This is a genomic window from Paraburkholderia madseniana, from assembly GCF_009690905.1.
GTDB lineage: Bacteria > Pseudomonadota > Gammaproteobacteria > Burkholderiales > Burkholderiaceae > Paraburkholderia > Paraburkholderia madseniana.
In genome coordinates, this window is record NZ_VOSW01000050.1 from 1 (window position 1) to 55,366 (window position 55,366).

Annotated in this window: 57 protein-coding genes (1 of these 57 cut by a window edge); 29 read left to right on the plus strand and 28 right to left on the minus strand. The window is 59.2% G+C overall.

Annotated elements, in window-relative coordinates; all coding sequences use genetic code 11:
• Positions 1-13: 13 nt before the first annotated feature.
• Entirely contained in the window at positions 14-520 is a 507-nt protein-coding gene (locus FSO04_RS24850) for a PRC-barrel domain-containing protein (protein WP_154563454.1), read from the minus strand.
• A gap of 253 nt (positions 521-773) precedes the next feature.
• Between FSO04_RS24850 and FSO04_RS24855 the strand changes: the two genes are divergently transcribed.
• Positions 774-1,106 carry a DUF2442 domain-containing protein gene (locus tag FSO04_RS24855; protein WP_154563456.1) on the plus strand — a complete coding sequence of 111 codons (333 nt, stop codon included), beginning with the start codon at positions 774-776 and terminating at the stop codon, positions 1,104-1,106.
• A gap of 264 nt (positions 1,107-1,370) precedes the next feature.
• On the opposite strand, the gene FSO04_RS24860 is transcribed toward FSO04_RS24855, so the two are convergent.
• Positions 1,371-2,675 (minus strand): MFS transporter, encoded by a 1,305-nt coding sequence (locus FSO04_RS24860; RefSeq protein ID WP_154563458.1) that lies wholly within the window; start codon positions 2,673-2,675, stop codon positions 1,371-1,373.
• 378 nt (positions 2,676-3,053) lie between these two features.
• A complete protein-coding gene (locus FSO04_RS24870) occupies positions 3,054-3,272 on the minus strand; it encodes a hypothetical protein (RefSeq protein ID WP_154563461.1) in 219 nt (72 codons plus the stop codon).
• A gap of 472 nt (positions 3,273-3,744) precedes the next feature.
• Between FSO04_RS24870 and FSO04_RS24875 the strand changes: the two genes are divergently transcribed.
• The 3 genes from FSO04_RS24875 to FSO04_RS46910 all read left to right on the plus strand — a co-directional run bounded on the left by FSO04_RS24875 (position 3,745) and on the right by FSO04_RS46910 (position 5,322).
• Positions 3,745-3,972, plus strand: coding sequence for a hypothetical protein (locus FSO04_RS24875; RefSeq protein ID WP_154563464.1), 228 nt, complete (start codon positions 3,745-3,747; stop codon positions 3,970-3,972).
• A gap of 504 nt (positions 3,973-4,476) precedes the next feature.
• Entirely contained in the window at positions 4,477-4,740 is a 264-nt protein-coding gene (locus FSO04_RS24880) for a DUF4148 domain-containing protein (protein ID WP_154563467.1), read from the plus strand.
• Positions 4,741-5,100: 360 nt separating this feature from the next.
• Positions 5,101-5,322 (plus strand): hypothetical protein, encoded by a 222-nt coding sequence (locus FSO04_RS46910; protein WP_174825308.1) that lies wholly within the window; start codon positions 5,101-5,103, stop codon positions 5,320-5,322.
• A gap of 26 nt (positions 5,323-5,348) precedes the next feature.
• Here FSO04_RS46910 and FSO04_RS49025 read toward each other — a convergent pair whose 3' ends face one another.
• Positions 5,349-5,582, minus strand: coding sequence for a diguanylate cyclase domain-containing protein (locus FSO04_RS49025; protein ID WP_154563470.1), 234 nt, complete (start codon positions 5,580-5,582; stop codon positions 5,349-5,351).
• On the opposite strand from FSO04_RS49025, the gene FSO04_RS24900 reads away from it, so the two are divergent.
• From FSO04_RS24900 to FSO04_RS24910, 3 genes are all read left to right on the plus strand, one after another.
• Positions 5,496-6,323 carry an ArsB/NhaD family transporter gene (locus tag FSO04_RS24900; RefSeq protein ID WP_233464974.1) on the plus strand — a complete coding sequence of 276 codons (828 nt, stop codon included), beginning with the start codon at positions 5,496-5,498 and terminating at the stop codon, positions 6,321-6,323. The genes FSO04_RS49025 and FSO04_RS24900 overlap by 87 nt on opposite strands.
• Before the next feature lie 150 nt (positions 6,324-6,473).
• Entirely contained in the window at positions 6,474-7,145 is a 672-nt protein-coding gene (locus tag FSO04_RS24905) for a DUF429 domain-containing protein (RefSeq protein WP_154563479.1), read from the plus strand.
• Between the two features lie 930 nt (positions 7,146-8,075).
• Positions 8,076-9,074 (plus strand): H-NS family nucleoid-associated regulatory protein, encoded by a 999-nt coding sequence (locus tag FSO04_RS24910; protein ID WP_154563482.1) that lies wholly within the window; start codon positions 8,076-8,078, stop codon positions 9,072-9,074.
• 70 nt (positions 9,075-9,144) lie between these two features.
• On the opposite strand, the gene FSO04_RS47675 is transcribed toward FSO04_RS24910, so the two are convergent.
• The 3 genes from FSO04_RS47675 to FSO04_RS24925 form a co-directional block, all read right to left on the minus strand.
• Positions 9,145-9,393: a hypothetical protein gene (locus FSO04_RS47675; protein WP_154563484.1), complete on the minus strand. Its 249-nt coding sequence runs from the start codon at positions 9,391-9,393 to the stop codon at positions 9,145-9,147.
• A 369-nt stretch (positions 9,394-9,762) separates the two neighbouring features.
• Positions 9,763-11,295, minus strand: a complete 1,533-nt coding sequence (locus FSO04_RS24920) for a competence protein CoiA family protein (protein ID WP_154563487.1) — start codon at positions 11,293-11,295, stop codon at positions 9,763-9,765.
• Positions 11,296-11,550: 255 nt separating this feature from the next.
• Positions 11,551-12,366: a class I SAM-dependent methyltransferase gene (locus FSO04_RS24925; RefSeq protein WP_154563490.1), complete on the minus strand. Its 816-nt coding sequence runs from the start codon at positions 12,364-12,366 to the stop codon at positions 11,551-11,553.
• A 374-nt stretch (positions 12,367-12,740) separates the two neighbouring features.
• On the opposite strand from FSO04_RS24925, the gene FSO04_RS24930 reads away from it, so the two are divergent.
• From FSO04_RS24930 to FSO04_RS24940, 3 genes are all read left to right on the plus strand, one after another.
• Positions 12,741-12,947: a hypothetical protein gene (locus FSO04_RS24930; protein ID WP_154563493.1), complete on the plus strand. Its 207-nt coding sequence runs from the start codon at positions 12,741-12,743 to the stop codon at positions 12,945-12,947.
• A 179-nt stretch (positions 12,948-13,126) separates the two neighbouring features.
• Positions 13,127-13,444 carry a DUF1488 family protein gene (locus FSO04_RS24935; protein ID WP_168435826.1) on the plus strand — a complete coding sequence of 106 codons (318 nt, stop codon included), beginning with the start codon at positions 13,127-13,129 and terminating at the stop codon, positions 13,442-13,444.
• A gap of 59 nt (positions 13,445-13,503) precedes the next feature.
• Entirely contained in the window at positions 13,504-13,731 is a 228-nt protein-coding gene (locus FSO04_RS24940) for a hypothetical protein (RefSeq protein ID WP_154563496.1), read from the plus strand.
• A gap of 88 nt (positions 13,732-13,819) precedes the next feature.
• Here the strand turns inward: FSO04_RS24940 and FSO04_RS24945 are convergent, their stop codons facing one another.
• Positions 13,820-15,154 (minus strand): tryptophan leader peptide, encoded by a 1,335-nt coding sequence (locus FSO04_RS24945; protein WP_154563499.1) that lies wholly within the window; start codon positions 15,152-15,154, stop codon positions 13,820-13,822.
• Positions 15,155-15,491: 337 nt separating this feature from the next.
• Between FSO04_RS24945 and FSO04_RS24950 the strand changes: the two genes are divergently transcribed.
• Together FSO04_RS24950 and FSO04_RS24955 are read left to right on the plus strand one after the other, a co-directional pair.
• Positions 15,492-15,869, plus strand: a complete 378-nt coding sequence (locus tag FSO04_RS24950; RefSeq protein ID WP_154563502.1) for a hypothetical protein — start codon at positions 15,492-15,494, stop codon at positions 15,867-15,869.
• A gap of 192 nt (positions 15,870-16,061) precedes the next feature.
• Entirely contained in the window at positions 16,062-16,325 is a 264-nt protein-coding gene (locus FSO04_RS24955) for a helix-turn-helix domain-containing protein (protein ID WP_154563505.1), read from the plus strand.
• 57 nt (positions 16,326-16,382) lie between these two features.
• On the opposite strand, the gene hfq is transcribed toward FSO04_RS24955, so the two are convergent.
• The 3 genes from hfq to FSO04_RS46445 all read right to left on the minus strand — a co-directional run bounded on the left by hfq (position 16,383) and on the right by FSO04_RS46445 (position 17,664).
• The gene (gene hfq, locus FSO04_RS24960; protein ID WP_233464975.1) at positions 16,383-16,631 is read right to left on the minus strand and encodes an RNA chaperone Hfq; all 249 of its coding nucleotides are present in this window, start codon (positions 16,629-16,631) and stop codon (positions 16,383-16,385) included.
• 481 nt (positions 16,632-17,112) lie between these two features.
• On the minus strand, positions 17,113-17,349 hold the full coding sequence (locus tag FSO04_RS24965; RefSeq protein ID WP_154563508.1) for a hypothetical protein: 237 nt from the start codon (positions 17,347-17,349) through the stop codon (positions 17,113-17,115).
• Positions 17,350-17,523: 174 nt separating this feature from the next.
• On the minus strand, positions 17,524-17,664 hold the full coding sequence (locus FSO04_RS46445; protein ID WP_166618241.1) for a hypothetical protein: 141 nt from the start codon (positions 17,662-17,664) through the stop codon (positions 17,524-17,526).
• 663 nt (positions 17,665-18,327) lie between these two features.
• On the opposite strand from FSO04_RS46445, the gene FSO04_RS24970 reads away from it, so the two are divergent.
• Positions 18,328-19,314, plus strand: a complete 987-nt coding sequence (locus tag FSO04_RS24970) for a CHAD domain-containing protein (protein ID WP_154563510.1) — start codon at positions 18,328-18,330, stop codon at positions 19,312-19,314.
• Positions 19,315-19,353: 39 nt separating this feature from the next.
• On the opposite strand, the gene FSO04_RS24975 is transcribed toward FSO04_RS24970, so the two are convergent.
• From FSO04_RS24975 to FSO04_RS24995, 5 genes are all read right to left on the minus strand, one after another.
• Positions 19,354-19,578, minus strand: coding sequence for a hypothetical protein (locus FSO04_RS24975; protein ID WP_154563513.1), 225 nt, complete (start codon positions 19,576-19,578; stop codon positions 19,354-19,356).
• 166 nt (positions 19,579-19,744) lie between these two features.
• Positions 19,745-19,942: a DUF3562 domain-containing protein gene (locus FSO04_RS24980; RefSeq protein WP_154563515.1), complete on the minus strand. Its 198-nt coding sequence runs from the start codon at positions 19,940-19,942 to the stop codon at positions 19,745-19,747.
• Positions 19,943-20,572: 630 nt separating this feature from the next.
• On the minus strand, positions 20,573-21,331 hold the full coding sequence (gene istB, locus FSO04_RS24985; protein ID WP_154563517.1) for an IS21-like element helper ATPase IstB: 759 nt from the start codon (positions 21,329-21,331) through the stop codon (positions 20,573-20,575).
• 12 nt (positions 21,332-21,343) lie between these two features.
• Entirely contained in the window at positions 21,344-22,885 is a 1,542-nt protein-coding gene (gene istA / locus FSO04_RS24990) for an IS21 family transposase (RefSeq protein WP_154563605.1), read from the minus strand.
• Between the two features lie 439 nt (positions 22,886-23,324).
• Positions 23,325-23,888, minus strand: a complete 564-nt coding sequence (locus tag FSO04_RS24995; protein ID WP_154563519.1) for a hypothetical protein — start codon at positions 23,886-23,888, stop codon at positions 23,325-23,327.
• Between the two features lie 219 nt (positions 23,889-24,107).
• Between FSO04_RS24995 and FSO04_RS25000 the strand changes: the two genes are divergently transcribed.
• Both FSO04_RS25000 and FSO04_RS46450 read left to right on the plus strand, forming a co-directional pair.
• Positions 24,108-24,743, plus strand: coding sequence for a hypothetical protein (locus FSO04_RS25000; RefSeq protein WP_154563522.1), 636 nt, complete (start codon positions 24,108-24,110; stop codon positions 24,741-24,743).
• Positions 24,744-25,126: 383 nt separating this feature from the next.
• On the plus strand, positions 25,127-26,497 hold the full coding sequence (locus FSO04_RS46450; protein WP_166618242.1) for a DnaJ domain-containing protein: 1,371 nt from the start codon (positions 25,127-25,129) through the stop codon (positions 26,495-26,497).
• 294 nt (positions 26,498-26,791) lie between these two features.
• Here FSO04_RS46450 and FSO04_RS25010 read toward each other — a convergent pair whose 3' ends face one another.
• A complete protein-coding gene (locus tag FSO04_RS25010) occupies positions 26,792-28,129 on the minus strand; it encodes a hypothetical protein (RefSeq protein ID WP_199203063.1) in 1,338 nt (445 codons plus the stop codon).
• 439 nt (positions 28,130-28,568) lie between these two features.
• Between FSO04_RS25010 and FSO04_RS25015 the strand changes: the two genes are divergently transcribed.
• Entirely contained in the window at positions 28,569-29,387 is an 819-nt protein-coding gene (locus FSO04_RS25015; RefSeq protein ID WP_154563528.1) for a hypothetical protein, read from the plus strand.
• Between the two features lie 73 nt (positions 29,388-29,460).
• A complete protein-coding gene (locus FSO04_RS25020; protein ID WP_154563531.1) occupies positions 29,461-29,823 on the plus strand; it encodes a hypothetical protein in 363 nt (120 codons plus the stop codon).
• Positions 29,824-30,058: 235 nt separating this feature from the next.
• Here the strand turns inward: FSO04_RS25020 and FSO04_RS25025 are convergent, their stop codons facing one another.
• From FSO04_RS25025 to FSO04_RS25040, 5 genes are all read right to left on the minus strand, one after another.
• Positions 30,059-31,336 (minus strand): hypothetical protein, encoded by a 1,278-nt coding sequence (locus tag FSO04_RS25025; RefSeq protein ID WP_166618243.1) that lies wholly within the window; start codon positions 31,334-31,336, stop codon positions 30,059-30,061.
• Positions 31,337-31,978: 642 nt separating this feature from the next.
• Positions 31,979-32,635 (minus strand): RNA-dependent RNA polymerase family protein, encoded by a 657-nt coding sequence (locus FSO04_RS25030; RefSeq protein WP_154563537.1) that lies wholly within the window; start codon positions 32,633-32,635, stop codon positions 31,979-31,981.
• 175 nt (positions 32,636-32,810) lie between these two features.
• A complete protein-coding gene (locus FSO04_RS48780; RefSeq protein WP_414693460.1) occupies positions 32,811-33,155 on the minus strand; it encodes a CFI-box-CTERM domain-containing protein in 345 nt (114 codons plus the stop codon).
• Between the two features lie 1,702 nt (positions 33,156-34,857).
• Positions 34,858-34,989 (minus strand): hypothetical protein, encoded by a 132-nt coding sequence (locus FSO04_RS48355; protein WP_267905046.1) that lies wholly within the window; start codon positions 34,987-34,989, stop codon positions 34,858-34,860.
• Between the two features lie 191 nt (positions 34,990-35,180).
• Positions 35,181-36,365, minus strand: a complete 1,185-nt coding sequence (locus FSO04_RS25040) for an acyltransferase family protein (protein ID WP_154563539.1) — start codon at positions 36,363-36,365, stop codon at positions 35,181-35,183.
• Between the two features lie 398 nt (positions 36,366-36,763).
• Here FSO04_RS25040 and FSO04_RS25045 point away from each other — a divergent pair, with 398 nt between their 5' ends.
• From FSO04_RS25045 to FSO04_RS25060, 4 genes are all read left to right on the plus strand, one after another.
• Positions 36,764-37,870, plus strand: coding sequence for an OpgC domain-containing protein (locus tag FSO04_RS25045; RefSeq protein WP_154563542.1), 1,107 nt, complete (start codon positions 36,764-36,766; stop codon positions 37,868-37,870).
• Positions 37,867-39,549, plus strand: a complete 1,683-nt coding sequence (locus FSO04_RS25050) for a tannase/feruloyl esterase family alpha/beta hydrolase (protein WP_154563544.1) — start codon at positions 37,867-37,869, stop codon at positions 39,547-39,549. The genes FSO04_RS25045 and FSO04_RS25050 overlap by 4 nt, the downstream gene beginning before the upstream one ends.
• A gap of 191 nt (positions 39,550-39,740) precedes the next feature.
• A complete protein-coding gene (locus tag FSO04_RS25055; protein WP_154563547.1) occupies positions 39,741-40,667 on the plus strand; it encodes an ABC transporter ATP-binding protein in 927 nt (308 codons plus the stop codon).
• The gene (locus FSO04_RS25060; RefSeq protein ID WP_093633049.1) at positions 40,664-41,425 is read left to right on the plus strand and encodes an ABC transporter permease; all 762 of its coding nucleotides are present in this window, start codon (positions 40,664-40,666) and stop codon (positions 41,423-41,425) included. The genes FSO04_RS25055 and FSO04_RS25060 overlap by 4 nt, the downstream gene beginning before the upstream one ends.
• A 72-nt stretch (positions 41,426-41,497) precedes the next feature.
• On the opposite strand, the gene FSO04_RS25065 is transcribed toward FSO04_RS25060, so the two are convergent.
• The gene (locus FSO04_RS25065) at positions 41,498-42,499 is read right to left on the minus strand and encodes a helix-turn-helix transcriptional regulator (RefSeq protein WP_154563549.1); all 1,002 of its coding nucleotides are present in this window, start codon (positions 42,497-42,499) and stop codon (positions 41,498-41,500) included.
• A gap of 184 nt (positions 42,500-42,683) precedes the next feature.
• Between FSO04_RS25065 and FSO04_RS25070 the strand changes: the two genes are divergently transcribed.
• Together FSO04_RS25070 and FSO04_RS25075 are read left to right on the plus strand one after the other, a co-directional pair.
• On the plus strand, positions 42,684-43,595 hold the full coding sequence (locus FSO04_RS25070) for a helix-turn-helix domain-containing protein (RefSeq protein WP_154563552.1): 912 nt from the start codon (positions 42,684-42,686) through the stop codon (positions 43,593-43,595).
• A gap of 606 nt (positions 43,596-44,201) precedes the next feature.
• Complete coding sequence (locus FSO04_RS25075) at positions 44,202-44,627, plus strand: DUF3830 family protein (RefSeq protein ID WP_154563554.1); 426 nt, start codon at positions 44,202-44,204, stop codon at positions 44,625-44,627.
• Between the two features lie 129 nt (positions 44,628-44,756).
• Here FSO04_RS25075 and FSO04_RS25080 read toward each other — a convergent pair whose 3' ends face one another.
• The 3 genes from FSO04_RS25080 to shiA form a co-directional block, all read right to left on the minus strand.
• Positions 44,757-44,885 carry an MFS transporter small subunit gene (locus FSO04_RS25080; protein WP_093633004.1) on the minus strand — a complete coding sequence of 43 codons (129 nt, stop codon included), beginning with the start codon at positions 44,883-44,885 and terminating at the stop codon, positions 44,757-44,759.
• 10 nt (positions 44,886-44,895) lie between these two features.
• Positions 44,896-46,299, minus strand: a complete 1,404-nt coding sequence (locus FSO04_RS25085) for an L-lactate MFS transporter (protein WP_154563556.1) — start codon at positions 46,297-46,299, stop codon at positions 44,896-44,898.
• Positions 46,300-46,650: 351 nt separating this feature from the next.
• Positions 46,651-47,979, minus strand: a complete 1,329-nt coding sequence (gene shiA, locus FSO04_RS25090; RefSeq protein WP_154563558.1) for a shikimate transporter — start codon at positions 47,977-47,979, stop codon at positions 46,651-46,653.
• 365 nt (positions 47,980-48,344) lie between these two features.
• On the opposite strand from shiA, the gene FSO04_RS25095 reads away from it, so the two are divergent.
• From FSO04_RS25095 to FSO04_RS25115, 5 genes are all read left to right on the plus strand, one after another.
• Positions 48,345-48,581, plus strand: a complete 237-nt coding sequence (locus FSO04_RS25095; protein WP_154563560.1) for a hypothetical protein — start codon at positions 48,345-48,347, stop codon at positions 48,579-48,581.
• Positions 48,559-49,278 (plus strand): GntR family transcriptional regulator, encoded by a 720-nt coding sequence (locus FSO04_RS25100; RefSeq protein WP_154563562.1) that lies wholly within the window; start codon positions 48,559-48,561, stop codon positions 49,276-49,278. The genes FSO04_RS25095 and FSO04_RS25100 overlap by 23 nt, the downstream gene beginning before the upstream one ends.
• Positions 49,279-49,719: 441 nt before the next feature.
• A complete protein-coding gene (frc, locus tag FSO04_RS25105) occupies positions 49,720-50,967 on the plus strand; it encodes a formyl-CoA transferase (RefSeq protein ID WP_154563565.1) in 1,248 nt (415 codons plus the stop codon).
• An 18-nt stretch (positions 50,968-50,985) separates the two neighbouring features.
• The gene (locus tag FSO04_RS25110; protein ID WP_154563567.1) at positions 50,986-51,771 is read left to right on the plus strand and encodes a fumarylacetoacetate hydrolase family protein; all 786 of its coding nucleotides are present in this window, start codon (positions 50,986-50,988) and stop codon (positions 51,769-51,771) included.
• Complete coding sequence (locus FSO04_RS25115; protein ID WP_154563569.1) at positions 51,768-52,415, plus strand: NAD(P)(+) transhydrogenase (Re/Si-specific) subunit beta; 648 nt, start codon at positions 51,768-51,770, stop codon at positions 52,413-52,415. Before FSO04_RS25110 ends, FSO04_RS25115 begins: the two co-directional genes overlap by 4 nt.
• Positions 52,416-52,474: 59 nt before the next feature.
• On the opposite strand, the gene FSO04_RS25120 is transcribed toward FSO04_RS25115, so the two are convergent.
• Both FSO04_RS25120 and FSO04_RS25125 read right to left on the minus strand, forming a co-directional pair.
• A complete protein-coding gene (locus tag FSO04_RS25120; RefSeq protein ID WP_154563571.1) occupies positions 52,475-52,780 on the minus strand; it encodes an HAD family hydrolase in 306 nt (101 codons plus the stop codon).
• A gap of 96 nt (positions 52,781-52,876) precedes the next feature.
• Positions 52,877-53,824 (minus strand): LysR family transcriptional regulator, encoded by a 948-nt coding sequence (locus FSO04_RS25125; RefSeq protein ID WP_154563573.1) that lies wholly within the window; start codon positions 53,822-53,824, stop codon positions 52,877-52,879.
• A 385-nt stretch (positions 53,825-54,209) separates the two neighbouring features.
• Between FSO04_RS25125 and oxlT the strand changes: the two genes are divergently transcribed.
• Positions 54,210-55,366, plus strand: the 5' portion of a protein-coding gene (gene oxlT / locus FSO04_RS25130; RefSeq protein ID WP_154563575.1) for an oxalate/formate MFS antiporter. The gene runs 184 nt beyond the window's last position; 1,157 of the gene's 1,341 nt are visible here — the first part of the coding sequence; the start codon lies at positions 54,210-54,212; its stop codon lies beyond the right edge, outside the window.

The window sequence follows — 55,366 nt, forward strand, 5'->3', positions numbered from 1 at the left end:
CATAGTAGTGTTTTCAGTGCTCTCTAGGCCGGACGACTGGGTCACTGTCCAGCGCTTCTAGCCGGACGGCGGGGTCGTTTTCCACCACTTCATGGGTCGCTAACCAGTACGGCTGCCGGTTATAGTAGCTGTACGTTGACTCTCCCCACTTCGCATCCGCCATCGTCGGCCAGTGGTCCTTGTCGAAACCCGGGTCGTCCTTGAGGCGCTGTGCGGCAATGTCCACGACGAAGCACTTCTCGTCCGTGTCGAGAGTTAATGCACTCCACGGGATGGCGTGCAGATTAGAACCCATTCCGAGGAAGCCTCCCTCAGAAAGCACTGCATAGGCGATGCGTCCGTTCCGGACGTCCAGCATGATGTCCGAAATCTTCCCCACGTGTTCGCCATCAGAGGACACGACCTTGTTTCCATCGAGCGTTGCTGCGGCCATGACATCCGGCCCCGGCCCCTCGCCCATACCACCGCCGACGATGCCGGCTCCGAGTTGGGTGCCACTTTGCGGGTTGATTGAGCCCATGATTTACCTCCTTCGAAAAAGGTACACCAGTGGCGCGCAAGCGGTGTTCCCGAGCCGGCGGCGGCAGAAGTGGGGCCATTGCGAGAGCTTCGAGGGGGCGGCGTTGCTATCGCCATCAATGGGTTGCCCCCAAGGTGAAGAGGACACCCCACTTCAATCCCGATGCCGGGGGGCAACTTACTTGTCGGCGTTTTTTGTTGAGCGCAACCTGTGACAGTCTGTCGTTCAGATGCTTCCCGCTCAGGAGGTGACCATGCACGGCGTCGTAGTTGACCTGCGTTTCGACAATACACATCTGTTTCTCAACCTGTCCGACGGTCAGGCCGTGCGATTCCCACTGAACTGGTTTCCTGTTCTGAAGGTGGCGACGGCAACGGAACGCGAGCATTTTGCCATTTCGCTGGACCGACAGCAGTTGTTCTGGCCGGAAATCGATGAGGACGTGAACGTTCCCGCGCTGCTTTCATACCGGCCCGAAACGGTGGCTGCCGCATCCCGGGAAACGCAGGAGCAAGCGAATGCGGCGGTTCTGATTGGAGAATCAAGAAACCGGTTCTTCAATGTTGTATTTGGGCGTCTGGATTGATACAGAACATTCGGCAACCTATGAACTCATAGCCGTGGCGACAGTTCTTATCCTTGCTCACGCGGTCGATACTCTGCATAGCAGACGAGAATTCTTCTCGGGACAATGACGTCCCTTCGCCAAAGCGCGCCATTCCCGGCAGGCTCATGGCGTCTGCTTGTCGCTTTTCGGGCCACGCTGGCGCGACGCGGAGACCGGCCGGCGATATTTCGACAGTGAACAGGAACTCGACTTTGCCGATTTGCTCATTATGAGTGTCAGTGTCTATCGAGTCTGGACTTCACGCGGCTGAAGGAACGCGAGGCACGCGCCAGCGAAGAGGGCTGCGGCGATGACGTATATGCCTGCGTTGGTGCTGTTCGTCACATCTTTCATCCAGCCGACGATGGTCGGACTGACGAAGCCGGCGAGGTTGCCCACCGAGTTAATTAGCCCGATGCCCGCAGCCGCTGCGCTTCCGCCAAGCATGGCGCTCGGCCACGCCCAGAAGACTGGCATCGTTGCGAGTACGCCCGCCGTTCCGAGCGACAGGGCAATCATCGCAAGTTCAACATTCGAACCAAAGACCGTTGCAAGCAGGAGGCCCACGCTTGCCATGAGGCCGGCGGCCGCAAAATGCCAGCGGCGCTCGCGCAGCCTGTCCGCACTTCGCGCAATCAGAAGCATGGCAACAATCGCGCATCCGTAAGGAATGGCGGTCAGCATGCCAACGTCGAGCACATCCTTCACTCCGGCAGCCTTGATGAGCGTCGGCAAATAGAAGCCCACGCCATAGAGACCCATCATGCAGCAGAAGTAGATGGCGGCCATGAACCACACGCGGCCGTTGCCGAGGACACTTCCTACTGTGGCGTGCAGCTTTCCAGCACCGTCCTGCGCAATCTTCTCCTCAAGAAGCTTCTTCTCCGGCTCCGTGAGCCACTTTGCGGCGCGAATCCCATTCGGCAGATAGATGAGCGTGATGACGCCAAGAACGATGGAGGGGATGGCTTCCAGCAGGAAGAGCCATTGCCAGTTTGCGAGGCCATGAACGCCATTGAATGCCTGCATAATCCAGCCCGACAGCGGGCCGCCGATGACCCCTGCAACGGGGATGCCCATCATGAAAAGCGCATTGACACGACTGCGGCGCTCGGCCGGATACCAGTAGGTCAGGTAGAGAACGATACCGGGGAAGAAGCCGGCTTCGGCAATGCCAAGCAAAAAGCGCAATATATAAAACGAGGTTGGCGTTGACACGTAAAGCGTGGCGGACGAAATAACCGCCCATGTAATCATGATTCGGCTTATCCACAAGCGGGCGCCGAAGCGATGCATCAACACATTGCTGGGAACCTCGAAGAAGAAGTAACCGATAAAGAAGATGCCAGCACCAAGGCCATAGACTGTGTCGCTGAACTTCAGGTCGTTGAGCATCTGCAGTTTGGCGAAGCCAACGTTGACGCGGTCCAGATACGCTGCCACGTAGCAGAGGAAGAGAAAAGGGAGAAGACGCCAGGTGACCTTGGAGTAAGCGAGGGATTCCAACTTGTCCCGGTCGATACTGGGATTCAGGATTGTAGCGTTCATTGTCTCTTAATGCTTTGGGAGTTATCTGCTCGCACCCGCAGGTCCTGCGAGGACCGCGATTGCCGGACGCGCATCGGGCAGCATACTGAAGAATTTGATTTCACGCTGTCTGTCTCGTGAAAGGTCAGTTGTCGAATCGCCGACGCAAGCGAGGAGCGAGCACATCCAGACGCGACGCTTTGCCGGGCGACACGACAGCTTGGGTGAGTGCCCGGGTGTCTTCGTCTTCTTCGATATCGTCGACGAAGGACTTGTCAATCTTTAGCGTGCTGATGGGAAACCGCTAATGTACGCAAGGTTGGAGTAACCGGTCCAGAAATCGTCTGGTGCGACCTTGATGCCCATACCTGAACCCGCCGCCAGTCCAGAGGTTGCGCGTTACAGCAACTCAACGGCTTCGAGTCGCGCTTGCGCTATCTGCGCAATCTGGCCCGGGTGTTGGCTGTGGTACGTGTCAAACAGCTGCGAGCATAGCTGGGCAAGTGAAGCAAGGTCCACTGCCTGGTCGGCGTGCTCGACTTCGCACGAGTTGAGTACATCATCGAGAACCGGAGCGAGACGGCGCAGTCGCACAAACGTGCTGGCACTTAGTTTCATACTAAATCTCCTGTGACCAGACTCTGCGGCGCACCGAGTCGACCAGCGACAAGGCGAAACTCTGCGCTCCGTCAGCCTGGCTCGTTAAAAATGTCCGTTGCATGCAACGAGTTTCATGATGTCTCTACCCGCAATGGGGGTGGCGATGCGGGACCGCCATAGGTCGGAACCCGTAGTTAATCTTGACCGTTCAATACTAACCATGCGCTGACCGGCAAATTACGATTCTGTTATCTACGCCTCCACGGTCGCTCCCGTGCGGCGCGCATCGCTTTTTCAGGATGACGTCATACGGGTCAACCGCACGACAAATAGCCGGGCGTGACCAGTTACATGCGGGCACATCCGGAAAGAAAGAGGCACGCTCAAGACATAAATCGTAAAGCCAACAAACGGTTTGCCCATCCAGGGAAAACCGTTCTCTACCGGAGCCTGTGTTGCTGGCGCGCGATGCTTACCTATGCGAGCGGTAGTGCTGGTGAAACTGATGATGGTGAGGTTGGTAATGATGCCGCACAGGGGCGTGTCTTTCGTCGCGATGCATGTCGGCGAAAGACACCGCCGGGGCAGCGAATGCGGCTACGAGCAGAACAGCAAGAGCTTTCTTGAGAACGTGTTTCATGGAAATCCAGATGGCAGTAAGGGCGTGTCGGACGAGCGATGCAATGCCACTGGCGACTGCGATGCGGGGATAGCTTAGCGCAATACTCGCTTCATAAGCGCTGCATTTCTGAAATGCAAAAGACGCAACAATCCCACGACTCAACCGGGAGCACGTTCACGAATCCGCAGTTTAGCGGTGTTCCCGCGGTATGACCGCGGCGCGAAAGGTTTCCTTCCTGGTCGACGCATTCCGGACGAATAGGAAAGCATGGACGAAAACGGACGTACAAATGCCGCACGTCAAGCGCTTGCTGCGGCTACGAGGAAGTCGCATCGCTCACCGCGTTTGTCGCCTCTCGCTCACCCTATACCGCTGATGTGCCTGACGGATTGGAAGCCGGTCGCGACGTCCCGGGAACCACGGCTGCCACTGCCACTTTCTTCGTCGGCTTTATCGTCTTTCTCCTCATCGGGGCTTCAGTCAAGACGGAATGAGTGTTCCCGTTCATGTCTCATTTGTAATCTCGCGTTCATCCGGACGCAAGAGACATCTCTCCATACTTGTCTTTCCGGCTGTTTTCGGCGAGTCAAGGAGAGCGTGATGAAGTGGCCAGCATTTGCATTCGGTGTAGTGACCCTTGCTGCAACGGGCCTGGTGGCGGCGCAAGAAACGCAGGCCAGCCAGGGCAAGACCCGGGAGCAGGTGCATGAGGAACTTGTTCAGGCCTGGCGAGATGGATTGTTGCCCTACAAGCGGTTTGAGTATCCTCCGAGCGCTGACACCATCGCAAGAAACAAAGAGCTCTACGCAATCGCGCATCCCGAAGATGCTGCAGTGAAAGAGGCTTCCAAAGAGGCCCAGTAAGTGAATTTAAGGCCCTACACCTAGCTATTCGCTTCAGGATTTAACGCTGATTGGGCGGCCGTCTGCTGGCGTATTCGAAAGAGTACGCATGCCCATCAGGCACTTCCGAACTTTGGTTGTTAGCAACGACGGCGGCCGGCCTTTTCTCACGGTTCGCCCTCAGCGTCATTCGAGAGGAAATCGTGATTAAGTTGATTGCGTTGCTCGGCGTGGCAGCGAGCTTGGTTGGTTGCGCGGTCGCACCAGGATATGGAGGCGCCCAGCCATACGATTCGGTGTATGGCTATCCCGTCTACGGCGCGGGGTACAGAACCTGCAGTAATTGGGGCGGCTGCGGAGGTTGGGGCGGATATCACTGGCATGGCGACCGTTGGCATGGTGAATGGCACGGCGGACATGGAGGCGGCGGCGAGCATGCAGGCGGAGGCGGCCATGGTGGCGGAGGGGGGCATGGTGGCGGAGGCGGCCATGGTGGCGGCCGATGACACGTTCTCCTTGTCGGACTCAATACGGTCGCTCACGTTTCGCGTTGAATTTAATCCAATGGAATTAAGGGGCGCGGGTAGCTGTCAGAGGAGATGACCCGGCGGAGGTATGTTACTGCCGGCTCATGAAACGCGATTTCGACCTGCTTTCTTTGCGGCGTATAAAGCCCGGTCTCCTGTTTCGACGAGTTCCAATGGCTTAGTGGTGTCCGTCGGCTGTTGCGCGGCGACCTCGATACTAAGAGTAACCAAACCAAATGGACTGAACGTGTGGGGCAACCGGAGATTTTCGATTTTTTCGCGAATCCGCTCGGCGAAAACTCGTCCGCCCGCAACATCCGTGTTGCGCAGAATCAAGGCGAACTCCTCTCAACCGTAACGACCTGCCACATCGGATGCACGACCGGCCGCCGAAGAAATCGCCGAAGCGATAACGCGCAGGCATTCAACCCCTGCCTGATGACCGTACTGGTCGTTGTATGCCTTGTTGTAGTCAACATCAACCATGAGAACCGAAAGAAACCTTTCGCCCACCTCGCCGAAATTTCCTGGGCGGTGCTCCCGCTTGTCGCGGGACTCTTCGTGCTCGTTGAGGGGCTTCAGCGAACCGGCGTCATTAACAGCCTTGCCCAGGTCCTGCACGCCGCTTACCAGCATTCGGCCACACACGCCGGTTGGTGGTCAGGGGCCGCGGTCGCGCTGACTAGCAATCTCATCAACAACCTTCCTGCCGGTCTAATCGCCGGTTCAGCCCTCGCTACCGCGCATGCACCGACGCAGGTTGCAAGCGCAGCCCTGATAGGCGTCGACCTCGGTCCGAACCTGGCGGTTACAGGGTCTCTGGCCACCATTCTCTGGTTGAATGCGCTCCGGCGTGACGGCATCGAAGTCAGTGCGCTTTCCTTCCTGAAACTCGGAATCGTAGTCGCCACGCCGGCTCTAATCGCCGCGCTCGCCTCGGTCGCAATGATGAGCGGGGCGTGGCCAGAACTCAGCCTGTCGTCGTGGGTTCCGGTTCAAGTAACCTCCAGATGGAGGCACGGCAGAAGAAGGCAGGTTCGCTATACCGTCCGTTCGTGGCATCGTGGGCTGGAATGACGACAGACTTTGTCGCAGATGCCCGGGCGCGGATTCGTTGTGCACGGCCGGCCGACTGCGTGCCGACACGGCAGCGGCTGTGTTCTCGACGAATTAAACAGCGGCTTATTGCTACCAAGGTAGGCGCGCTTCGTTGAAGGAAGGAGAATTATGAGGTCACAACGAGCTGTAGCTGGGATTGATATTGGCGGAGAACGGAAGGGGAATCATCTGGTTATCCTGCGTGGTACCCAAATTGTGTGCAACCTCCGCAAAGAAGCGCCGGAGCATATGCTCGAAAAATGCTTCGAATTTGAGGTAGCAGCTGTGGGCATTGACGCACCCTGTAGGTGGCGAATTGGCGAGGGCGGCAGGAAAGCTGAGAAGTCTCTTGCTCAACAAAGAATCTTTTCGTTTGCCACACCGACTCGCGAAATGGCCATGTCCAGTAAAAGCGGATTCTACGGGTGGATGTTCAACGGCGAGCGTGTATATGACGCATTCGCCCCACACTTTCCTCTTTTCAAGAATGGTGAAGAAATCGGTGACCGAGTGTGTTTCGAGACGTTTCCCCACGCGATAACTTGCGCCTACCTTGGGAAAGAAGTCGCGTCAGCAAAAAAAAAGGGAACTCAGCGGCGGGAAATCCTCAAACATGAGGGAGTTGAAACAACGTCGCTGAGGTCTATCGACGACGTTGATGCGGCGCTGTGCGCGTTGACGGCAAATTATCTACTTGACGGAAGAGTCGAAGCGTACGGCGATGAGCTAGGGGGATTCATCGTGGTGCCTACTCCCGCTGTTCACGATAGGCGAGTTAGTTCAGACCTTTCCCACGACTGAACTAATACGGCTGATGCAATAGCGGCGCCATGTGTCCCTTGAGTCCGTTAGGCACAGACTTGAGTTCCCTCACAGGCGACAGCAGTTGTAATAGCGGCAATCACATTCCAGGAGGACTGGTGTATCCGAGACGACATTTGGTCTTGTTGCTGTCAATGGCAGCGTTTGGTTCGACCGCGGCATGGGCGAACGATATTCAGTGTGCAACCACGCGACAACCGGCTGAGCGCGTCATATGCGACCACGCCATCCTGAACAACGAGTACGAAGATATCTTCGCGCAACAGCAGGCTCTGCTGAGCAGTGGGAAACTCTCGCCCGCACAACTCGCTCGGTGGAGGCAATCGCGGAACGCCTGCACTGACGTCCACTGCATCGACGGCGTATTTGTTCGGTGGGCGGTGATAGCCAGGTCCGTCGAAACCACTTCCCGCGCTGCAGTGGCTCCGGTTATCGCCTCGGCTACTGCAATGGCCCCTGTCGGACCTACTTCAGACGCAATCGCCCTTCCCGCATCCCACGCCTTGCCGACATCGGAAGCATCTCTTGTGCATCAAGGGAGTGCCGCCGGCGTGGCGCTTCCGCAGCCTGTCGAGACTCAAGCCTCTTCGCCTACGGCCGCTTCTGCTCCTTCTAGCGCAAGTGAATCCCGTAGCGCAAGCGGCATGAGCGCCGGGCTGATGACGGCCTTGCTTGTCGCCGTTGGATTCGGCGCTCTCTTCCGACGCAGAGGGAGGAGCGGTGGAAGTAGCGGGGAACCACCAGGTAATGTTCGCGGCAAGGACAAGCCTTGAGCGGACCGAAGTGACGGGTATGGAGCGCGGCGACGCAGTGTTGTGATTTTTGGTGATACGCCGCTTTAGTCAATGCGCTAGCCTTTTCTAGCGCGAACGTGGCATATTGCGGCCACAATCATACGGAGGTCACCTGATGGCAACAACTTTGGAAGCAGTGCAGGCGAAGATGAAAAAACTGCAGGCACAGGCGGATGCGCTGATGGCAAAGCAATCGTCGGGCGTCATCGAAAAGATTCGCGAGTTGATGGCAAAACACGGCCTGACCACCGCTGACATTGACGCGCACGCTGGCGGCAAGCAGCGCGCGAAACCCGCGGCGGCAAAGACCGCCGCGAAGCCCGCTACGTCTGTTGCCAAATACCGGGACCCGAAAAGCGGCGCAACGTGGTCCGGGCACGGGCGCGCGCCACAGTGGATTGCGGCTGCCAAGAACCGCGACAAATACTTGGTCGATGCGGCTGCGGCCGCAGTGAAGCCGCTGCCTGCCAAGGCGGCGAAGTCGGTGGGAGCTTATGTTCGCGGTCCGCAGCCGGCGATGTATCAAGACCCCAAATCAGGCGCGACATGGACCGGACATGGCCGCGCTCCGGCTTGGCTTGCTAACGTCAAGGACCGAAGCAAATTCCTGATTGCAGGTAGTGCCGAAGCGACAGTTGCGACGAGCGCAGGTGCTGTGAGCAAAGCCAAGACTGTGGCCAAGAAGGCTTCGAAGGCAACCGGTGCAACTGCGGGCAAAGGCGAACGGAAAGGACCGCGGCCGGCGCTCTATCTTGACCCCAAGTCGGGCGCAACGTGGAGCGGACGTGGGCCGGCTCCGGCGTGGCTCGCTGCAGCAAAAGACCGGACGAGTTTTTTGATTGATGGCGCTGGTGCGGCGGCCGATGTGAGTGCTTCGACCAAGACGAAACCTTCGGCCAAAAAGGCAGTTGCCAAGAAAGCCGTCGTCAAGAAGGTTGCGGCGACAAAGACCGCACCGACGAAGAAGGTTGCGGTGAAGAAAGTGGTTGCCGAGAAGGCTGCGAGCGCGAAGGTTCCGGTTAAGAAGGCGCCGGCGGAAAAAGCGCCGCGCAAGAGCGTGGCTGTGCCCGCTCCGGTGGCCACAGTCGAGTCTGGCGCCGAGTTGACGACCTAAACGTAGTTACCAGGTGCCCGGTGGACCAGCGATTTTCTGGTTCCACCGGGTACACCAAGCCGACGACGTTTTATTGCGCGTGCGCTGCTTGACGTTGGGCGGCTTGCTGTTGAGCCTGCTCTTGAGCGTGCTGCTTCGCAAGGTGCCTGCCGACCATGCAGCCACCGACCGCACCAACGACGGCGTGGTGCCCCGCGTAATGCCCAGCGACCCCGCCTACCACCGCGCCCTTGAGGCAGCCTGCGGCGTTTGCCGTGCCTGCCGTTGCGAAGACTAGCGTTGTTGCAATCAAGGTGATTCGTATCGGGCTAGCTTTCATTCGAAGACACTCTGAGGTTGGATTTTTCGGATGTGGCGCCTTCCGGCGTTGTCCGCCCTTCGGGCAGTCTCGTACAGCGTCGCGACGCGAGCGATATCAGGATTTGTGCGCGGCGTCCTTTTCGCCGGTCGTGACCTGTCCTTACGCGGTCGTGCCTTCGTAATGAATTGGTCCGAGTCGGACAGAAAAGTGCGCCGTTGTTCGTCAGCGAGGTATTCGCTCTTCAGCGGCACTGCAACGGTCTATAGGAAGGTAAGTTGCCGTAGCGTCGATATTCGCGGTTACGCAATCGGCCTATAGTTGTTATCCACATCGGTTGCTGCGTTGAAGTATTGGACGCACACGACTGATGATTCACGCGATGAGGATTTAACCTGTGCGAGGCGTAGTGGCGGGTTGCCCAGCGTTAGCCCGATGGAGTGGGGTGACGGAAACTCGCGCCCGTCCGGGACCGCTGCTCTTCGCGACATCCAAGGCGAGGAGGAAGTCCAGAACACGCTCGAGTGGTTGCGCCAGTGAGGCAGCCAAGCTCCGTGCGAAATCGAGAACAGACAGGGAGGGGGCGCGTTGGCAAAAGATGTAGGCAATGCGCGTTTGGACCCAGAGTGGCATCGCCACGCCGGACCGAATCGCTGCCCACTGCACAAGCATCGCTGACGGGTACTCGCGTCGCCATGAGAAATTTTCAGCCGGCATCACATTGAGCGGCAGTACATCCCGCATCACCGCAAAGCCGGTGTCTCGGGCAGCAAGATAACCGGCACCTGCGAGCATCTCGCAGAATGCGCGCACAGCCTCAGCAATATACCGAGGGTCGGTAAGGGCGGTGTCATAGCGCGGCGTAAGCCATGCTACGACGGCATCGATTTCAATGTCGGGCCGCTCCATCAAGGCGACACCGCCCAATGCGAAGTGACGGAAGACATCGGCACGCCAAACGTAGGGTGGCACGCCGTATTCAAAGCCGAGTTCGGCCCCAACAAGAAATTCAGGCGGCCAGTCTTGACAGTAACGCTGCAGCTTGGCTTCGAGGAAGTCTACCTTTTGTTCGACGGTGGCGGCGCGGTAAACGGGCGCTGCCTTGGCGGCCTGTGCGCGCTGAGCTGCGTAGCGCTCTTCGCGTTCGGAAGCCGTCTCGTCTTCAGCGAGCTGTGCATGACGGTACTCTATGTCCTCTTGCGACCAGAGCGAAAATAGCTCCTGGTCTTCGGACTCGTCGGTATGTGCGGCTTCGGCTTGTCGTTGCCTGCATGCTTGTTCAAATAGCAGGGCGTCCAGCTCCGCTTGTGCCGCCGCTTGGCGCGGAGGCGCCAGCCAGTGCTTGTTGTGGAGGGCATCAAGGACCGTATGTCGCAGGGCTTCGATAGACTGCAGCCGCTCTTCGCGCGAGAGGTCCAGTTCAATAGCCGGTATGCCCAACGCGGAAAGGGCGCCGCGCTTTTCTGAATCGACGCGATGCGTAACGCGCACCTCGACAATAAAAGGACCCTCCGTCGTATGCGCGAGGAAATCCGGCCTGAGCGTACCGAGCTGCGCTTCGGCCCGACCTTGTTCCGTCCACTCGACTTTGCCTTCAGGGGCGACGCAGACTTCAAGTGTGCCGGCTCGCGTCTCAGCGCGGAGCATAGAGGCGGGCGTGCGAATGTAGAGCGCTTCGCAGAGTATCTGTTTGGCCATCAGGTGTAGCGCTGTCTCGGCAGCCGTGAGTCCAGTCGAGGAAGCACACGCCGCTTTGCGCTGGTGCTTGAAGTGCCATCGGTAGATATCGCCCAGGTGCGCAAAAACTCTGCCTCGACAGGCCGGGCAGAAGAAAGGGCCGGTGTCTCCCCGCGTGAGCGATGCTGCGGCGACCAGTCGATTCTCGAAAAGCGCAAACCCAATCGTTAGGGAATCAGCAGGCATTGGTTCTGGTTCCAATTGTTGTCGACATTACTCGGCACGCGAAGGGTGTAGCACCGCAATTGTGCAACAAACGAAAATTTTGTCTGCCGCGATAGTGTTCGATTCCTCGATTCGAAATCGATTTTAGTCAGCGATTGCCGGACGTTGGTCGATGCGAAAGTTAGCCACCAGACATCCTCACCGTAGCTGCCGATGACGCGCCAGACTCCCCTGTAAATTAAAGTGGTTAGCTCGAGGCACGATTTTTCGGTGGGACTAGGCCTTGAGTGCGGAAGCCAAGACGCAGGGCATGGGAACCCGTAGTTCCCCGACATCGTTCCGATATGCCTCTGCGTCGCGCGCGACGGCCCGTTCAATCAACGCCAGCGCGGCCGGCGTCTGGGCGTTTAGCGTCGCGGCAACTCGGACGCCACCGCGCATGAGCGCGTGAAACGGTGTATCCGGCGCACGAAGCACCAGGGTCTGGTCCATTTCGTGTACGTCCGGTTGGACGAACCCGGCGTCCAGCAACGCGCGCCTTGACTCCTGCCAGTCGCTGAAGCGAAAGAAGGGTGGTCCCGGCGGCACTGGCACATCGGTCGTCCCGTGCTCCTCGACTGCCCTTAACACCATAGCGAAGCCAACTGCCTTGTCCGGCGTCGCGCAGACCGTAAAGGCAATTCTGCCGCCAGGTTGCAGCACGCGAAACGCCTCCGCGAGCGCAAGCTCAGGGTGCTGAAAGTGCGACATCCCGAAACTGATACCCACCGCGCCGAAGCTTTCGTCGGGAAACGGCAAATCCTCCGCATCGCCTACGCGGAACTCGAGTCCCGGAAAGACGCGTCGTGCCTTTTCCACCATCGCGACCGAGAAATCCACACCAGCGACGTCCGCGCCACGGCGCGCGGCTGCAGCAGCGAGGTAGCCAGGGCCGGATGCGACGTCGAGAAAGCGCGTGCCACGACCAATGCCAAGCGCCTCGAGCATCGCGGGGTTCGACTGGGTGGTCAAATCACCGAAATACGTGTGATAGGGCTGAGCGACCCTCTCCCAGCCCTGATGCTCGAATGTGCTGAAGTCGACTTGTCCCATGCTTGCCTCCCACCCGTTTGATGCCTTTACGTGTTGGAGCGCAGGCCTTCGTGTTCTCCGTGAGAGGCGTATGTCCGTCTGTCGGGGAACAATCCAGGCTGGCCAACTAAGGCCAAACAACTGTGTGGTGCAGCGCACCAACAATCGTCGTCCAGAGCCGCCGAACATGCGCTTATGGGCTACTCTTCTTTTTGTTGCTATCTTGCTGAAGCATACGCTGTTGCTTGCTTTTGGCGCTATGGTTAAAGTGGTTGTTGAAGCTCTCGATGCGGCGCGGGAAAATGGCGTCGAACATCGAGGCACCGGTTCCTGGTCGGCATTTTCGCTGTATCTGGCGAATGGGTTGCGAAAGTACCGGTGTACGGGAGCAGCAGATGAAAGACGTAAAGGCGCAGTCACTGCGATACCAAGTGGAAAAATGGCTCACCCCTACCACGCCAGTGCACGTGACCGCGTTCGGTCGTACCCGCTCAGGCAGAGCCCGCTACGTGTGCGTGGAGACTTGGCTACCGACGGGTTCGCACGCGTTGTTCTTCTTCCAGCACGACGACGGTTACTGGAACGTGTTTCCACCGAATTAGCGTCGTGAAACGCTGCGCGAGCGTCGGGGCGCCAGCCGTGGCTGTCGCGCGCGTGAGCACGTTTCGTTTAAATATAAGACAAATGACGCGCGACGCCTTTCATCGCTTTAGGTTGAGATTTTTATCGGGTCTCCAGTACGACATAGGTAGCACACCAATCAATTTGACGAGTCTTGACCGTGGACGCCATTGAACTTGCGCCGAGCGTGGCACCCGACAGCACAAGCGTGATTTTTATGCTCTCGATTCAAGGACGTGAAGTCGAGTGTTCCGCCTCACGTGAAGCGCTTGAACAGCACTTCTGGGTGCAACCGGGAGCCAGCGATACACGCATTCTCACGGCGTTCACAGATGGCCGCAAACGCATCATGGCCGTCGCAGAAAGGAAGATACTTGCGCACTCCGGCGAACGGATTGTGTTGACCGCCGCTGATTTCGGGGGGGCGGATGTAGCGCGCCGTAGCGGCCGGGCTGCGTGCGTGCAGAAAACGAATTAAACACGGGGATGTCCAATCGGCCAGGAGATTGCGGCGGAAGCCGAATTGCTGACAGAGACATGACGACACGAAACACGCTCTCGCTGGAAGCCATTGCGCTCGAGCGCATTGCCGTCGCGGCGCGCGAAGTGCAGGCCGCGTCTGCTGTACTAGAAAAGCGCTTCGGCGGCGCCCCACGCGCGCAGCCATCGACGCTGGAGCTCGCGAGGTTCGCTGCGGCGATGCAGGAACTGCTCAGCGCGCGCGAAGAATTCGACCGCCTCATGGCCAACTCGCCGCCTCAGTAACGCGCCGGCAATGGCGAAGGCCGTCGGGCTTGTTGATGTGTGACCCGAATGCCATGCACACTGTAGGTGTATGGTGGCTGCGGATTGCTCAGGAATAGTCTCCGTCGAGGATGCGCAATTTTTCGTCAATGTCGGGAAGGGCATGGCTCCCCGTGCGGACTTCTGCCACCAGCCTGTGTGCATACGAGCGGCAGTTTTCGAGCGTGCTGTGCAGTTGTGGCTCGGTCTGCAGTGCGGCAACCGCTCTTTCAATTTCTGTCGGCGAGTCACTCAAAAGCGCTGCGACGACTTCTTGCGGCGGTATCGGCGAAGCGTGACTGCGTAGCTGGCGCATCCAGTCGGTTGCAAATAGTGCAGCATGGCGTTCCCGCTGAACGGTCTCGGCTTTCTCGAGTGCGGCGAGATGGCGGGCATTGTTGTGAAGCGCCGAGCGCCAGACGTCCATGACCTTGCCCCGCAGTTCTGCGATTGCGCCTCCGAGCGACTCGTTTTCGCCCCCCGCCATCAGACGATGGTCTTCCAGCTTGTCCAACCGCTCTCTCAGCCCGTTCAGAAGTGGGTGCCAGTCGGCGGCCAACTCTGTGAGTCCGTAAAACTCCCGGGCGAGTTCAGCGAGTTCGTTGCGAATATTAGCCAGCGCCTCATAATCCGCGACACGCGCTGCATAGACGTCGCTTGAGGTGACAACCTGGCGATGTAGGGGAAACAGGGGATTGTTATAGCGCCGCTGCAGATGCCGCTCCATGGCACCCTGCGCCGCGCTCCATTTCCACCGTGGCAGGGTGCGGGCGTCAAAGCCCTGGATAGCCTGTACCATCGGTTTGAAAAGCGGCAGTGCTTCCTCAGTGGCACTGCGAAGGCAACCCGCCAGCTTGATGTCGTTGCCCTCGAAGTCGACACCCGAGCGACCATGGTAAGGCGAGTCAGGGGACTGAAGCAGGAAGCCTGTTGCCAGAAAAAACTCCATTGGCAGCGTCACCATCTGGCCACTTTGTACGAAGCTGCGTTGTTCAATCGGAGTCGCGTCGAATGACTGGATAAGGCGATTTTCCAGTTCAATCAGATTGTCGAGAACGTCACCCGTGGCCGGCTGAGCCTCGTCCGCGAGCAGGCAAAACGTGTCGCGAGCCATTCTCGCGGCGACCACCCCATGCTTTTCTGCAAAGACCCAGAACCAGAGGGCGAGCAGATAGCCTTTCGTCGCACTCTGCGCGACGTTCTCAACGTTGGGCGCGAACACCATATCAGGTGCGTGCCAGTTCGAAAAAGGCGGCGTGTCTGCTTGCATCAGCATACCAAGCAGATGCCGCAACGCCTCATAGGTGTCGGTTGGCCGTTCGGACGCACCGGGAGCAGGCGAGCTTGTCTTGTTCCAGAACTTCCAGTCCACGATTTCCTCAACGGTCGATTTCAGGCCATTCATGCCGTAGTCGGCACACTAGATTTCGTTCTCGTAGTAGACGATGACCGTACCGCTCATGACGCGATACCGGCCTCGATAGCGTGAATCATTCAGTTCGATTTCAATTTCTCTGGTTGTTTCATAGCCTGCGTCCATCGACTACTGCCCTGCGGTAACTCTGAGTCAACGAACTTACCTAGCCACTTTGGTCGAGTCAACGTGGAAAAAGAAAGAAAGTATTACCTGTCTCGAGTGCGACTTACTCAGCGTTGGGCTGCGCGATGGTGCTCTCCGAGCGCCGGCAGATATAGGAACTGCAAAAGACAGAAATTACAGGACGTGACGGTTGAGATGTCAGTTGAATCGGCCTACTGCCGGGGCACTTTGTGAAGAAGCGCTTTTTCTCGCGGCGACCCACTGGATTCTTCTGCGCCCTTCATTGCGTTGGCGCTGTCGCCCGGCGGTCATCATCGCGATGTGTGACGAAGTCGCGGAACAGCACGTCCCTCTGTTTCCAGGAGAGTCCGTGTTCTGCCAGTGGAACTTCCTCGACCCGCTGGCGACAAAAGCGGGTGATGACAATCGGGAGTGGACCTTCGAGCAAGTGTTCCGAAATACTCTTCGTCGGGTGAGCGTCTTTATTGCGCTGCTACTTCACTCGAGAAAAGCGGCTACGCGACTGCTAGTCGTGAACGCGATAGCTGAAACTGCATCCGTGTCGATTGCCATCGACTGAACGTCGGCTTATCGCGACGCGGGGACGACGTGCAGCAAGGGGCGTTTCGATGCACTGAAGCTTACGCGAACGACACGCCTGTCCGGGCGCTAGCGCTCGACCGCAAGCATCAGCTTTGGCGCCGCGTCATACATTCGTAGCGTGAAACACATAGGTTTGGTCGGCATGAAGTCACATGGAGCATTGCACGCCATGAATCGTCGTATGAATTTAGATGCACATCTGGAGAGCACTCGCAAAAACAACAGTTCAAGGCGGGCCTTCGCCGCACGCCTGGACATGACCATCAAGCGCGCAAAGGTTACTTCCAGTCGGGTGGCCAGGTCTCTCGGCGTACCGGAAGATGACGTGACCCTTTGGCGCGCCGGAGTTACCGTTCCGAAGAGCACGGATTGCGAGCGCCTGTCTGAACTTCTCGACGTGGATGTCGCCTGGCTATGCGCAGGTCAGGCGTAGGCAACAGCGTGTCATGGCAGTTTTCGTCGGACGCGACCTCGCAAGTGGTTCGACTTGTCACCACTCGACGGCACCTCGGTCGGCTCGCGGTGCCGGGCTCTTGCCATTGACCGGCATCACGGTGGAAATCGCATGTTTGAAAACAAGTTGCACGCCTGGACCAGACTCCAGCAGAACTGCAAACTGGTCAAAGCCGGCCAGTTGACCACTCAGTCTGATGCCGTTCACGAGGAATACGTTTACGGTGGTCTTGTCCTTTACGAGCGTCTGCAGAAAGTCGTCTTGTACGCACGGGTGTGTAGTCACGTTCTGAGGTCAATGCGATAGGTCCGTCCATTGTACCGGCGACACCTGAAGCCGCCAGTCAGTCCAGAGGAAGTGTGTTACTGCGACTCGAGGGCATCGAGGCGCGCTTCCGCTATCTCGCCCGTGTGTCGGCAGTGGTACGCATCCTTCGAGCGGTTGGTTGAATGCATTGTCAGACCTGCGGTTTACCCATAGCGTGCGGCGATGCGGTGAAGCAATCGTTGCAGTCGTTCCTGCTGGATTCGCGTGAGCCCTGGCGTCGCGCATGCCTGAAGAATTCGACCCTGCCAGTAGGCTTTAGGGAATAACGAATGGCTTCCTTCCGAACTTAGGACCCGCTCGAGATGGGTGATTACGATATCGACGTCTTGGAGCGTGTAGGGACTCGTACCCTTTCGGCTTCTATCAGGCGACTTCACTGCATGCTCTCCGATTGTGGCTGCCTTTTCTGTCCGACGTCCGTGTACGGCTAGGCACCAAATCAACCAGCGCCCAGCACCCGCAGTACGGCATTTCCTTCGTTTGTAATCGCGAACCTGGCTGTGCCTTGTCCAGAGTCAACCAGTTTGGCGAAGCCGGCATCGCGAAGTGCCATTACGTCCGGCGTCGCCGCCATCGCATCGCAAGGTGCTTGAAGGAGCACCAGGAGCGTCGCCAGTTCATGTGCACTCAAACACTGGACTGCTTCGGGTGCATCGTTGCGTTCAATAATCTTCATGGCCAACCTCCTGTTTGGCGCAGATGCTTTGCACGTTGTATGTCAATTGCCCGCATGCATGTCGTCGTCGTTGCGATGACGACGCGGACGTCAAGATGTATTCAGCACTCGCTGTCTGCCAGTTGCACTAGCTCGTACTTGACATTCTTGCGTGTGCCGAATCATCGCTGAAAACTATGAGACGAGAGTTTTGAGGCGCTGCCAGAATGCGGCGAATCTGTGCGGTTCGCGGGTTTGCAGTGCGAGCATGGCGTCGTAGTGGACGCGCGATTCCTGGACGTGGGGCAGTTGCGACACGAGGAGACCGAAGTTCATGATATTTCTCCGAGCGTTTGGTTTAATGTGATTCGCGGAAAGCCAGCAGACTCGGAGCTTGGGCGCATCATGCGCGGCGACGAACGTCTACTCGCTTCCCTTAGGCAAAGGTAAAAGTGAGCGGCATATGGGGTAACTGTCACAGTCCGGCATGGCGACTCCTTATCGGCGTCGGGAACGCATGTGTTTATCCATGTGCCCGACCGCACCAATGAATTGAAAATGCGCGAGCGAACGCAGCCGCGAGTTGACGCTCGCGAATCGGTGCCAAGCGAACGCGCGCAATCGCTGCGTCCAGATGGCGCTCATCAGGGTGCACGGAGAAAGTGGCTACGGCGCGCACCATCTGCCTGCTGGCAAGACGGTGGCTGTGAAAAAGAGAGCTCGGACGTCCTGCCGGTCAGACAGTGAAGCTGTTCGAAAATCGACGACATCGATTGTCCAAAGCACCAGTCCTCTGTTTAATGTTGTAGAAATTCTAGGCGCCCTTCAAACCCTGCGGCAAGTAAAAAGGCGGTAAAGAAAGTGCTCCTATCCGTGCAGCCCCGTAGGACCGCAAACACCCAGAAGGCTAAACCGATGACTGAATTGGTTTCCGGGCGACTGCCGTTGTACGATTGAACAGGTCGAACGTATTGCTCAGCGAGCGTACGTTGTGAAAGTATGTTGAAAGTAGGTCACGGCCTTGCGCAGTTCCTTTTCCACGTTGCTGTATTCGAGGGCGTCGCAGAAATGAGCTCCCGCTATTCCGCTTCGGCGAAGGAAGAATCTGACGCCCCCGCTTCGGGCTCCGGACAGGACGGGCCTTGTGCCGATTCGATAACCGCGGCGACGTCAGCGGCTGAAGCCTTCGTGGTCCTTGCGACGTCGACCTCCGCCGAGGCCGTTCGTCGTGCCCACACACTGCGCGCCAAAGCAGACCCCGAAGTTCTGCATAAGCTTCGGGTTGCGCTGCGTCGATTGCGTTCACTCTGGTGGGCCTACGAGCCATTACTCGACAGGAAAGACGCCAAACTTCAGCGCGAGGAGTTCAAGTATCTGGCCTATGCCGCGGGTAGAACCCGCGACTGGGACGTGCTCCGCGACATTTTGACGGGCGACCAGCTAGCGCGGCTGTCATTGGGGCCGCTTCTTCACGCAGTGGGCGAGCATCGCGCCGACGCCCTGTCATTCAGCCGCAGGACGATTCGTAGCGCTGGCGTCGACGAGATATTGCAACGGGCAATGACGGGCGCCCGGCAGCAGCTGGATTCACACGCTGCGAGTCCGATGCTTGCAGAGTTTGCTCAAGAGCGTGTTGAACTGGCTGAGAAGGCGCTGAAAAAGCGGGTCAAGCGCGCAATTCAGCCTGAACATCCCGGCTACGCGGCGCTGCACGAGGTAAGAATCGCAGGGAAGAAACTCCGATATTTGCTCGAGTTCTTTTCGCCAGTGCTTGACGGTAGCCATCGAACAAACCTCGAGTTGCTGACTGCGGTGCAGGACGAGTTGGGCAAGCTCAATGACCTGGTCGTCAGTGAAACGTTGCTGCGACAGTATTCGTTCCAGCTGGGCGACCCGAATGTTGTCAAGGAGGCTGTGGCGTTTCTTGGCGCCCAGAAAAAGCGGCACATGCGCGCCGCTCACAAAATGCTGCGCAACGTATGGTGACCAGTTGGCCGCCGAGCCCAGCGCTTTCCACCGTGTGGGCTAGCTGCCGGCGGATTTTCTCTTCTTCGCTTCGAGTCGGCGCGATAGGTCGGTGAGCAGCCACTTCGCCACGACTTCAGGTCCGTTCATCCCGCAATCGGCAAACTTGATTTCGTTCTCGTAGTAGACGATGACCGTACCGCTCATAACGCGATACCGGCCGCGATAGCGCGACCCGTTCAGTTCGATTTCAATTTCTCTGGTCGTTTCATAGTTGTCGGCCATCAATCACTGCTCTGCGGTATCTCTGATTTAACAAAAGGTACCGAACCGGATTGTCTTCGTCAACGACAGGCAAACCCGGGAATGCCGGGACCCTGAACATCCCTTCCAGTACGTGATATCGCCGCTGGGTATCGTGCGGCAATTTGATGAGCTTTGTGGCGGCCGCCTAGTGTAGGTCTCGCGAAACACCGCGCAGATTTTCACGAACGCGTTTGGAGACCAGGACGGTCAGGTAATCCAGGATTCGCGCACCGTCGCTGTATTCGGCCCATGTGTCTGCATACATCTTCGACACTGTCTCGGTGGACGTATTGGTGTCAGAGGCAATCGCCTTGACGACATCTTCAACGTTGGGGTGGGCCATGTTTCTCTCCTGGCGTTGAACGAGATGGGAACGGCGACTGCGGACGGCTCGATTAGACGCTGTTGTCGACTCGTATGCAAATTGAATCGACCTATCGCGCCGGCGCGCGGCAGTCTTCTTTTTGTCTGCATTGGTTCGTATGTGTTGGCCGTGGTGTGCTTACTCCACAGCTCTGTGCACGACATGCTTCACCCGTTAAATGCATGCGTCGAGCGCGCACTGCACAATTCCAATCGTTTCAGCGACTTGGCCGGCTTGCTCGCGAATTGTCCACAGCCTTGCAAACAGATTGTGTGGACAACTCGACGACCCTGCGCGCAGGGTGGCACCGCACTTGCCGGTGAACGCGGCTCTGAGACTGCAGTCCCGGGGCGATGCTTTCGCGAAGCCACTAGGCGCGCAATCTCGCCTCCGCGAGCGTGGTCGATGGTCTCTGGGACGCCTTCGGAGGTGATACTGCAAAGCTGATGGGAGCGGGCGCCCGACACCAAGCGTGCGCTCCGTCCTGCGTATTCCACGCAAACCGAACAGCCGTTCCGCGGCAAACCGAGCAAGCATTCCACGCGAAACCGAGCGGGCATTCCACAGCAAAGCGAGCGCGGTGGACATGGCGACGCGGGGTGAGCTTTTTTACTCCTTGTCGCCGTCGGTGGTCAAACCATTTCGGCGCTTGCGCATTGATTCGCCCGAGAGCGTGAAGCGATGCGCGTTGTGAACCAGCCGGTCGAGAATCGCATCAGCGAGTGTCGGATCTCCGATGGCAGCATGCCAGCTGTCGACTGGAATCTGACTGGTGACGATCACCGAACGCCGGCCGTGCCGGTCGTCGAGCACCTCCAGCAGATCACGCCGCGCCGCATCTGACAGCGGTGCCATGGCCAGGTCATCCATGACGAGGATGTCGGTCTTGGCCCACTCTGCGAGCAGCTTCGCGTAGCACCCGCTACCGTGCGCGATGGCCATCTCCTCGTTGAACTTCGGCATGCGCAGATAGCGGGCCGAGAAGCCCTGGCGACACGCCTGGTTCACCAGCGCGCATGCAAGCCAGCTTTTACCTAGCCCGGTTGGCGCCACCAGAATCACGTTCTGGTGCGCCCGTATCCATTCGCCGGCGAGCACCCGGGCGAGCAGCGCCCGATCCAGTCCGCGGGGCTCGCGGTAGTTGATGTCTTCGGGTACCGCGTCAGGGAAACGCAGCTTAGCGCGGCGCAGTCGCGCCGTGAGCAGGCGCGACTGGCGTTCGCTTGCTTCCCGTTCGACGAGCAGCCCCAGGCGCTCCTCGAAGCCAAGCTGGTCGATGCTGCTCTGGGATTGCTGGTCGGCCAGCGCTGCGGCCATGCCGAACAGCCGCAGTTCGTGCAGCCGCTCGACGGTCGGGTGATGCAGCATGTCTGATCTCCTTCAGTGGTAGTAGGACGGCCCACGCACGTTGGCGTGCGTGAGCGGCAGTTCGGTCTGGATAGCGGCCGCGTCGGCCTTGCTCTCCAGGCCATTCTTCAGCGTCGAGGCGATGAACCGGTAGTTCGGCGCTTTCAGATCAAGGGCACGCTGGCAGGCGGCTTCCAGCCGCGCATGGCCGTAGTCCTTGCCCATGCGCAGCACGCCCAGGCAGGCGCGGTAAGCCTGCTGCGGATGCTGGCGACCGCCAAGCAGGTGTTCGATCACCGCAGCGGTGTGGGGACCAATGTCGATAGCCCAGTTGATCAGCCGCTGCGGATTCCACTCGGTGGTCGCGGCCCGATGATTCGGCGGCATGTGCGCGGCGATCGTGGTGTGGTGGCCGCGGCGCTCGTTCTTCGCGTGCGCGGCAATGCGCTGACCGCGCAGGAAGATCTCGACGGTCGTCTTGGTGTAGCGCACGTCGACCTGCTCGCGGGCGTGGCAGTATGAGACGGAGTAAAAGTGTTCGTCGAGCTCGACGTGGTAATCGATGCCGACGCGAGCAACCTTCCACTGCGCGTACTGGTAAGGCCTTTCTGGAAACGGGCGAAGTGCCGGACGATCAAGTTCCTCAAACGCGCTGCGGCGGCAGCCCGGCAGTTTCTTGAACGGCCTGTTGTTCAGTTCGACGAGCAGCGCGGCGATCGCGCGATTGGCTTCGTCGAGGCTGAACAGCCGCTGGTTGCGCAGCCGTGCCAGAATCCAGCGCTGCGCCAGGAGCACCGATTGCTCGACCTTCGCTTTATCACGGGGCCGACGTTTGCGCGCCGGGATGATTGCCATGGAGTAATGCGCGGCCATCTCGCCATAGGTCCGGTTCAGAATCGGATCGTAGAAATCGGCCTTGTGCACGCCTGACCTCAGGTTGTCGGGGACCAGGATCTCGACACAACCGCCGATGAAATTCAAGGCGCGCACATGCGAGCCGATCCAGTCCTCAAGCTGCTGGGTCCAGGTGACTTCGGCGTATGTATAGTTGGATGCCCCGAGCGTCGCGACGAATAGCTCTGCCTCGCGGATCTCCCCGGTGTGTGGATCGACGATGCCCAGCCTGTTGCCCGAGTAGTCGATGAACAGCTTCTCGCCGGGCGTGTGCGTCTGGCGAAGCGTGACCGGCAAGGCCGCGGCCCATCGTTCGTAATGCTTGCAGAACCAGCTATAGCCGTAGCCTTCGGGCTCCTGAGCCTTGTACTCGTTCCACAGCAGGTCAAGCGTCACGCCTTTCCTGCCGAGCTCGCGATGCACCATCGGCCAATTGGGCGCCGGCCGTGTCCTGCTCGACGACGGCGGCGGCGGGAACAGCAGCGCATCCAGCGCTGCCTCCTCCATTGACATCACCTTCTCGAAGTCGAGTTGCGCGCGCCGTACGCGGTCCAGATAGTCCCAGACCGTCGCGCTCGATGCGCCGATCGTCGTCGCGATCTCGCGCTGGCTACGCTGGCACACGAAGCGCAGGCGCAGCACTTCCTTGATTTGACGCATGGATAACCTTTTATTCGACATTCGCTCGCCCGACAAAATCGTCAAGCGTGCCATGGTTATCCCGCGTCGCCGTCTTCCCAGCTTACTGCTCGGTTACGCGTGGAAATCGCGCTCGGGCAGCCGTGGAATCCCTGCTCGGTTTGCCGTGGAATCGGCGCTCGCTTTGCTGTGGAATCCGTGCTCGGTTTGCCGTGGAATCAGCGTTCGGTTTGGCGTGGAATACGCACCTATGAGACGGCCAACCCGCCGTACGTAAGCTGACATCATCTGCTATCCCATTTGTCTGTTAGGCCTCGTCTCGCCGCTCCCGGAATGTGTCACGGGAGCGCTGTGACATCGTCTGGGCAGCCGAGCTCATTTACGCCGTGAAGCGGATGGCTGATGCACCGGCTACCGACTGCGGGCGGCGCCAATAACGCCTTGACTATCAACGGCGGTGCACAGCGACTTCGGTGAATATTCAAAGTACGGCGTTAAGGAGCCAAGAGCCGTCCGACTTGATAAATTCGTATGTGAGACCCTGGCTCTCGCCGCTCTCTGGGCTGTAGTAGACGGCCCTGAAGGTGAACGCATTCAGGGACTTCTGTGTCCACGAATCCGTTCGCAAAATGCTCAAGCAGCGGTTCTTAGGCGCATATCTCATGCTGGTGAACGGGGCTGGAATGTAGCCATTTCCGAGCTGCGCTGACGTATACATGCTGAGAACACGAGAGGCATTCCACTCGTGATAACAGGCTGACTTCGACATCACAGCGACTAGCACCGGCTGAGCGGAGCCGACCATGCCGCGGAGCCCGGCATCCCTTGACGATAGCGATGCACTGATTGCGTCGCGCATCTGCCCTTGCTGCTCCACAGATAGCGAGGGTCCAAAGAAAGACGGTGTGTTCCCTCCCGAGGGAGCCATGGCTTGATTCACTTGCGCCAGACCGTTGTTCAAGCTTTGCAAAGCGGTGCCGGTTTCGGCGCACGCCGTCAACATAAATGCAGCTGCCACTACCGACAGTCGGATACCGATGCTCACATTAACCCTCGTTATTGTTGAAAAAGCGACGACGAAGTTAACGGCAACAACGAGGGATATCTTTAGCTAATTTCGAGGCAAATTTTGAAATCGCCAATTGAGCAGAGGAGGCGCTCCGGGCGGAGTTGAGTAACCGATTGAGTGACGACATAATTGCACCGCGTCGCCGGGGGCGGCGCAGTTGGCCTAAGCAATACGCATAAAAATAGGAATTAGAAAATGAAGAAGTCGATTGTCTTTGCCTTGTCCACAGTTGCATTGCTCGCGGTGTCTGGTTGTGGAAGCAAAAAAGATGCGAGTAAGAGCAACTTCGCTGATGCCATTCAAGATTATCTCAACACGACGAAAGGTGTTTGCGTCGCGTTGCCGAGAAAGGAAGCCCCGTTCGCTCTTGAGAAGAAGGGAGGGTTCTTTTTTGCTCATGAGCCTGAGAAAGCAGCCGCGCTAGTGAACGCCGGTCTTCTTTCAGCAAGCGAGACAGAAGTCCCTTCGGTCTTTCCGAACCAGAAGGTTGCCGCTACGCAGTTCACGCTGACCGATAAGGGTAAGAAGTACCTTGTCAAGGGCGGCTCGGGAAACCTCGGCGGTTTCGACGCTTTCTGCGGCGGCAAATACAAAGTGAAGGAAGTGGAGAACTTCACCGAGCCGGCTGACATGTTTGGCACGAAGATTTCGCAGGTAAACTACACCTACGTCGTGGACGACGCGCCGGACTGGCTGAAGCAATCAACCATTCAGTCGCAGTATCCGAATGCCGCAGCCGGCCTTGGCGAACCGGCTCCCTACAAGGCAGTTTTGGTTGCGACCAATGAAGGGTGGATGCACGAGCGCTTGTTCAAGAGCAAGGGCGGTTGAACAGGCGCGGCATTGAGGTCGCTTCACGAAGAGGCGGCGCCCCTCTGCTACCACTAGGAGCGCTCGTATTCGACAGCCCGTATTCAGTCGCGGCTGGACTTCAACTTCGAAGTTCGGCCGCGTGAGCTACGAACTCGAGAGTTAGATTGCTTCGGATGACGGGGCTCCAGCGCCTCCGGCTGAAAAACTTGCTGGGATGGCGCACGAAAAGCAGCTTGAGTTGCCTGTTGCCGATGCCGAGCACGCCGAGACGCGGATGCATGCCGTCAGATTCACCGGGTATTCGCCTATCAAGTTTCAGGGCTTGCTACCGATATGTCGCATAAACGCGTGATGAGCCTTCGTGCTGACTCCAAGCATGCGAATCGCGACTGGAATCCTCTATGCATACCCACTACGACAACCTCAAGGTGACCCGCGGAGCGCCCGCTGACGTCATTAAGGCCGCATACCGTACGCTTAGCCAGCGATATCATCCAGACAGAAATCCAAGTCCTGATGCAACCCGCGTCATGCGCATCCTGAACGAGGCATACGCCGTCCTCAGCGACCCCGAGCGTCGCGCGGCATACGACCGCGAACTGGAGCAACAGGAAAGGGACGAAGCTCTGCGCCGCACTGGCTCAGATGAGGAAACGCAGACATCGAACGCCAGCAACGACCCCAGCAGTCCGGTGGACGATGAGCCCCCGGTATCGGCCACACCGGCTCAGCCTCCAGCACCGGAATTCGGCACGTCGCTCGCTCGATTTTTTGCTCGGATTTTTGATACATGGTGGGAGTCTATGGTGATTGGACTCGCCATCTCCTATTACTTGAGTAGCAATTCTGCGGCGTTTGTCGAGTGGATAACGGGGCCCGGCAGCGGCAGCCTTTTCGCCATTCTGTGCCTGCCCATTGCCATGATTCTAGACGCCGGCGTCTACAGCGCGGTTGGCAATACCCCTGGAAAGGCACTACTGGGATTGAAGGTCACGACGCTGAACGGAAGCAGACTCTCCTACGCTGAATATTCGCGTCGCAACCTTGCTTTATGGGCTCGGGGACTTGGATGCGGGGTGCCTCTTGTGAACCTCTTCACGATGCGGAACCAGCAGAGGCAGGTAAACTCGAACCGGCAGGCGACATACGACGTGGATACAGGGCACCGTGTGAGAGCCGGGAAGACTGGCGTTGCACGAAAGACCGTGTTCGGGATTTTGTTTCTGGCACTGTTCCTTGGTGTATCCGCAATGCGGGCAACGACTCACCGGCAAGTCCCGAATACCTTGGCGAGCACCAGCACGACGAAGAGCTATGTGTCGGCGCCCTACGTACCACCCACTTCTTGGACCAATCCGCTTACAGGCAACACCGCGACTGTTGATGGCATCTGGACGTCATCGTCGAAAACAACGGCGGACAACCAGAAGGTGTACACGTTTGCCGAGGATAGCGACCGGACCGCTCTATTTTTTGCAGTTGAGGACGAGCCGAACCTTTCTATGGGTGAGTACGTATTGGGTTACCTCAGAACCACGTCGTCTTCCATGAGCCTTTCAGCCCCAGAGTCGGTGGACCACTCCAACGGCACCGAGACCTGGGTCGCTGATGGACACCTGACATCAAAGCCGGATTTGGCCGTTCATGTAGAACTGCGGCATATCGGTCAATCATTCTGGCGCATGGTCATTATTGAATCGCATCCGTACGGAGAGGACGATGCGTTGAAACGACTGAAACAGCAGCTTTGGGGTACCGTATCGAGTGTCTGAGTGCGAGCGGCACCAAACAATTGGAAGGACAGAGACCGGCCTTTCTATAACACCGGTTGGCCGTGTGACCTCTAGCCCAGAACTCAACTACTGCTACGCCGCACGCCATGCACCGCCTACGTCATGGCCTCGAACATCCCGGACTAGATGCTCGACTTTGCCATCAGGGAGATGAATTAGCCGCGCAGACATCGGCTACCGGGCGTTCGGGCAGTAATGATGTCGTGGCTGCGACACTGCTTGCCGGCTTCCCTCAGCAGCCAATGGCCGTTATCGTAGAGCTCCGGACCAGCGCTAGTCGGCTGCCTCGTCGCGACGCCCATCCACCTCGTCCCAACGTCGCACTACCGTTGGGTCCAGCCAATCTGCCGCGCGACGAATCCAGCCGGCGTCAATCACCCCGTCGTTTGAGGACAGTTTTTCGGTTTGGAACTTGTCGGCAAGGTTCCTCAACCGATTTGCCCGCTCAAGTTTAGCCGCCCACTCTTCGACTTGCTTGAGACGCCCCAGCGCCAGTGTTCGTAATTCGGCCTGGCGCCGCTCCTCCGCGGCCTTGGCTTCAGCAATGACTTGGCGCTTAGCGTCGATTTCGGCTTTTACCCGCTGGCGTATCGCAAGCTCACGAAGCCGGACTATGAATGCCACGACTTTGGTTTCAACAGACGCGGTTCGACTGTCGCCAATTTTTGCCAGCTCATAGCTGCTATCGGGCTCGGTCACCGCGATATCAAATTGGCCCGTTGGATGATATTCGTACTGCTGGGTGTAGAAGTTGAGTCCGACCTGTTCATTCTTCTGTCGCTGTTCGCGCGTTAGCGGGATAGGTTCACGCCGGTTTCTTTCGCGAATTTTGAACGACAATTTGAGGTCCAGCACGGAAACGAACGCTCGAGTGGCGCCTTTAGCATCGGCAGAAATAGCGTAGCCTGCGGCCATCACCGATTCGAGCACAAGATTGAGGAGCAGCACCGCGCGCAGGCTGTTGGCGTTTGATGCGTCGACCCACATCAGGCCCGCGCCGTCACACTGGCGCCATCCCGGAGCATCGCGCCCCTTGCCATCAAGCTTCTTCGCGATTCGCTTCGCGAGAGGCAAACAGTCCTCCAGAGATGTCCGCAGGGGAAGGTCTGGTATTGCGGGGCGATGCGGTAAGTCTTCTGCAAGACTTTCACGATATCGGGCATCGAACTCGTCGTCCAACGGCGCAACGTACCTAGAACGGCGATAAGTCGTTGGTCCCTTCGTCGCGCCGAGGGGCGGCCTCTTCACGGCCCGGCCTGCAGCCAGTTTTGCCCAGTAGCCGACCGGCGGGAGCGGCACTTCAAGGTCCAGGCATATTTTCCGAAGTCCAACGTCGGAAATCGCATAGCGTTTCGCCACCTTGGTAACCGGCTCGGTCCACACTTGCTGGTAAAGCTCCTCGCGATGAAAGTCAGTGTATTCCCAACCCATCTTCATACCCCGCAGACTCGAAAAACAAAAACAATGGTCTACCCAAGCGATGAAATCCCGCGTAGACGGACATATACGCTTGGGCTGCGCGTTGACGTCGGCAGGAACAGTGGCGAGTATAAAACCGCCCGCTAGACCGTCCATGCAGGCAGAAATCGATGAAGGCGTTTTTTTGACCAAGGAGTTGCCGGCACCGGCGGAAATTCGCACCTCCCTCGAACTCCTCGGCGTCCTGCTAGCGAACGTTCGAACTGACACCCGCGTGGCCTCGCGACCTTCAGATTTCTGTCGGCGACTTCGAACGGCTCCGCTGTGCGCAGTCGCGGGTCAATGCGCGCAGAGGTTACGGCGAACAGCGCGAGGTGTTGCCGACAGGGGCGTTGGGGCGGGAGCGACACCGAACGTGGGCGAGGCCGACAGAGATTTGGGAGAAATAGCCGCGTAGATTCGGGAGTAGGTTTCCCCTTGGTGTCCGCCTCGTAGACCGAAACTACGGCTTGACTATGTCGGGCAGCCTTTCCCTCACCGCCCCTTCGCGGAAATTTTTATCGCACAAGGGTGCTTGAAATGCCTAATTTCAGTCGATATAAACGACCCACCACGACAACGAGGTGACCGCATGCGCGACTACTACGCAGAATTCGCGGGGCGACTGGAAATGGAGGGTGTCCAGGCGCTGGTATCCAGCCCGGTGATTGTCGACGAGGACACTCGCCATCAGGTGCAGTACGTCCCGTTCGAGTATGTCAATCCGGCTGCGAAGCTCGTCATCGTCGGCATCACGCCGGGCAATACGCAAATCGGGGGAACACTGGCCACCTTCGCCCAGTTGCAGCGCGAGGGCGCCACCCGTGAAGATATACTGCGCACTGTCAAACGCCGGAATTCGTTCGGCGGCGATAGCATGCGGCCCAACCTGCTGAAGATGCTGCGCCACTTCGAGTTCGAGAATCTCCTCGGCATCGACGACGTCGTCGAGCTATGGGGCAAGAGCGATGCTCTGTTTCAGGCGACCTCGGTGGTGCCCAACGCGGCATTCAAGTGGGGCACCAAGCGCGGAGTGAAGGGCTGGCGGATGTTCGCCGGCGGTTTCGACCAGGTGATGAAGTCGCGCATCTACCGGCAGCAATTCGAGGAGGTGTTCCTGCCCTCGGTACAGCGCATGAATACGCACGCGCTCTACGTCGGCCTCGGACCCACGCCGCACGCCGCCTTGCAACATTGCGTCGACGCAGGGCTCATCCGACAGGACCAGTTCCTCGGCAGCTTTCCTCATCCGTCGACGAGCGCTGGCGACCAGGTACCGTTCTTCCTGCGCGAAAAGACGCGCGCGAGCATCACGCCGGGCAATCCGCTTCTGTCGCGCGCGGACTGGCTGGACCAGGCGTACGCGCGCATGAGCGCCACGTCGTCGACATGGCGGAAGCAGGTCGTGTAGGGCGCGCGGCCCCGCGGCGGGGCGCGCCGACGCACTCGGATAGAATCGGGAGCTGCTCGCCGATAGGTGTCCCATGACCAGCAACCGTGCGCTCAAGCCCGTGATATTCCCAGAGACCGCCGCGGAAGGCTACTTCGTGCACGCGCGCTACGGCGACGAGCAGCTGATGAGCCCGGAGGCCGGGACGTTTTATGTCGAACTAGAGACAGCGATTGCGCTGGGCCTTGCCTGGGTCAATGACTGCCACACCATCGACCCGAAAACCCTGCGTGTTTCGTCGGTCTGCCGGCGCAATCGGGACATCATCGCGATGGTCTTCCGGTTTCGCGACGTGCGGCGCTGCGGCGTGCTCATCGCGCGCTCGGGCTTCGAGCCCCCACGCCGCGAGAAGCCTCTGCAACTGCACCAGCGTTGGTGGGAAAAGCTCATGCGCTAGGGCACTCGAGTTCGTGTGCCATTGCTCTGGGACGTCATCGGCTATACGGTTATCGCGTGGAAATGGCGGCTCTGGCACAGACAAACCCAGCTGTGCTCCGAGTAATGAGGGAGGATTCCCCCAGTCGCTGAGAGGGAGAAAGACCCCATTCGGCGGTGGGTCATAAGTAGACGCAGGTTGGACCAACCATCTGTAACGGAAGTGTCCCCGGCATGCGTTGCCGGTGCGGTTGAACTCAGGCGCACTCAGCAGTGCGTCGGAACAACCTGCCCAACTCATCAAACGTACAACGGGTCAGGTCTTCGCTTTCGAAGCCCGCGTGGAGCGCGCGGTCCCATCCATCGTGGGTAAAGACCGTGTCGGACAGCCCTCCCATCAGCAGGTCACAGCTGGCGAGAATATCGAGGAACGCGGCTCCTTGGATATGCCGCACTTCGCGCACCTCACCAGCTTCAGGCGGGCACCCCTCGCTCAGGTCAACGAGAAATGCATCTGCTTCTGCTTGGGACTGGAATATGTCGACGGCGTTGACCGGCCGGTTACTCCCTTCGCGGTACGAGGTGCCACTGACGCTGGATACGCCATGCTCATCCGCAATAACCCACGCATGGCACCCCTCGAATGCGGTAACCAGCGGATGGCGCGACCCCCGCTCGATAACCCAGAACCCGTTCGGACCGCGAGTGTTCAAATGAGGCATCACCACGACCTGAGAGACGCCGAAGCTCATCAACTCATCGAGCGCCGGTGCCGCCCCCAGGATAAATAGCGTGCTTCCATGCGTCATCCGGGTCGATGTGGCCATTGACCACGAAAGGTCAACCGGCCCGAACCGGCGCACAAAAGCCAGCACATAAGGCAGGAGCTTCTTGACGCCCGCACCGACGCGACTGAACCGGGACTGGCGGTAAAGCTCATTTTGCGCGCCGGTTTGCGGCTTCGGCTCAACCAGAGCCGATACCTCGTCGAGCGGGACGAAACGCCACTTCAACTCGTCCCGCGCGAGACTCGCGAGCATCGCCTCAGCCCAAGTCAGGCTGCCAGCGATTTGCTCTAGCCGAAATGGGATGCGGTCGGTCGGCCGGTCGAACCGGGCTACCGATTCGACCGGCTGAATAGCGGCTAGGGCGGCGCGCCAGTCTTTCCCCGCCTGCCAGACCGGTACGGCCTCTTTGAACTCGGCATGTGAACTGTTCTTTTCGGGCTTCCCTGTGTACAGGCTTACCCGCTGGGGATTCCCAATCAGCATGCGCTTCAGGTAACTCCCGTCATACACGGGATTGTCCACTTCCATCACCAGGTCGAGGTCTCCGCATGTCATCGCACCGCGCGCATAGGAACCCGCGACCCACAGCCGCTTTGCCGTAACAGGCCCGGGCAGGTCCTCGAGGTATTTGCTTAGTGGCTTGTCCGACTCAGTGGTCGCGCAGGCATCCAGCCGCTCGCAAATGCGCTCCAGCGTCTTCGTAGCCTGCTCACGCGACATGCGTGACTCAAATGAGGGATATTTCATCCGAAAGAACCTCATAGAAAGCCAAGGTGCCCTTGCCGGCACCCCGTAAAAATAACCCGCAACACATGTTTCCGGGGCCGAATACTTAGCAACGAGCCTTGGCTCCGCATTCGCGCGCGCACTACGACTGGTATCACCTGCGTTCGCTTTAGCGCAATGTCGCCCTCAGTAAAAGAAGCTCTCCCACCGCATCGTAAAGAACATAATCCACGTCAGCACGACTAGGCTCAGTTCGAATCTGCACAGAAAACGTTGGGTTTCTGCACATCGGGCAAATCATGCCAATCCCGTCGCGTTATACCCCTCAAGATGCTCAACATCTCATCCGGAAATCAACATCCAGAAAAGGGAGTGCAATGACAGTAATTGGATAGCCGATTCGCTCTGCCCCTTCTGCGGTAGCCACGAACGGCGCGTCTCCGCGGCCTCAGACCTTGTCATCTCTTGCCTCCAGCGCCTTTCGGCATCTTCCGATGCAGGCTTCAGGTATCGCAACGCCTAGCTCCAGCATTGAAGTTGTTCGGCGACGTTGTTAAGGCGGCGTCACAAGCGTGTACGAATTCGGCGGTAAATGGTCTTCGCGAACTCGCGCGGGTTGTCTGGCCGCCCGTTGTCGATGAAAAACGTGGGCAGCGACCGGTCCTACGTCCCTCGCGTTCCAGCTCGCGAAGCCACCAACTCCGCAAACGATGTATCGAAGTGCGTGTCGTCCAGCAGACTCATTCCCAGCAGACGCTGACGGTCCGCCGCGCTGAGCGAACTCGTCTTTGCGCGCCATAGTCGCCGGAAATCGACCACTTTCTCCGCAACATCCGCATCCAGCTGTCGGAAGATGCGGTGGTCAGTACAAAAAGAGAACGCCGCACCCCATGCGCGGACCGTGTTGGAGACGCGCCAGAGCGTGCTGAGCAGCGTCGGGTCGGAGCCTAACGTCACTGGCTCCGATGTGCCGGTCTTCAGATGTCGTTGACTTGTGAGCGCCTTGTTGCAGAGAGCATCCACCTTGGCTAGCAAGGAGACGCGGGCACGTTTTCCCGGCGAGATGGCCTCCGGAGATACGTCGCAGCCAAGAAAGGAGCATCCCTTCTTGGTTTCCCCCGCCGCTGCCTTTGCCGAGGCCGCGGGACTACCTTTTGTCGGCGGGTCGTAAGCATCAAGTCCAAATCGCTTGAGTTCATGCTTGAGTTGTTTCAAGCCTTTCAAGGCACGACTCCGATTGGGCGCAAAAATTATCAGGTCGTCGATATAGCGACGGCGTCGACGCCGGCCAGGCGGGACTTCTTCTTCGATAGTGTTCACGTGTCCACCTATTTAAGTGGACACGATGCTCCCAAGACCTTCAATGCAACTCAAGATGGGATGACCGGGTGCTTACGAAAAAGGATTCTCATGCAGCGATTCGCGGTCTGCGTTGGTGGCCCATTGGAATTCCGGCATCCGGGGCAGACGGACAGCGGCGACAACATCTAAATAGTCAATGAGTTTGTATATTGCACATTCGCTGCAACACGATAACCAATCCGTGAATGCCAAATCTTGCGGTCGAGCGCAATATGGCCGACCAGCCAATTAACCGCGCCAGTTTGGGGCCCGTATGCCAGTACCACGCGACGAAAGCGCGCCCCGGCGCACTTTGATTAAGCACGGTGTCACGGAATTGCCGTAAATACATGACATCGACGTGATTTGGGTCGCCATATGCAGTTGGCGTGCCAGATAGGACGGGTAAAGGCTGCGTCCACAGATAGTGCGAAACATGTTTGCGGCAGAACCATTCGGCTCGCGCAAGCTCCGAGAGCTCGCCTCTCGAGAACATCATGAATGAACCGCCGTAGAGCGTGCAATTGAGTCCAAAGTGGTTTTCCAGAGGCGAAATCTTGGTTTTCTAGGAGAGGCGAGTCCGCGCCAATCCGTTGTTGTCGAAGAACGCGGTTATCGCCTCTAGCCCAACACAACGGATGTAAGTAGTCCTATTCTTGAAACGCTCCATCGCTTATTCAGCGGCGTCGGAGCACTTAGTTGTTATCGCCCAAACTGGCAGAGGTGCTCCAGAGAACGCTTGCTCCTGGGGCTATCCAGCGTTCAATACGCCGCTGAATCATCTGCCGAACTGCGCCAAAACGGCTTTGTTGAAGTCGCGACCGCCTTTCCAAGGTCGGCGAATCCGAATACACCCAGACTTCCCCTAACCAACAAGCGCAGCTCAGAAAACTTTTAATGTGGCCGTCTTGACCCAATTCCGTTTGCTATCGGACTCTATGCTCGAAATAGGTAGAAAGTTGCGCTGCGGGTCAAAATCGAAGCCAGCGTTCCAGTCGGGCTCGTTGCAGTCGAGTGCGAACGGACATTCCTCCTTTGTCATACGGACGATTCGCTCCAGATTTTCCTCGGGATTGTTCGACACCGGTTCACCTGACTCGTCGCCTCCGACTAGAGCTAACGAATGAAACTGCGATACGGCGTGCCTGTTGGGCTGGCCACGCCACCGCCTCATTCGCCCTCTACAGGTGGCCAGCAAGGGGCTAAGTTTGGCGGGATATGGAGAGAATCTCCATTTGATAGTGGTAATCATCGGGCTCCGGTAATTTAAAAAAACTATCTAAAATTTGCGTCGATAGTTTTTATACAGCCGCTGTGGTGGGGTCTACAGCGTGTAGATTTGAAATTTTCTCCCTCACGCCACGCCACAGTTCGACATGACAATGAAGCGGTCATCTCAGCGGGAGACTCCACAACCCGAAAAATAAGCGTAATCCGGGGGCGCCGTTTCAAGTGGCGACGGAACTTAGCTAAATCGCCCGTCGCGCCTTGCCTCCATAGCTCACCTTCGCGTGCTGGTACCACCGCCCAAACTCGCTGGTCGTTTTCGACACTAGTAATCGGCCGAAATTAGCAAGGGCGCGCGGACGCAGAACGATACGCGTGGGCTATCATTACACCGCATGGATTTTTAGAAGAACACAGCACAGCCTCCCAGCAAGATGCTTTGGGACTATCTGGTTTCCGGTGCTATGTGCCTGCGCCGGTCCTTTCTACACTATCTGGGTCAATTGCGACTTTCGTGGGTGCAAACGGGTCGGGCAAAATGGCTTTGCTTCAAGCCCTTGTCAAATCATTTGGCGTATCTCGAACGGACAGGACTGTCACCCCGGCGATTTTCCACGTGCCCCCTACAAGGCGCCTGACGGCCGCGGTTCGCTTGCGCGCATCTTGACCAAGTTGGCGGCAATATGCAGGCATACGGCTCTTTGAGATTTGAAGACCAAATCGCACCCCTCGTACTGATGCATTAAACGCTCTAATCGCGAAATCGCTGCCTTCGAGAGAGAGGGGCCGCCTACGCGGCAAAAGCGTTGCCTTCAAGAGGGGGGGCCGCCTGCGGCGGCAAAAGCCACGAAATGAGGCTTCTTCAGACTGATTTTTCTTCGCTGAGCGTAATCAAAAGCGCAAAGGATGCCGCAGCAAATCCGGTGAGGGTCGTCCATAGCAAAAGCAATGTCGGGGTGGTATGTCCATACCTCTTAAATCGAGGTGACCACGCCCTTGACCATTCCGCCCAGCAATAGCGCCGCAACAATGCCGAGCAGCGCGTAAAGGCTGAGCGTCTGCAGGCTCGCGCCAAGCACGCCGTTGGCGAAACTGAAATGAAACATCGTTGAAGTCCGCGAGCCAACCGCGCGGACCAGGTGGACCGGAGTTCGCGCGGGCAGTGGCTTGTTTTTATCGTTCGGCCTGTTCAGTGCCTGCGTGTCGCGCAAGGGTCGAAGCAGCCGGCTAAGTGAGGCCGCATGATACCGCGCCCTTACTCATGTCGCATGAAAGCAGAACGTAATGAATGAGTCCTTCAGGCGGCATCTGAAGCGGTGCTTTTTTCTCTCAACGCATGCCCGTTGCGGGCAGCAAAAGAGGCCGGTGTTTGCGTAGTAGTTGGTGTCGTGGTGTCCAACGGCGCACGCCGTGTTTTCAAGCGAAGAATGGGTGCTTCGATCAGGCGCCAGGACAACACGGCCATCGTCAGCGAAATCAGGAACGACGCGACAATTCCGGCAACATGCGCCCACAGCGGCACGGCACCGCCGAAGAACGCCGTGGCGTGGTGGTTGCGGGTCAGGTCCGGAATCAGATTGTGATAGAGATAAAAGCCGTAGCTGATGCGCCCAAAGTTCGTCAGCCAGCCGGTTTCGAGCAGGCCGATCACGGCGGCGTTGCGGCAGCACGCAATTGAACACACCAGTGCCGCGATACAGAGGCCATACAAGGCGCTGACCGTCGTGAAGGCAAGCGAACTGTCCAACTGACTCCACATAGGCTCAGTCGCACAAAAGCCCACCAGGCAAACGCTCAACACGAACAGCGTCATGCCATGCCCGAGCACGATGCGCAAACGGCTCTCTTTTCCGGCGATCATCAAGCCGCCAATCCCGCCCAAGGCCAGTAGCCAGAAGTTGGTCAGCGGATGCGTATAGATCGTAATGTCCTGCCACTGTGCGGCACGCATCGCCAGTAGCGAAACCAGTCCAACCGCGACGATTGCGAGGCACACCGCGCGGTGCCGCCGCGCCGCAACCAGCAGCAATAACGGCGCAAACACGAGATAAAACTGCTCTTCGATCGCGAGGCTCCAGAGATGCGAGTAACGCCCCGGCCAGTAATGCAGCACCGAGCCGATCCAGAAGTTCGACAGATAGGCGAAATGAAACGGCATGCCACTCGCGAGCTCCGGGCTCGCCATCCCGAGCGCCATTAGCACGCACATCACCACCAGCATCAGGTAGTAAATCGGAAAAATGCGCAACGTGCGGCGAAACAGAAAGCGCTTCAGTTCCACACCGAACCGGCTGCCGTTTGTTTCGATGCGAGCGCGTTGCGCGGACAGAATGCCGATGATCAGAAAGCCGCTCAGCGCGAAGAAGATCCACACGCCAAGATGGCCAATTTCGCCGATGTCGCCGAAAAAACGGTGCTGAAAAAAGACCATCAGGACTGCAATCGCGCGCAATCCGTCGAAGCCTGCAATCCTGTTGTTCATGTGGTTATCTTCCAGTGCGAAGGCGGTGCGCAAGGCGCTGCCGTTCAGGGCGAGACTACGATGAAAAAAAGCGAAAAAAATCGCGCATCGCAATCGATGATTTTTTTCAGTGACCTTTACCGATCGTGCTCGTGCTGGATGGTTTGAAAGCCGCAAAACTTGCTGCAAGAGTTTCCACCAACCGGAGCGTGACGAATCAGTATTACGGCATGCCGACATCTGATTTTCAGATTGCCGGCACTCCGAACGTATTTAGGGGGAGGTTGTCAGCGTGTGTCGACGTGGCGCACGGTCTCGCTGGGAACGTTTTATTCTCATGGAGTTCCTACATGGAACTCCCTGTGTATGACCGCTTTTCACGGCGCATTGCACGCACGCGCCATCTTGCGAGAACCAGAATGGACACCCGCCGCGGACGCTCGATCGAAGTGGATTTCTTCCGCGGCGTCGTGTTGATCGTCATCGTGCTGGACCACATTCCCGGTAGCGCGCTGTCGCATCTGATGTTGCACACTTATGCCCTGTGCGACTCGGCGGAAGTGTTCGTGTTCCTCGGCGGCTATGCATCGGCGGCAGCGTTTACAGCGGTACTCGCGGGCCGCGGCGAGAGTGCGGCGAAGATGCGTTTCGTCAGGCGCTGCTGGGAGATCTATCGCGCCTATCTATTGACGGCCGTATTGACGCTGCTGTCCGGCGCCGTCCTCGCGGTATTGCATCTGAACCAGCCGATGGTCGACCTGACCGGCTGGCAGCCGTTCGCGGTTCAACCGCTGCGCGAAGCGTTCGATATTGCCGTGCTGCGGCGTCAGCCGTATTTGTCGAGCGTGCTGCCCATGTACGTGATCTTTGCGCTATTCGTGCCATTCGTGGTGCCGTTGGCGCGCCGGTCGTCGCTCGCGGCGCTGGGCCTGAGCGTGACGATCTGGGCGCTTGCCCGGCCGCTGGCCGCGCTATTCAGCATTGACGACGTGGCCGACTGGGCTTTTAATCCGTTTGCATGGCAACTGATGTTCGTGCTCGGCATTCTGTGCCGGGTGCAACCCGTCAGCGAGCGCTTTCACGCCACCCGCACGGCGCACTGGTTTACACGTGCCGCGGTGGTCGCGGTGCTGGCGTTCGCCATTGTTAAACTCTTTGTGCTGACGCAGCCGCTGCCCGGCGTGAATAAACAGAACCTTTCCGTGGAACGCGTGATCAACTTTCTCGTCATCACCTGGCTCGCCGCGCAGTTCGTGCGCACGGGCAGCATCGCGTGGCTCGCACAGCGGTTGCCGGCCGTGGTGACGGTCGGCCGTACCGGGCTCGTGTGTTTTGTCGGCGGGACGCTGGTGTCGTTGATCGTCGATACGGCAACGCCGCATACGTTCCACGGTTTTCGCGGCACGTTGATCGGACTCGGCGGCGATCTGGTCGCCATCGGTGCGGTGCTGATGATCGCGCGCGGCTGGAACGACTGGAAAGGGCCGCGCTCGCGCGCCGCTGTCAACGGCGCGGGTTACGGATGAGGGCGCGGGTGCGCCATGTCCGCCATGGGCTTTCTACGGGGCGTTCACGCACAGCCGTCACGGTGGCCGGCGCCGTGCTATGCCTGACGAACGCCTCACAGGCATTCGCCGCGCCCAAGGACGCGCCGCTCGACATGCGTTGCGCGGAATTCGCGGGCGCGGTGTTGCCCCCCGAACTGATCGCTTTGCCCACGGCGGGCGCGCAGATCGAAAGTGCGGCGATGGTCGCGGCCACGGCACCCGGCAATCAGCAAGGTGGCGAATATTGCCGTATCACCGGGCGCATCAAGGCGCTCAAGGCCAGCACGCCTGATATTCGCTTCGACCTGAATCTGCCGCGCCGCTGGAACGGCCGCGCGCTGCAGGTCGGCGGCGGGGGTTATAACGGCGTGGTGGTGAGCGGGACGGGTGTGATGCCGTTCTCTCCGGATCGCGCACCGCTCGCGCAAGGCTATGCGACCTTCGGCGACGACTCGGGGCATGTGGGCGATTCATCGCTCGCGGTGTTCGGCCTCGTGGATGAGGCGGTGACGAATTTCGGCTATGCGCATCTGAAGAAAACGCACGACGCCGCGCTCGCGCTGATTGCACGCGCTTATGGCCGGCCGCCGCAGCGGATGTATTTCGCTGGTGGCTCGACGGGCGGCCGCGAAGGCTACACGGTGATGCAGCGCTATCCCGACGACTACGACGGCGTGATCGCCAACTCGCCCGCGCTCAATTTTTCCGGCGTGCGTTTGATGGGCGTGAAGCTCGGTCAGGCGGAATACGCGACGCCCGGCGGTTTCATTCCACCGCTATTGCTCGAACACGTGTATCAACGCACGCTTGCGGTCTGCGATCGGCTCGATGGCGCCGCGGACGGCATCGTCAGCGACGTCGAGGGATGCAAGGAACACGAGGCGGAAATCATCGCCTCGTTGCGCTGCGCCGGACGAGCCCCCTCGCATGACGAGTGCCTCACCGACACACAGCTCTCCACTTTGCTGGTGATGCGCGATGGCCTGTCGTTGCCCTACAAGCTGGCGTGGAATGTTAGCGGCTATAGCGGCTACAACGTCTTTCAGGGCACGCATCTGACCGGCATGCTCGGCCTCGGGCATCAAGCCGGGCGCTTGCCCGTGCCGACCTTCTTCGCCAATGGCTACCTGTTCGCGCAGGGCGACGGCTACATCCGCTACTTCGTGGCCCGCGATGCGGAGTTCGACTCGCTCAGGTTCGACCCGCTTCATCCCGGCAAATATCGCGGCGAGCTCATCGCGCTCTCACAGACGATCGGCGCGATGAACCCCGACCTGGCCCGCTACATTGCGCGGGGCGGCAAGCTCATCACACTGCAAGGCCTCGCCGACGAAGTCATCAGCCCGAACCAGACGATCGCCTACTACGAAGCGCTGATCGATCGATTCGGCATCGACCAGGTCGATGCGTTCATGCGGCTCTACATGGTGCCGGGTTTCCAGCATGGCAGCGGGGTGTTCATCCCCTCGGTGGATCTGCTGGGTGCGCTCGACAATTGGGTGACGCGTGGCGTATCGCCCGAAACGTTGACCGCTACGGATATCGCGGCCGCGACCAACGGGCGCTCGCGTCCGTTGTGTCGTTACCCGCTGTTTCCCCGCTATAGCGGCAAGGGCAATGTGAATCTCGCCAGCAGTTTCGCGTGCGCCGAACCGTGACGGGGTCCGACCTGTCCGGCAAGAGCCCCGGCTGGCCCTGAAAGGCTGACACGCTCGCCGGCGGTATCCGTTCCTCCGAAATCTCGCGGTTGCGCTGCACGCTTTCCCACTTTCAATTACATTGCGGGTGCGGCGGCGTATTCGTCCCGCCCCCTTTTAATCCAATACCGGTGTCTGCCATCGTCGAATCCATGCAGCCTATCGTCTCGGTCACGAATCTGTCGAAAACCTATGCCACGGGTTTTCATGCACTCAAAAACATCAATCTGGCGATCAATCGCGGAGAAATCTTCGCCTTGCTTGGGCCCAATGGAGCGGGCAAAACTACCCTCATCAGCATCATTTGCGGCATTGTCAATGCGAGCGTTGGCAGCGTGATGGTGGACGGCCGCGACATCGCGACGGACTATCGCGGCGCACGCTCGCTGATCGGCCTCGTGCCGCAGGAACTCACCACCGACTCGTTCGAAACCGTCTGGGCGACCGTCTCGTTCAGCCGCGGGCTGTTCGGCAAGCCGAAAAATCCCGCTTACATCGAAAAGATCCTGCGCGATCTGTCGCTGTGGGAAAAACGCGATAACAAGATCATTACGCTGTCAGGCGGCATGAAGCGTCGCGTGCTGATTGCGAAGGCGCTCTCGCACGAACCGCGCGTGCTGTTTCTCGACGAACCCACGGCCGGTGTCGATGTCGAGTTGCGCCGCGATATGTGGAAGCTGGTGCGCTCGCTCACTGCAAGCGGTGTGACGATCATTCTCACCACGCACTACATCGACGAAGCCGAGGAAATGGCTGACCGCATCGGCGTGATCAATGCGGGCGAGATCATGCTGGTGGAAGAGAAGACGGAGTTGATGCGCAAACTCGGCAAGAAGCAGTTGACGCTGCAACTGGAAAGTTCGCTCGACGAGGTGCCGTCGGCGCTGGCCGGATATGGGCTGGATGTCGCCAAAGGTGGCAATGAGTTGATCTACACGTATGAGGGCGACGGCGGGCGTACCGACATCATCGCGCTGCTCAAAGCGCTCGACGATGCCGGCATCCGCTTCAAGGATCTGCATACGACGCAAAGTTCGCTCGAAGACATCTTCGTCAGTCTGCTCCGAGGTAACTCATGAATATCTACGCAATCCGCGCGATCTATAAGTTCGAGATGGCGCGCACCTGGCGCACGCTGATGCAGAGCATCATCGCGCCGGTGATTTCGACTTCGCTTTATTTCGTCGTGTTCGGCGCGGCTATCGGTTCGCGTATCAAGGAAGTGGATGGCATCAGTTACGGCGCGTTCATCGTGCCGGGGCTGATCATGCTTTCGCTGCTGTCGCAAAGCATTTCGAATGCGTCGTTCGGGATTTACTTTCCGCGCTTTACCGGCACGATCTACGAGTTGCTGTCGGCGCCGGTGTCGTATCTCGAGATCGTGGTGAGCTATGTGGGCGCGGCGGCCACCAAATCGATTCTGCTCGGCTTGATCATTCTGGCTACGGCCGGCCTGTTCGTGCCACTGCAGGTGCAGCATCCGTTCTGGATGATTCTGTTTCTGGTGCTCACCGCGGTCACGTTCAGTCTGCTTGGTTTTATTATCGGCATCTGGGCTGATAGCTTCGAGAAGCTGCAACTCGTGCCGCTTCTGATCATCACGCCGCTTACGTTCCTCGGCGGCAGTTTCTATGCGGTCAATATGTTGCCGCCGTTCTGGAAGGTCGTGACGCTGTTCAATCCGATCGTTTATCTGGTCAGCGGTTTTCGCTGGAGCTTCTATGGTCTCGCCGATGTGGATGTCGGTGTCAGCCTCGGGATGACCGCGTTGTTTCTGGCGGTGTTTCTGGTGATCGTTGCCTGGATCTTCAAGACCGGGTACCGGCTCAAGAGCTGACAGCGCTCACGACTCAAGCGCATGCGGCCGGCTCGACATGCGCGCCGGCCGCAGTGCCCTTTCATCCCTCTCTTACGTCACATACCCCTGCGCCACATTGATCAACTGCACGCGATTGCGCACGTTGAACAACTGCCGCAAGCGCCGCAAATGGTAGTCGACGTTATGCGGCGACAGCCCGAGGAAGTAGGCGATTTCCTTGTCGCGCTGTCCCTGCACAACCGCCTTCAGTACTGCATGCTGCAATTCGCTCAACGCGACGCGCTGCTGCTGCTCGGGTGCGATCCCGATCACGCTTTTCGCGTGCGTCCAGATGAATTCATGGATCGTGTGCGCGAACATCAGCGTTTCGGCCACGATCGATTCCGTCATCCAGCGCGGGTTGCCGATCTCCGAGTTGAAGCACAAGCTCGCACTCAGCTCCGGCTCGGGCAGCGGCATCTGCGTGAGAATCCCGCTTTTGCGGCCGTTGGCCTCCAGCATGTCGATCAGCCCGCCGAGCCGCTCGCTGCGCATCTGCGCGCGCGGCAGATCGGCGCGCATGTCGGCGGTGTTCCAGAGGAACGGCATGCCGGTCGGCGACGCCAGCGCGACGCGCGGATCGAGCTCGAAATAACGCTCGCGGAAATAGCGCGTGAGCCATGTCTGCGACTCGTAGCTGGTCAGCACGAACATCGACTTGTGATGCGCGGTGGTGCGCGTGGCCGAATAGCTGAACGAGTCGAAGCCGAGTTGTTTGATGCGCCGCCGCACGAATTCGATGCGGTCCTGCGCACTGCCAAAACGCACCAGCGGACTGATGACGGGCGCTGCACGTCGTGCGGCGGGCGAGGGTGTGCCGATCTCCTCTTCGGTGAAGAGCGTCAGGAAGCCGGTGGGCGATATGCCTGACGCCATGCGGGTTGATGTCCTGGATGCTTCAGCCGCGTGGGCTGTTTTCTCGAGTTGCCGCGTGCCGGCCGGGTAAGCCGGTTGTGCGGTAACCGCTGAGTTGTATGCCGCCGACACGTGGCTGGCTTCGCCTTGCGGCGAACCGGTCAGCCAATGCGGCAACGTATCGCATTCGTGTTCCATGAAACGGTAGCTCCGGCGTTCGAAACGCGTGAAAGACGACAACCTGGATGATTAACTATTTCCAAATATTACGGTAGCCGGTTCCTTGCTATCATTTTTGAGATCTTGCGCTGACCTCTAACCGGCGACTCGGGTGTGGCAGGGTTTGCTCATGTGCATATATGACCTCCCAGAAAGTGACGTGATGGCAAAAATTCCAAAGCTGACAACGACGCTTGCCTACGACCGCTATATGGCGGGCCAGAAACTGGTGTCGAGCGTGGATCGCCCATGGCGGCACCTGGTGCTGCGCTCGTATCTCGAACCCGACGAGCAGGAACTGCTGGAGGCGCCCGGCCTGCAGGACGTCACGCTGATGACGCTCGGCAGCGGCGCCGAACACCTCGAGCGCAACCTCGACGGACGCTGGGAGAGCGCCGACCTGCGTGTGGGCGCCGTCTGGTTCGTGCCGCCCGTGCCGATCTCGTGGCGCTGGCGTTCGATCAGCGATGAGCCGCTGTCGACCGTTCATTTGCACCTGGAGCGCAGCCTGATCGACAGCGTCGCCGACCAGATGGAGCTGGACGGTTCACGCGAGCTGTCGCTGGGCGACGCAATGCAGTTTCACGATCCACTGATCGCCGAGATGCTTGGCGCATTGCATCGCGCCGCGGGCGATCCCGCCGACTCGCGGCTGTATGTCGATGCGCTGGCCCACGCGCTCGCCGCTCATCTGTTGCAACATTACTCGCGCGGCCGTGACGCCGAGGCCGGCCTGCCGCCGCATCCCGAGCGGCTGGTGCCACGCCGCATCCGCCGTGTAACCGATTACATTCGTGCCAATCTTGCCGCCGATCTGGCCATCAGCGAACTGGCCGCGCAGGCCGGGTTAAGCAGCTTTCACTTTGCGCGTGTGTTCCGTCGCGAGACCGGTGAAACACCCCATCAGTTCGTCACGCGCTTGCGTCTCGAGGAAGCCGCGAGGCTGCTGCGCGCCACCGATCAGCCGGTGTTGCAAATCGCGCTTGCGGTTGGTTTCGAGAATGCCAGTCATTTCTCCGTGCAGTTCAAGCGTGGCTACGGCGTAACGCCGCTTGCCTACCGGCTGCGCGGCTGAGCGTCAGGTTGCGCGGCTGGATCGTGCGGGCGGCTCGCCACGATGCGATGCCCGAGCGGCATGCCGACGGTTGACGGCACGCGGGATTCGTCGGTCGCGACACGCTATGCTGCTGTGTAGCGCGGGAACGCCTAGTCGCCGCGTGGCACCGTGTATCGAGGCCGGTCGCGGTGGGTTGTCGAGGGCAAGGTTTGATGAAGCGCCGAAAACGGCAATCACGCACTTTTCGCAGTTTGCTGCGCATTGCGCGGCTTGCAAACTACGAAGTTTCGTGGCGCGATTGAGGATGGACCTGGCATGGATGCACCTCGGTGCTGTTCCGGCCAATTTCGAAGCCGTTGGGTTCCATGCGCGGTGAAGGAAAGAACCGCGTGCAACCATTGTGCCTGCTGGTTTGTGGTCGCCGACGGTGGGGCGCAATGAGCGCGCGGCAGCCTGCGCGATGTGTGGCCGTCGCTGCCACCGGACTAACTGGCCTGACCAGTTGTACGGCAACTGTATCTGTCGAAGCCTTGCACCGGCCGACAGAATGTTGTGCCGACGGCTTGGCCCGAGCCGGCGTCTGACCGACCTCTCCACTCAACCCTTCACACCGGATATCTAGCGATGACCCGACTCCGAATCACCTCCTGCGGCCATGTCTTTACCGCCGAAACGCATCCCGACGCGCCGCAAACGGTGGCCGCCTTTCTGAAGCTTCTGCCGTACCGTCAGAAGATCATTCACGTGCGCTGGAGCGGCGAGGGCTGCTGGGTGCCGCTCGGCGACTTCAAACTCGAAAACGACGGTGTGGCAGTCGGCTTCGAAAATCACACGAGCCATCCGTCGGTGGGCGACATCCTGTTCTATCCGGGCGGCTACAGCGAAACGGAGATCATTCTTGCATATGGCTCGTGCTGCTTCGCAAGCAAGCTGGGTCAGCTCGCGGGCAATCACTTTCTGACCATCGTCGAAGGCAAGGAAAAGCTGCGCGAACTCGGCACCAAGGTGTTGTGGGAAGGTGCGCAAGACGTGCTGTTCGAGAAGATCTGAAGCGGCGGCGGTGCGGGGTACCCGCAGTAGCCGGAGGCGGAGGGTAGGAGAACGCGCGCAACTTGCGCGCGCGTCGAAAAGCTTTGCTGGCACCTCGCACATTGCATCGTGCGGGGTGCCGTTCAACACTTACTTGAACAGCTTCATCGCTTGCGAGAGCGTATTGAACACGCCCCATGCCAGCGGCAGCGTCACATACAACCAGAAGACGGCGAGCTTGACCTTGTTGGTCGGATGAACGGCTTGAACGGTCGACATGCGAGTCTCCTTAGGCGCCTTTGGCGAGTTGTGCGTCAGTCATGTGGTGCTTGTCGTCGACACGCTTGACCAGCAGGTTGCAGACGAAACCGATCACCAGCAGCACCACCATGATGTGGATCGTCATCGTGTAGGCGTCCGCCTTTGCCACGCCGTGCGCCACTTCATACGCACGGATGTAATTCACCAGCACCGGACCGGCGACACCCGCCGCGGCCCAGGCAGTCAGCAGACGGCCGTGAATGCCACCGACGAACGCCGTGCCGAACATGTCCGCGAGATACGCGGGCACTGTTGCGAAGCCGCCGCCGTACATCGACAGGATCACGCAGTAGGCAAGCACGAACAGGGCGATCTGGCCGGAAGCCGCGAAGCCGGGCACGAGGTAGTACAGCACGGCGCCGAGCGCGAAGAAGATGAAGTAGGTGTTCTTGCGGCCGATCCAGTCCGAAGCCGAGGCCCACACGAAACGGCCGCCCATGTTGAACAGCGAGAGCAGGCCGACGAAACCAGCCGCTGCGGCAGCCGTCACGGTGTCCTTGAAGCTCTCCTGAATCATCACCGACGCCTGGCCGAGAATGCCGATGCCGGCCGTCACGTTCAGGAACAGCACCAGCCAGATCAGATAGAACTGCGGCGTCTTCAACGCCTGATCGATGTGCACGTGGTTACGCGAAATCATCTTCTTCTGGCTGGTCGCGGGCGGTGTCCAGCCGGCCGGCTTCCAGTCCGCCGGCGGCACGCGAATCGCGAGTGCGCCGATCGACATCGAGATGAAGTACGCAATGCCGAGCACGACGAAGGTCTCCGCCACGCCGATGCTGGTCGCGCTGCGGAAGTGGTTCATCAACGCCACCGACAAGGGCGCGGCAATCATCGCTCCGCCGCCGAAGCCCATGATCGCCATACCGGTTGCCATGCCGCGACGGTCCGGGAACCAGCGGATCAACGTCGATACCGGCGACACGTAACCGAGGCCGAGTCCGATCCCGCCGATCACGCCGTAGCCGAGATAGAGCAGCGCGATCTGATGCAGATGCACGCCGAGCGCGGAGACGAGGAAGCCGCCGCCGAAGCAGCACGCGGCGGTGAACATCGTGCGGCGCGGGCCGACATGTTCGAGCCACTTGCCGGCAAACGCCGCCGACAAACCCAGGAACACGATTGCCAGCGAAAAGATCCAGCCGAGCGAGGTCAGCGACCAGTCGTCAGCGGCGGATTGCGTGATGCCGATGACTTTCGTCAGCGGACCGTTGAACACGGAGAAGGCGTACGCCTGACCGATACACAGGTGAACGGCGAGCGCTGCGGGCGGAACCATCCAGCGCGAAAATCCCGGTTTCGCAACGGTGGCCTGTTTGGAAAAGAATGGGGCAGAGCCTGAATTCCCGCTCGGCTCGGTGATACTGCTCATGGTCGGTCTCCGGTGTGACGAATGCTTTGTTATCGGCGTTTCATACGCATTGCTTTAGCGTCGCGGCGTAAAAATTGCTGATTCAGGTGGCCTCGATATATGTATTTTTATTTCATATGACGGGCGCTAAATTCAGACAAAACTTGTTCCGTCGAACGATAGGGCGCGAACCTGGCGTTTGCAATATGAGATGCAAATGCATAAGGCATTAGCCTGATGAAATGTGACCGTAATCTGTCGAATTGCGGCAGTGCGGCACGAACACCAGAAATCCAGCATTCATTCAAAAGCCAACGGGCCGGCCGTGGCACCTTTGCCACGCCGGCCCGTCGCAATCCTCATCGGCAGGAATCAGGCGACCGTGCGCCCCGTCTTCATCTTCGCCGCCACCAGTACCGAGATCAGACAGCCGATCGCCAGATACGCCGCCACCGGATGCCAGGAGCCGCCGGCAAAGCTGACCAGCGCCACTGCGATAAACGGCGTGAAGCCGCCGCCGACCACGCTCGCCACCTGATAACCGACGCCCGCGCCGCTATAGCGGTACTCGGTGCCGAACAGTTCGGTGAACATCGGCTGCTGCACGCTCACAACCATGTCGTGGGCGACGTTGGCGAGCATGACGGCGAAGATCACGATCCACACCGTCGAGCGGGCTTCGAGCGCGAGGAAGAACGGCACCGCGCTGAACATGCCGACCAGCGCGCCGATGATGTACACGCGCCGACGGCCGAAACGGTCCGCCAGCCACGCGAAGCACGGAATCGTCACGCAGCTCACCGCGCCGACCAGCAGACCGATCGAGAGGAAGAACTCACGCGGCATGTGCAGATTCGCCGTCGAGTAGTTCAGTGCGAACGCGGTCACGATATACATCGTGAACAACTCGGCAAGGCGCAGCGCGATGATCAGCAGGAAAGCCTTGGGGTGCTTCAGCAAGGCCTCGACGATCGGCAGCCGCACGCTGCGTTCACCCCGTTCGCCGACCTTCTCGACGAACTCCTTCGATTCTTCCATGCTCGAGCGGATCCACAGCGCGATCAGCACCAGCACCACACTGAACAGGAAGGGCAGGCGCCAGCCCCAGCTCAGGAACGACGCGTTGTCCATCGAGCGGCTGATGATCGCGACAAGGCCAGTCGCGAGCACGAGGCCCACGCCATAGCCGACTTGCACGCCGCTGCTGTAGAACGCCTTCTTCTTCTCCGGCGCGCTTTCGACCGCCATCAAGGCCGCGCCACCCCATTCGCCGCCGACCGCGAAGCCCTGGATCGCGCGCAACGTGACGAGCAGCACCGGCGCCCACCAGCCGATGCTGGAGAAAGCCGGCAGCAGACCGATTGCCGCGGTGGAGAGGCCCATCATCATCACCGTGAGGACCAGCATGCGCTTGCGTCCAAGCCGGTCGCCGTAGTGGCCGAACACGAAGCCGCCGAGCGGCCGGAACAGAAAGCCGACGCCGAAGGTCGCGAATGCGGCGAGCGTGCCCATCGCCGGGCTGACCTTGGGGAAGAACTCGGCGTTGAAAACGAGCGCGGCGACGATGCCATACAGCAGAAAGTCGTACCAGTCGACTACGGCGCCGACAAAGCTGCCGAGCGCCGCTTTGCGTGCCTGGCTGCGCGGCGCGCGATTGGCGGTGATGGCCGTTTTCGGCGCTCTCGGGATAGTGGTGCTCATGACGGTGTCTCCTTCGAATTCTCGGGTGCTGTCTGGAAGCGCGCGGCAGATGCAGGGCAGGGACGCTGCGGCTCATCACAGGATTCCCCGAAGGTTAATGATGCGAAGCGGTTCCCACAATCCGCATTCGGGTGAAATTGCGCGATCATCGAACGCGACTGCGCGCATAGCGCGCGTTTTGCGCGTTTACACCGAGCGTTGTGTGTTGAGACAAGCAGAGGAACCGCCCGCGGGTTGCCCGTGCTACCTTGAGCATGCAATCCTAAAAACAACAGTCACTGATATACTACATACGGAATATTGATTTTTGCGGCGCTGCAGCATATGATTGAGTCATCTATTCACTCAATCATTCGGAGTTACAAATGGAATTCGTTCCTCTCTCGCTGCTCGCCGTTGGTTTTGTAGGTTTGGGCTCTGCCGCCACCGTTCTGCTGACCCGCTGGATCCCGCAGCCAGTTGCGCAACTTGCAGCGCAACATGGCCGGTTCGTCGGCCTGGGCGAGCAGGATGGCAGAATGGCCGCAGTGGCGCCCGCAGTGGTGCCGTATCGTGCGCATGTTCAACAAGAGGCGATGAATGTCGTCAGAACTTCAAACTGAAGCAGTGGCCCCACCCCTGACGTTGTCGTTGCAGCCGATCGGCGCGAGCGTGAGCTTGCGCGATCAGGCGTATGCCATGCTGCGCCAGGCCATTGCCGACGCGGATATCTACCGGACTCACGAAGAAATCCGCCTCGACGAGCGCGTGTTGAGCGAATCGCTGGGCGTGAGCCGCACGCCGGTGCGCGAGGCGATGACGCTGCTCGAACAGGAAGGTTTTCTGCGCATGGTGCCGCGGCGCGGCATCTACATCGTGCGCAAGAGTAAGCGTGAGATCGTCGAAATGATCCAGATGTGGGCCGCGCTCGAAAGCATGGCGGCGCGTCTTGCCACGCTGCACGCCACAGACGAGGAAATCGCCCGCCTGCGCCACATGTTCGACAATTTCCGCGACGCCACGCCGGCCGAGCACATCGCCGAGTATTCCGACGCCAACATCGCGTTCCATCAGGCGATCGTCGAGCTGTCGAAGTCGCAGATCATTCTCGACACGATCAAGAACATCTTCATCCACGTGCGGGCGATTCGCCGCATGACCATTTCGCAAAGCGACCGCGCGTCGCGTTCGATCGTTGACCACCTGCGCATTATTGAGGCACTGGAGCAGCGCGATACCGAACTGGCCGAGCGTCTTACACGCCAGCATTCGCTCGATCTGGCGACGTTCGTCGAAGCGAATTGCGATTTTCTGGATTGATGGCGGCTTAGGCGCCTGATTGGCGCAACGAATGGCAAAAGGCCCGCAGTGATCACGTCACAGCGGGCCTTTTGCTTTTCCGCTCCATTTCTTTCCTTCCTGGTCATCGCCTTGCAGTGGGGTTAAGCCCGGCTTGACGGTCTATGAAATATGGTATGTGATATATCAAAGGCGATCGAGACAAGCAGCACACCTCGGTGTTTTCCCTCGAATCGAGCGGGCCGGAGCGGCGTTATCTCGCTGCAACGCAAGCCAGGCAGGCGTTCAGGGCCGAAATCCCGAAGCAGTCGCATTTTGAGATCGCGCTTGATTGAATCTGATATATCACATACCGTATGTACCGAGTCTAACCAGACATCCGCGCGAGCGGACGTTATCGAAGCGGGCGCGTCGGTCGATAACCGTTGCACACAACTGACTGATCAGGACAGGAGACTTGACATGAGCAAAGCACTCGACGGCGTGCGCATTCTCGATTTCACGCATGTGCAATCGGGCCCGACCTGCACGCAGTTGCTCGCGTGGTTCGGCGCGGACGTGATCAAGGTGGAGCGGGCCGGCGCCGGCGACATCACGCGCGAGCAACTACGGGACATTCCCGACGTGGACAGCTTGTACTTCACGATGCTCAATCACAACAAGCGCTCGGTCACGATCGATACCAAGAACCCGGAAGGCAAGCTGGTGCTCGAGGCGCTGATCCAGAAGTGCGACGTGCTGGTGGAGAATTTCGCACCGGGCGCACTGGACCGGATGGGCTTCACGTGGGAGCGGATTCAGGAGTTGAACCCGCGCATGATCGTGGCTTCGGTGAAGGGTTTCGGCCCGGGTCCTTACGAGGACTGCAAGGTCTACGAGAACGTTGCGCAATGCGCGGGCGGCGCGGCCTCGACCACCGGTTTCGACGATGGTCCGCCGGTGGTGAGCGGCGCGCAGATCGGCGACAGCGGCACGGGTTTGCATCTGGCGCTCGGCATTGTCACGGCGCTGTATCAGCGCACGCTAACCGGGCGCGGTCAGAAGGTGCTCGCCGCGATGCAGGACGGCGTGCTCAACCTGTGCCGCGTGAAGCTGCGCGACCAGCAACGGCTCGAACGCACCGGCACGATGAAGGAGTATCCGCAATATCCGAACGGAACGTTCGGTGAAGCGGTGCCGCGCGCGGGGAATGCTTCGGGCGGCGGTCAACCGGGCTGGATCCTGAAGTGCAAGGGCTGGGAGACGGATCCGAATGCGTATATCTACTTCATCACGCAGGCGCCGGTGTGGGCGAAGATCTGCAACGTGATCGGCAAGGAAGAGTGGGCCACCGATCCGAACTACGCGACGCCTGCCGCGCGCTTGCCACATCTGAAGGATATCTTTGCCGAGATCGAGCGGTGGACCATGACCAAGACCAAGTTCGAGGCCATGCAGATCCTCAACAAATACGACATTCCCTGCGGGCCGATTCTCTCGATGAAGGAAATCGCCGAAGAGCCGTCGCTGCGCAAGACCGGCACAATTGTCGAAGTGGATCATCCAACCCGCGGCAAGTATCTGACGGTTGGCAATCCTATCAAACTGTCGGACAGCCCGACCGAAGTCAAGCGCTCGCCGCTGCTGGGCGAGCATACCGACGAGGTGATGACCGAACTCGGCTACTCGCCCGAACAGATCAGCGCATTGCGGACCGCCGGCGCGATTTGAGAACTCAAGGAGCGATGTATGGATACGTGGATGCGTTTCGTGTCGAGCGACGGTGGTGTCGTGTTCGGCAGGGTGGAAGGCGGTTATCTGCATGAGTACGAAAGTCTCGATCAACCGGTGCCGACCGGCGCAGTGTTGTCGACACGTGCGCTCACGCCGCTCGCGCCTTGTGCGCCCGGCAAGATCGTCGCGTTGTGGAATAACTTTCACGCGCTTGCGGCGAAGCTCGACAAGCCTGTGCCGGCGCATCCGCTATTTCTGTTGAAGCCGGCGGGGTCGGTGATCGGTTCGGGTGAACCGATCCGTCGGCCGCTCAGTTACGCGGGCAAGATCGTCTACGAAGGCGAACTCGGCATCGTGATTGGCCGGCGCTGCCGCGACGCGAGTATCGAAGAGGCTGCGGAATCGATCTTCGGCTACACGCTGGTCAACGACGTGACCGCCGCCGATCTGCTGAATGAGAGCCCGCACTTCCCGCAATGGTGCCGCGCGAAGGGCTTCGATACGTTCTGCTGTATCGGACCCTCGATCGTCTCCGGTTTCGACTGGCATGCGGCACGTCTTGTCACGATGCTCGACGGAGTGGAGCGGCAGAACTATCCGCTTGCGGATATGGTGTTTTCGCCTGCCGAGCAGGTGAGTCTGATTTCACAGGACTTGACGCTCGAACCGGGTGATGTGATTGCGTGCGGCACGTCGGTCGGCGTTGGCTCGATCAAGGACGGCGCGACCGTGACGGTCTCAATCGAAGGGATCGGCACATTGAGCAATACCTTGACCGCTGTGTGTGAGATAGCGCTATGACGCGACGGCCGCGGCTCGTTGCGTTGCTTGGCAGTGGCATGGGGCTCGCCGTCATGGTGGGCGGGTTTGCGTGCTACCTGTCGGCAGCGGCTCAGGCGAATGTCGAGCGTATCGAGCTCTGCGCCGCGGTCTTCATCGGTGCGCTGGTCTTCGCCACCTCCACCATCGCATTCTGCAAACTGCGTGGCGTGCTGGACCTGAGTAAAGTCGCGCGTCCGGGGCATGGCATCGTCAACGTCTCGGCGCTTCTACTGTGTGGCTGGCTGGGCTACGGCTTCGTCACCGAGCAGGCGCAGCCGTACGGGCTCGCCGCGCTGCTTGCGATGAGCGTGCTGGCCGTTGCGCTCGGTACGCATCTGATGACAAGCCGCGAGTACTCGACGAACGATCGCGATTCACACTGCCATGCGTTTGCCGGACGTTGCGATGGATTTGCGCTGGAGCGGCGCGGGTTGTTGGCGCGCATCGAATGGCATGGCGGCGAAGAGCAGGTGTGGGCGCTACGCGAGATAACGCCCGGCATGGTGCGCGCGGCAGCATACCGGCACCGCCGCGGCTGGCATGACACAGGGACGGTGAGCGTACAAAAACGCGGGTCTGTCCGCCAACGCGCCACCCACCGCGCAATGTACCGTCAAAGATGAACACACCGATGCGCCGGGCGGCGAGCAGAGCGAGCGGCGGAATCGTCCCGTCGAAGCCCTTATTCGCCGGCCGCCGCGAATTCGCTGTAGTACCAGGCTTTCTTGCTCAGGATCATCTGGGCAAGAAACTCGGCGTCGTACGCGCTGTGAAGATGCGCGTGAAACCGCTCGATGTAGGCGGTGATGCGCGCCGCTTCGCTGTTGAATTCCTTCAGCACGTCGAGTGTGGCCTGGTCCCAGCGGAACCGCAGGCCAAGGTCGCTGAAGGCCGCGTTGAACGCGCTCAGATGGGCGTCGTCGGGATTGTTCGCGGTGGCGCGTGTAGTACGTGTGCTGGCGTGAGACTCAACCGCAGCGTGGTTCATGATCGGCCTCCAGGGCTGACAAGTAAGGAAACTCACTTGCAGCATAGGGATACTGATCAATCCGCAATAGTTAAAGTTTCATTGGCTTTCCATAGCCTACTGTTTATAGACGCTCAATTCCTTCACGCGCGTGATCTTCTCGATGAGACCCGCGCCTTCCTCCATCAGGAAGCGTTTGAAGGCGACTGCAACCGGCGGCAGGCGCTTGTTCTTCCGATGTACGACGTACCAGTTGAGCATGACGGGAAAGCTTTCGACGTCGAGCACGACCAGATGGCCGAGCTGCAACTCGAGACTGATCGTATGCGCGGACAGGAACGCGATGCCCATGCCGGCGATCACGGCCTGTTTGATCGTCTCGGTGCTCTTGATCTCCATCGCGATCTTGAGATTGGAGAGACGGCCGGCGAAGCCTTCTTCCATCGAATTCCAGGTGTCCGAGCCGCGTTCGCGCACGATGAAGGCCTCGCTCGCCAACTGACTCATCTTGATGTTGCGTTTGTGCGCGAGCGGATGCGTGGGCGCCGCCACGATCACATAAGGGTGCGGCGCGAACGGTTCGTTGGTCGCGTCGGTTTCGTGCGGCGGCCGCACCATCACCGCGAGATCGGTCTGGTTGGTCGCGAGTTGATGCAACAGTTCTGCGCGATTGTGCACGGCGAGATTGAGCACGACGCCCGCGTAACGCTGCGTGAATTCGGCCAGCAGGCGCGGGAAAAAGTAGTCGCCGGCGCTGATCACCGCGACGTTCAGCTTGCCGCCGGAGACGCCCTTGAGCTGACTCATCGCCTCGTCGACTTCGTGGAACTGCTGAATGATCGCGCGGCTGTAGTGAAGCATCTCGGTGCCGGCCGGCGTCAGATAGATTTTTTTGCCGAGCTGCTCGAACAGCGGCAGCCCTGCGTGTTCCTCGAGTTGCCGGACCTGGGTGGAGACGGCGGGCTGCGTCAGATGCAATTCTTCCGCGGCACGCGAGAAGCTGAGGTGGCGCGCTACCGTTTCAAAGACCTTCAATTGCCGCAGAGTGGCATTGCGCATCGTCATGGCCGATGTATAAGCAAATATGAATCGACATAATAACAAACTTTAATTATTAGTTATTCAGCAATGACCCTAGCATGGGGCTGCATAAGAAGCAGAATTGGCGGTGCAGCACTCGGCGCAGTACTCGGGTTAACGCTTGGATTCGAGGCGTAGCAAGGAAGACGGCGAAACGTCGATGCAGTGCCGATACTTAATTGATCGGAATAAAGAAATCGTCTGAAAAATGATGATTCAGGCAGGAGCGGGCCTTAAATAATTCGAATTAAAGACGCATATATTAAATATTCCCGAATGGCAAGGCTGTTCGGGTCATAAGCATAAGGTGAGACGCATACAGTGCGGCGTGACGGCCGGCCGCACTCAATAAATAGCGGAGACAAGGCTCATGGACGATATCACTCGACAGACCACGACTCGCGCATTCTGGGCGAACCGCTGGTGGCAGCTCGTCATCGGCATGATGTGCATGGCATTGGTGGCCAATCTGCAATATGCATGGACGTTGTTCGTCACGCCGATGAATTCGCGGCATCACTGGGGTGAAGCTTCCATTCAGCTCGCGTTCGCTATTTTCATCCTCACGGAAACGTGGCTCGTGCCGGTGGAGGGCTGGCTGGTCGACAAGTTCGGACCGCGCCCCGTGGTTGCCGGCGGTGCGGTATGCGCCGGCCTCGCGTGGGTCATCAATTCGTATGCGACGACCTTGCCGATGCTGTATGTGTCGGCGGTCATTGCCGGGATCGGCGCAGGCGGCGTGTACGGTACCTGTGTCGGCAACGCGTTGAAGTGGTTTCCGGATCGCCGGGGTCTTGCGGCCGGTTTGACTGCTGCAGGTTTTGGCGCGGGCGCGGCCGTCACCGTCATTCCGATCGCCAACATGATCACGCGCTCGGGCTACGAGCACACCTTCTTTTTCTTCGGCATTCTGCAGGGCGTCAGCATACTTTTGCTCGCGCTGCTGTTGAAGAAGCCAAACTTGCGCCAGCAAGCCGCACCGAAGAAGAAGTTCGCGGTCACCAAGGTCGATTACACGCCGGGCCAGATGATCAAGACACCGGTGTTCTGGGTGATCTACGTGTCGTTTGTCGCGGTGGCGGCGGGCGGCCTGATGGCGACCGCGCAAATCGGCCCGATCGCCAAAGACTGGGGGCTCGCACGCATTCCGATGACGATCTTCGGCATGACCCTGCCACTGCTCACGGCCACGCTTTCCATCGACAATATCTGCAACGGCTTCACCCGTCCGCTGTGCGGTTTCATCTCCGACAAACTCGGCCGTGAGAACACGATGTTCGTGATCTTCATCGGCGAGGGCCTCGCATTGCTCGGCCTCATGCAGTACGGCACCAACCCGTATGCGTTCATGACGTTCGCCGCGTTGATCTTCATGTTCTGGGGCGAAATTTTCTCGATCTTCCCGGCGATTTGCGCCGATACCTTCGGCAGCAAGTATGCGGCGGCCAATGCGGGCACGTTGTACACCGCGAAGGGCACGGCCTCGCTGCTCGTGCCGATTGCTTCGGTACTGTCGGCCACAGGCGG

Bases quoted from the DNA above. Each gene is read 5' to 3' on its own strand.
- FSO04_RS24850 (WP_154563454.1), bottom strand. From the start codon at position 520: ATGGGCTCAATCAACCCGCAAAGTGGCACCCAACTCGGAGCCGGCATC.
- FSO04_RS24855 (WP_154563456.1), top strand. From the start codon at position 774: ATGCACGGCGTCGTAGTTGACCTGCGTTTCGACAATACACATCTGTTT.
- FSO04_RS24860 (WP_154563458.1), bottom strand. From the start codon at position 2,675: ATGAACGCTACAATCCTGAATCCCAGTATCGACCGGGACAAGTTGGAA.
- FSO04_RS24870 (WP_154563461.1), bottom strand. From the start codon at position 3,272: ATGAAACTAAGTGCCAGCACGTTTGTGCGACTGCGCCGTCTCGCTCCG.
- FSO04_RS24880 (WP_154563467.1), top strand. From the start codon at position 4,477: ATGAAGTGGCCAGCATTTGCATTCGGTGTAGTGACCCTTGCTGCAACG.
- FSO04_RS46910 (WP_174825308.1), top strand. From the start codon at position 5,101: ATGGCGACCGTTGGCATGGTGAATGGCACGGCGGACATGGAGGCGGCG.
- FSO04_RS24905 (WP_154563479.1), top strand. From the start codon at position 6,474: ATGAGGTCACAACGAGCTGTAGCTGGGATTGATATTGGCGGAGAACGG.
- FSO04_RS24910 (WP_154563482.1), top strand. From the start codon at position 8,076: ATGGCAACAACTTTGGAAGCAGTGCAGGCGAAGATGAAAAAACTGCAG.
- FSO04_RS47675 (WP_154563484.1), bottom strand. From the start codon at position 9,393: ATGAAAGCTAGCCCGATACGAATCACCTTGATTGCAACAACGCTAGTC.
- FSO04_RS24920 (WP_154563487.1), bottom strand. From the start codon at position 11,295: ATGCCTGCTGATTCCCTAACGATTGGGTTTGCGCTTTTCGAGAATCGA.
- FSO04_RS24925 (WP_154563490.1), bottom strand. From the start codon at position 12,366: ATGGGACAAGTCGACTTCAGCACATTCGAGCATCAGGGCTGGGAGAGG.
- FSO04_RS24930 (WP_154563493.1), top strand. From the start codon at position 12,741: ATGAAAGACGTAAAGGCGCAGTCACTGCGATACCAAGTGGAAAAATGG.
- FSO04_RS24940 (WP_154563496.1), top strand. From the start codon at position 13,504: ATGACGACACGAAACACGCTCTCGCTGGAAGCCATTGCGCTCGAGCGC.
- FSO04_RS24945 (WP_154563499.1), bottom strand. From the start codon at position 15,154: ATGAATGGCCTGAAATCGACCGTTGAGGAAATCGTGGACTGGAAGTTC.
- FSO04_RS24955 (WP_154563505.1), top strand. From the start codon at position 16,062: ATGAATCGTCGTATGAATTTAGATGCACATCTGGAGAGCACTCGCAAA.
- FSO04_RS24965 (WP_154563508.1), bottom strand. From the start codon at position 17,349: ATGAAGATTATTGAACGCAACGATGCACCCGAAGCAGTCCAGTGTTTG.
- FSO04_RS46445 (WP_166618241.1), bottom strand. From the start codon at position 17,664: ATGAACTTCGGTCTCCTCGTGTCGCAACTGCCCCACGTCCAGGAATCG.
- FSO04_RS24970 (WP_154563510.1), top strand. From the start codon at position 18,328: ATGTTGAAAGTAGGTCACGGCCTTGCGCAGTTCCTTTTCCACGTTGCT.
- FSO04_RS24975 (WP_154563513.1), bottom strand. From the start codon at position 19,578: ATGGCCGACAACTATGAAACGACCAGAGAAATTGAAATCGAACTGAAC.
- FSO04_RS24980 (WP_154563515.1), bottom strand. From the start codon at position 19,942: ATGGCCCACCCCAACGTTGAAGATGTCGTCAAGGCGATTGCCTCTGAC.
- istB (WP_154563517.1), bottom strand. From the start codon at position 21,331: ATGCTGCATCACCCGACCGTCGAGCGGCTGCACGAACTGCGGCTGTTC.
- istA (WP_154563605.1), bottom strand. From the start codon at position 22,885: ATGTCGAATAAAAGGTTATCCATGCGTCAAATCAAGGAAGTGCTGCGC.
- FSO04_RS25000 (WP_154563522.1), top strand. From the start codon at position 24,108: ATGAAGAAGTCGATTGTCTTTGCCTTGTCCACAGTTGCATTGCTCGCG.
- FSO04_RS46450 (WP_166618242.1), top strand. From the start codon at position 25,127: ATGCATACCCACTACGACAACCTCAAGGTGACCCGCGGAGCGCCCGCT.
- FSO04_RS25015 (WP_154563528.1), top strand. From the start codon at position 28,569: ATGCGCGACTACTACGCAGAATTCGCGGGGCGACTGGAAATGGAGGGT.
- FSO04_RS25020 (WP_154563531.1), top strand. From the start codon at position 29,461: ATGACCAGCAACCGTGCGCTCAAGCCCGTGATATTCCCAGAGACCGCC.
- FSO04_RS25025 (WP_166618243.1), bottom strand. From the start codon at position 31,336: ATGAAATATCCCTCATTTGAGTCACGCATGTCGCGTGAGCAGGCTACG.
- FSO04_RS48780 (WP_414693460.1), bottom strand. From the start codon at position 33,155: ATGATGTTCTCGAGAGGCGAGCTCTCGGAGCTTGCGCGAGCCGAATGG.
- FSO04_RS48355 (WP_267905046.1), bottom strand. From the start codon at position 34,989: ATGTTTCATTTCAGTTTCGCCAACGGCGTGCTTGGCGCGAGCCTGCAG.
- FSO04_RS25040 (WP_154563539.1), bottom strand. From the start codon at position 36,365: ATGAACAACAGGATTGCAGGCTTCGACGGATTGCGCGCGATTGCAGTC.
- FSO04_RS25045 (WP_154563542.1), top strand. From the start codon at position 36,764: ATGGACACCCGCCGCGGACGCTCGATCGAAGTGGATTTCTTCCGCGGC.
- FSO04_RS25050 (WP_154563544.1), top strand. From the start codon at position 37,867: ATGAGGGCGCGGGTGCGCCATGTCCGCCATGGGCTTTCTACGGGGCGT.
- FSO04_RS25055 (WP_154563547.1), top strand. From the start codon at position 39,741: ATGCAGCCTATCGTCTCGGTCACGAATCTGTCGAAAACCTATGCCACG.
- FSO04_RS25060 (WP_093633049.1), top strand. From the start codon at position 40,664: ATGAATATCTACGCAATCCGCGCGATCTATAAGTTCGAGATGGCGCGC.
- FSO04_RS25065 (WP_154563549.1), bottom strand. From the start codon at position 42,499: ATGGAACACGAATGCGATACGTTGCCGCATTGGCTGACCGGTTCGCCG.
- FSO04_RS25070 (WP_154563552.1), top strand. From the start codon at position 42,684: ATGGCAAAAATTCCAAAGCTGACAACGACGCTTGCCTACGACCGCTAT.
- FSO04_RS25075 (WP_154563554.1), top strand. From the start codon at position 44,202: ATGACCCGACTCCGAATCACCTCCTGCGGCCATGTCTTTACCGCCGAA.
- FSO04_RS25080 (WP_093633004.1), bottom strand. From the start codon at position 44,885: ATGTCGACCGTTCAAGCCGTTCATCCGACCAACAAGGTCAAGCTCGCC.
- FSO04_RS25085 (WP_154563556.1), bottom strand. From the start codon at position 46,299: ATGAGCAGTATCACCGAGCCGAGCGGGAATTCAGGCTCTGCCCCATTC.
- shiA (WP_154563558.1), bottom strand. From the start codon at position 47,979: ATGAGCACCACTATCCCGAGAGCGCCGAAAACGGCCATCACCGCCAAT.
- FSO04_RS25095 (WP_154563560.1), top strand. From the start codon at position 48,345: ATGGAATTCGTTCCTCTCTCGCTGCTCGCCGTTGGTTTTGTAGGTTTG.
- FSO04_RS25100 (WP_154563562.1), top strand. From the start codon at position 48,559: ATGTCGTCAGAACTTCAAACTGAAGCAGTGGCCCCACCCCTGACGTTG.
- frc (WP_154563565.1), top strand. From the start codon at position 49,720: ATGAGCAAAGCACTCGACGGCGTGCGCATTCTCGATTTCACGCATGTG.
- FSO04_RS25110 (WP_154563567.1), top strand. From the start codon at position 50,986: ATGGATACGTGGATGCGTTTCGTGTCGAGCGACGGTGGTGTCGTGTTC.
- FSO04_RS25115 (WP_154563569.1), top strand. From the start codon at position 51,768: ATGACGCGACGGCCGCGGCTCGTTGCGTTGCTTGGCAGTGGCATGGGG.
- FSO04_RS25120 (WP_154563571.1), bottom strand. From the start codon at position 52,780: ATGAACCACGCTGCGGTTGAGTCTCACGCCAGCACACGTACTACACGC.
- FSO04_RS25125 (WP_154563573.1), bottom strand. From the start codon at position 53,824: ATGACGATGCGCAATGCCACTCTGCGGCAATTGAAGGTCTTTGAAACG.